Origin of the sequence: Paenibacillus rhizoplanae (assembly GCF_042684125.1) — a bacterium.
GTDB lineage: Bacteria > Bacillota > Bacilli > Paenibacillales > Paenibacillaceae > Paenibacillus_AQ > Paenibacillus_AQ rhizoplanae.
In genome coordinates, this window is sequence record NZ_JBHUKY010000033.1 from 441,233 (window position 1) to 487,792 (window position 46,560).

Here is a 46,560-nt window from a genome sequence, read left to right on the forward strand (position 1 = left end):
AGGCTGAGCTGTGCGACGATCACCTGAATCAGCACCAGGGTCGCCATAGGTACGACTCCGTCATAGATGGGGCGTTCGATATCTTCAATTACAAACACAGCGATCTCGGCGATCATAATCGAAATGGTCAGGTCAAATACAGACAGCTTGCCGATCTCCCGTTTGCCCATGATCCGCATGCACAGGAAAATGAAGATATACATCAGCACGGTCAGAAAGATATGGGTCGTAATATGCTGGAACATATTCTCTTCGCTCCCCTTCCGCTTCTCCCCCATAAGGCGGATTAATGTATCCCTATTCTGACCTGACCTCCAAGGGAACATTCGGAAAGCTGCTGCTTAATTACTGGTAAAAGTCATACCGCCCATTCTTGTACTATTGGGGCAAGCCTCCCCATACAATAATTAGTATCCGGTTAACAAACTTTTAGGGGGTTTTACCATGTCTCTGATCAGGCGTCTATTCTCATGGAAAATATCTAGTCCGGTATTATCGGGTTTAATCCGCTCGTTCCTGTGGATGATGCTCGGTGCGTTCATCCTCTCTCTCTTGCTCTGGGGCAGCGGACTGCAGGAACAGGACCTCACTATGTACACCTACATTGTGCACGGCGTGGCTGCCGCATTCGGAGGTTTAACCGCAGGCAGCAGGGCCGTCCGCAAAGGCTGGTACCAGGGCGCACTCACAGGCATGTTATACGGACTGGCTGTGCTGCTAATCGGATTTCTGGCGCTTGACAGTTCTCCGGGGGGAATGGACTTCCTGTGGGTTCTGGCAGCTGCAGGAATCAGCGCACTTGGAGGAATGTTTGGAGTTAATTTACAGAAATCCTAATTAATATAATTTTTCGAAAATTGAAACCTTCCCTTGAAAATATGGTACACTACCTATGTCTGACTTCACATGAGCGATTATCAAGGAGGCTTCGAATGCTTTGCTGTACCAATCCATGAATCTTGTAGTTGTATATACCGTTGCCATTGTTGTGATCCTAATCTGGATCGGCGCACGGCGCAATCCGCTGATGGCCTTAGTTGAAATCGGAAGAGAGCTGCTGCGGTCCTATAAATTCACACTCATTATTGTAGGAATGTTCAGCATTCTTGCCCTGAATAAATATGAGCTGCAGATCGAAGAGAAGATGCGGTTGACCGCAGATTACACAGGTTTTGTATTCGGCCTGGAGGGGCATTTCGTTCGGATAGTTCAAGAGCTGTTCTACGCACCTTGGCTGACCCCGGTTGTTGTCTTCTTCTATATCTTCATGCTGCAAGCCGTGCTGGCGGCCTCACTGGGGATCTATCTGCTGGACAACAATCGTGTGATCCTCTATGCGACCTGCTACACCATTATTTTAACGTATGCCATTGCTATTCCGTTCTATCTGTACTTTCCGGTTAACGAGGTGTGGTCCTATGCGCCCGCTGGGGTACGGTTCATCATGCTCGATGCTTTCCCGAAGTTTGAACAGGAATACCGGCCGCTGTCCGGCCTCAATAACTGCTTCCCGAGCCTGCATACCGCTATCTCCGTCTCTATGGCCCTGCTCGCTTACCGTTCCGGCAACCGCCGCTGGATGGTGATCAGTACAATCTCAGCCGTTATTATCGTTTTTGGAATCTTCTATCTCGGCATTCACTGGCTGACCGACATGATTGGCGGCACCTTGCTGGCTGTGCTGTCCACGGCTATCGCCGTACCGCTTGCCAAGCTTACCCTGCGCAGCGGGGAACAGGGTTTGAGAGTCCGGGGCCGGGTCACCAATTCACGGTAATTGCAATCATTTCTGCATATGAAAAGCATGAAAGCCTTATATATCAAGTGGAAACGGCATTGCCGTCCTTTAGAGGACGGCACACCGTTTCAGCGAGAAATAGAAGGATAATTTATCGTGTGCAACATATAAATTCTTATATTTTAAAAAAATCGGCGTTTTCTCCAAGGAGAAACGCCGATTTTTATGTAATTTGGTGCAGAGACAATTACATCTTGTCTTCTACTTCCACAACCGAGTGACTGATCGAACCACGGTCAAAGGTCAATCGGGTCACATCGTTAACCCGCAGTATAACAATGTCATCCGAAATCTCCATGATCGTTCCGTGCAGACCGCCGATGGTAACTACCTTATCGCCCTTCTTCAGCGATTTGAGCATTCCGTTGCGTGCCTTGGTCTTCTTCTGCTGCGGACGAATCAGCAGGAAGTAGAACACAACAAACATCAGTACAAAAGGACCTACAAGGCCCAGAATGCTGCCTCCGCCGCCTGAACCTGCTGCCATATAAAACTGTGACATATCATTTCCCCCCTTTCAAGAATAAACATGAACACTCCACTCCGTACGATCTAGAAGCCTTTTAGATTATCATATAATCCGTATTGTGCAAAAAACTCATCGCGAAAATCAAGCAGCCGATCTTCCATGATGGCTTCACGCACTTTACGCATCAAATCCAGCAGGAAGTGTAAGTTATGGTACGTTGTCAGCCGCAAGCCGAAGGTTTCGTCGGCCTTAATCAGATGACGCAGATAAGCGCGGGAATAATTCCGGCAAGTGTAGCAGGTACACTCCGGATCAAGCGGCCCGAAATCACGGGCATACTGCGCGTTGCGCACGACGAGTCTTCCCTGACTGGTCATCGTTGTTCCATTACGGGCAATACGGGTAGGCAGAACACAGTCGAACATGTCTATTCCGCGAATTGACCCTTCCAGCAGCGCGTCCGGTGAACCTACGCCCATCAAATAGCGCGGTTTCCCTTGCGGCAGCAGCGGAACCGTGTAATCCAGCACTTCATACATAAGCTGCTTGGACTCTCCGACGCTGAGTCCCCCAATAGCATACCCCGGGAAATCCATGGAAGTCAAATCAGCCGCGCTCTGGCGGCGGAGATCCTCATGCATGCCTCCCTGCACGATGGCGAACAGTCCCTGATCATTCGGACGGGCATGGCTTTTGAGACAACGTTCGGCCCAGCGGGTGGTACGTTCGAGCGATTTCTTCACATACTCATATTCTGCCGGGTAAGGCGGGCATTCATCGAAGGCCATCATAATATCGGAACCGAGGGCATTCTGAATCTCCATAGCCACTTCGGGAGACAGAAACTTCTTGTCCCCGTTCAGATGAGAGCGGAAATGAACCCCTTCTTCGGTGATCTTACGCATGTCGCTCAGGGAGAATACCTGGAAGCCGCCGCTGTCGGTTAAGATCGGGCGGTCCCAGTTCATGAACTTATGCAGGCCGCCCGCTTCGCCAATGATCTCATGACCCGGACGAAGGAACAGATGGTACGTATTGCTCAGAATGATCTGTGCTTCCATCTGCTTAAGCTCCTCAGGACTCATCGTCTTGACAGTAGCCTGGGTACCCACCGGCATGAAGGTCGGTGTGTCAATAACTCCGTGCGGGGTGTGGACTCTTCCGAGCCGTGCTCCGGATTGCTTACAAGTCTTAATGTGTTCGTAAGTGATTGCTGCCATTGGTTTAACCCTTCCTCTTGCTTAATAAATGAACATTGCATCGCCAAAGCTAAAGAACCGGTACTGCTGCTTAATCGCTTCTTCATACGCAGCGAGAATCAGCTCCCGGCCAGCCAAGGCGCTTACCAGCATGACCAAGGTTGACTTGGGCAGATGGAAATTGGTGATCAGTGCATTAACGACAGTGAATTCATAACCCGGATAGATAAAAATATCCGTCCAGCCGCTGCATGCCTCAATCGGCCCCCCTTGGCATTGTCTGCCTACGGTCTCCAGGGTCCGGCAGGAGGTTGTGCCTACAGCAATTATTCTTCCGCCTCTTGCTCGGGCTTCATTGAGCACATCAGCTGCTGCCTGGGACAGCTCGAAATACTCGGCATGCATGACATGCTCTTCCACCGTCTCGACAGACATTGGACGGAAGGTCCCCAGACCGACATGAAGTGTGATATAGGCGATATTCACACCAATGGCTGCAATCTGCTCCAGCAGCTCTGTGGTGAAATGCAGTCCGGCTGTCGGCGCTGCCGCCGAGCCTTCATGACGGGCATACACGGTCTGATACCGCTCACGGTCATCCAGGGTTTCCTTGATATAAGGAGGGAGCGGCATGGAGCCGAGCCTGTCCAGAATCTCCTGGAAAATCCCCTGATAGATGAAGCGGAGTGTCCGCCCGCCCATATCTGCCTCATCTTCAATCACGGCACGGAGCTCTTCGCTGAAGACAATGACCGCTCCGGTCTTCAGCTTCTTGCCGGGCTTCACCAGTGCCTCCCAGCGGTCCCCCTCCAGATTCTTAAGCAGCAGGACCTCCGCCTTGGCTCCGGTATCTTCCTTGACTCCGAACAGTCTGGCCGGAATAACCCGTGTATCATTAAGTACAAGTGTATCTCCCGGGCGGAACTGCCCCAGTATATCCTTGAAATGACCGTGGTCCAGTTGGCCGTTCTCCTTGTCTACCAGCAGCAGTCTGGATGAACTGCGGTCGGCAAGCGGAGTCTGGGCAATCAGCTCCTCGGGCAAATTGAAATCATAAAGTTCAACATTCATAATAGGATCTTCATTCCTTAATTCTTGATTATAGTAACGTTATTAAAATAGTGTTGCAATATTTGCTTATAATCATACCCTTTGTCGGCCATTCCCTTCACGCCCCATTGGGACATGCCGAGTCCGTGCCCGTAACCCCAGCCGATGAAATAGAAGCCCGTACTGCCGGTCACGACTCTGGAGGTCTGATCCGCGCCCATCACAACCGTTCCGCTGCCGCTGGACGTCACTTGGCCCGAAGCAGACAGCACTCCCGCTGAGCTTGAGCTGCCGATAGCAGCTGTAGAGCCGTCAGCGCCTAATACAGTATAACTTCCGGCAGGTACAATATCAAACAAGGTGCTGGGCAATCCCCCGAAGGAGGAACGGAAGAGATCCGGGTACTTCACCTGCAGGATCTGGCCGTTCGCCTTGACCTCCACCGCTCTTCCCGATGGTCCTCGCCGGGTAACCTCCAGAGTGGTTATAGAAGAAGGCAGAGTGCCGCTGGTCTTGCCGGCCAGGCTCTTCAGCAGCTCTGCCGAAGAATACGGACCCTTGATCCAGCTGTAGCTGCCGGATTCATAGACCTGATTCAGCACTACGGCGTTCTGGCCGGGATTCAGCTTGCCAGCGGGAGCAGCACTGCTGTCAACGACAGGCAGCGGCCGGATATTCACATCCTTGGTAGTAGCTGTGGCAATCGGGAGCCCTGCTGCTGTTTTGCTGCCTGTTAATTTGATATTATCTTCCCGGGCATAGCCGGCAACGCCGCTGTCCAGCAGTACATAATACCACTTCTTGGCCGAACCCACCGCAGCCACATCCTCTGCGCTGGCTACACTGGTATAGTTGCCGCCGCTGTTCCATACTTCCGTCGGGTCAGCCGTAACGCCGCCGCTGTTCGAGGAGAATACCGCCTCTACGACCTTTCCGCCGCTCTGCAGCAATTCACCTGCCGTTGCATCGACCGCCTTGATGATTGTGGGTGCTTCTGCACCGATTCCGTTATAGACCTGGCTGAGCGTCGTATCCACCACATTAGCAACATCGAAGCGGTTCCCCTGGGACAGCGCATAGCTGCGCGCCGCCACAGCCTGGGCCTTCAGCGCCTCTTCCGGCCAGCCGGAGGATACCTCTCCCCCCACTACCGCATACAGATATTGCTCCAGCGGAACTACGTTAATGACAGATAATGAACCATTCAGATTGCCAAGCTCCACATCGCCGCGGTAGATCCGCTTAGATCTCTCGGTAAGCATGATTCCTTTCTCATTGCCCGACAAGATGAACTTCGCGTCACTTCCGGATAACAGATAATGAAAGGCCTGGACTTCACTGCTGAAATCAAGCCCTGCGTCCATGCGGATAATTAATCCGGGTGCGCCAGGAGCCACAGGCGTCAGGGCAAGCTGAGGAAGCAGCGTTGCTGCCGAAGCAGAGACCGCCGCAAGCTCGCTGTCACTTGACGCCTCGCCTACCCATACCTCGGTACGCGCACTGCCGCCCTCACCGGATACGAATACCGGCCAGGCATCTAAGCCGGCAGTGGTCAGGCTGCTGACTACTGCCTGGGCCTCCTCCAGTGTAGCATAGGAGCCTGCAGACAGATGCTTGGTTCCGGCCACTACAGGAGTCTGCCCTTCGGGAATCGCCAGACCGGCTTTGAGGACTGCGTTCAGCCCGTTATTGGCTGCACTCTCACTGGCATAGCCTCCGGTATATAGCTGATATACCTTGGCGCCTCCTCTGGCAGCCATGAAGATCTGCGGCTTATTGGAAGAAGACTGGAGCTTCTTCGCCGCATCCGCAGCAGTCTGCCAGCTTGGTGTCTCCAATACCTTCACCCGGAACCCGTCCAGACTGACACGGACTTTGTTCTGGGCCGGAACCGACAATAATGGGCTGCCGCCGGCTGCCGGAAGCAGGCTGAAGCTCTGCTCGGATTGCAGGGTTACCAGCGGTACAGTAGATTTATATTTGCTGCCAATATCGGCATACAGTGCAACCCGGATCGACCCGCCGGAATCGGCGCGGGCGTGATCTGCCGGAATGAGCAGACTGCCTGCTGCAAGCAATGCAGCCAGCGCCCCCCGGCCCAGCAGCCCGATTCCTGTTGTTGTCCACTTCGCAAGTTTCATTGTAGGCCTCCTATAAATATTAATGATATAAACACGCACTTAGATGTTGTACTATGGACAGGATTCTCAGCAATCAGTTCTGTTGCGGAGGAAGAGGAAGGCCAAGATGGTGGTACGCCGCAGGCGTAACAATGCGCCCGCGCGGCGTACGCTGCAGGAAACCAATCTGCAGCAGATAGGGCTCATATACATCCTCAATGGTCTGGCTCTCTTCGCCTATTGTAGCGGCGATAGTATCCAGCCCGACAGGCCCGCCCCGAAAAGAGCTGATCATGGATTGCAGCATCTTATGGTCGATGTTGTCCAGTCCCCGGGGGTCCACCTGCAGCATCTTCAGCGATTCGGCTGCAATCTCCGGAGTGATGATTCCGTCGCCACGGACCTGGGCGTAATCGCGTACCCGCTTCAGAAGACGGTTGGCAATCCGGGGTGTCCCCCGGGCCCGCAGGGCAATCTCTTCCGCAGCATCGCCCAGAATCTCGATGCCCAGCAATTCGGCGTTGCGGGCCACGATGAAGCTCAGTTCATCGATGGTGTAGTACTCCAGCCGGCTGACCACTCCGAAGCGGTCACGCAGCGGAGCAGACAGCAGTCCCGCGCGTGTCGTTGCCCCAATTAGTGTGAAGGGCGGCAGGTCGAGCCGAACCGACCGTGCGCTCGGCCCCTTGCCGATCATAATATCCAGCGCGAAATCCTCCATCGCCGGATACATGACCTCCTCCACCGTCCGGTGCAGACGGTGAATCTCGTCAATGAACAGCACATCACCTTCCTGAAGGTTGGTCAGCAGCGCTGCCAGATCACCGGGCCGCTCAATCGCCGGGCCGGAGGTGGTCCGCAGATTAACGCCCAGCTCATTGGCGATAATATTGGCCAGCGTCGTCTTACCGAGACCCGGAGGCCCGTACAGCAGCACATGATCCAGTGCTTCACTGCGCATCTTGGCCGCTTCAATATATATTTTCAGGTTCTCTTTCACCTGGTTCTGGCCGATATATTCACCCAGATAACGGGGGCGCAGACTTAATTCCACCGCCTGCTCGTCCATCATCAGATTAGCCGATATAATCCGGTCATCCATTCTTCCTCACTCCGTTCTTCAGGGACCTATTTGGCGGTATACAGCAGCCCCAGCGCCTTCTTCATCAGCACATCCACCGGTCCGGTATCCGTGCCTTCCTGCTTCATCTTCAAGTACACCCGGTCCAGCTCGGCATCGGTGTAACCAAGCGCCTTCAGGGCGTCCCTGGCTTCTTCCCACGGAAGTGCCTCCGCCTTGCTCTGCGCTTCAGCCGCTACTGCGAACAATCCCGTCTGCAGTGCTGCTCCGCCGAAGCCGTCCAGCTTGTCCTTCAGATCCAGAATCATCCGCTGCGCCGTCTTCTTGCCGATGCCCGGCAGCTTCGTCAGGAAGGTGATATTCTCCTGATAGATGGCCGCGATCAGCTGGTCCGGCGTTCCGCCGGTCAGAATGCCAAGCGCAACACGCGGGCCGATGCCCGATACCTCAATCAGCTTGCGGAACAGCCGCTGCTCCTCGCGTGAAGGGAATCCGAACAGAAGCGTCGCATCCTCGCGGGTCTGATAATGAATGAACACAGTCACCGGACCCTCAGTCTTGGCAAAAGCATACGGGTTCGGGCAGAATACCCGGTACCCCACGCCCTGCACATCCAGCACAACATATTCCGGCTCCAAATGTGCAACCGGCCCTCTAAGAAAATCTATCATTTTCGCAATACCTCATTTAATTTGGAATTAAGACTCACGGAATGGGCATGGCATACCGCCACCGCCAGCGCATCCGCCACATCATCGGGCTTCGGCACAACTGACAGCTTAAGGAGCAGCTTGACCATCTCCTGCACCTGCTTCTTCTCAGCCTTGCCGTAACCGACTACGGCCTGCTTCACCATCATTGGAGTGTATTCTGCAACCGGAAGTCCGCGCTGCACGGCCGCCAGAATCAGCACCCCGCGCGCCTGCGCCACCGGCAGGGCCGTGGTCACATTGCGGCTGAAGAACAGCTTCTCTACCGCTACCGCATCCGGCTTATATTTATCAATCAGCTGCACCATGCCTTCATAGACATGCAGCAGACGCTCTTCTTCCGGGGTATGTGCCTCGGTCTGGATGCAGCCGTATTGGACCGGTGTTAATTTGTTGCCAACCTTATCTACGAAGCCAAAGCCGACAATCGCCAGCCCCGGATCAATCCCCAAAATGCGCAAGATCCTTCTCTCTCCTCTATGCCCGGGCGGATACTTTCAGATAGATGCCAAACCAGAATAACCCTGCGGGGCAAGCCCCAGACATCCATCCCTCCGGCCCTAAAGCGAACATATGTATTCCTTCCACCCATTATAGCAAAAAAAATTCCCCGGGAGACAAAAAGTTTGTCCCCGGGGAAATGAACCATGCATAACACAACAAAGACCCGCAGGCACCTGTGCGCCCGCGAGTCTTCATGCTAATAATTCTATAGTCTCTCCCTCACTCCGCATGCATCACCTGTTCCGAGGAATCACGCGCATAGTCGCTGAAGGTGGAGAGTACGCTGTTGTACTCCTCCAGATCCTGCACCCGGATGCCCTGATGAAGCTGCTCCCAGATGCCTTTGGGCAAAGAGGATTTGATCGAGCCCATGTCCATCTGGAAAAAGGTCTTCATGACCCGCTCCGCCTCGGGCGGTCCTTGGAACAAGGTCAGGTTGCCCTGCTCGTCCACTCCGAAGTAGGCTTCTTTTTTGGTCAGCGGAGACAGGTCGTTGACCCGCTGTTCCAGCCACAGATCCCCTTCCCGGCTGAACCAGCCGCTCCAGCCCGCATGCCGGACAATCAGCTCGCTTAGCTGGGCCGGAGTCTGCTTGCCGGGCAAAGTCTGCACCTCTTCACCGGCTACATAGAGCGTCTTGAGATGCACCGTTCTGCTAATAGCTTCCTTACCCACAGCCTTCAGCAGCTCTTGACTGTTCATCACGGCGGCATCATCGTCTGTATGTTTATATACGGCGGCTACAGCCGGTAAGCTGCTACCGGGTTCCAGATTCTTCCTTGCGCTGCCGCTCAGGAATGACGAAGATTTAAGCAGCGTGCTAATCTCTTCCGGAACCTGCATGCCACGCCAGGCGAGCAACGTCAGCACGAGGCACGCCGCACCTACCCAAGGAGCCTTTTTCCAGCGTCTCCACCGCCGCCACAGTTGTTTTTTCAGGCGAATAGCATTCACGTTAATCCCTTCATTCTGGTTTTTTCCTATTGTGACCTGTGAAGGGATCATTTATGCGTAAATGCTTGAAATTCATCCCAGCCCGAATTCAATCCGTGCGCTGCGGATTCTCAATCGCCCCAAGGAACAGCGTGGCTCCGGTCTGCGTGTCCCGGATCATGAACAGGAACGGCCGGTTGACGTTCATTTCAAAGGGCTTATCTGCAGGGGGCGCTGCTCCGGCACGCATATCAATTACAGTGGAAGCCGCCGCCTCCGTTCCCCGTTCGTTCACATCGATATAGGTTTTGTGGATGACCTGTTCAAAATAGATCGGGCTGTCCAAATCCGACATAAGAGAAAAATCACCCTGGCTCGGGTCAAAGGCCAGCTTTACACCCAGCGCCTGCAGCGCCTTGGAGAGCTCTGTCCCATAGCTGGCTGTAAACCTAGGCAGCAGCAGCGTCCCCAGGGTACTGGTGTAATCCTCATCTAGCGGCAGAGTCCCCTGCTCCAGTTGACCCACAAGCTCCGCGAGAGAAGATTGCTCACCCGGAAGGACCACTACCATCTCCATCTGTCCCTCTCCGTAGGGAAGTTTAACCGCCTGCCAATCCTTATGAGCTGCATACGAGAACATTCCGCCCCGCTTCATCATCATGACCTGCACTGCCGGTCCGTCCGGAGGATAAAAGTCCGCCTGCTTCGTAGCCGCCTGTTCCTCGAACACATCCGTCCAGCCGCCTTTGAAATACAGAGCATTGACCAAGACGGCCACAGCCTGCGGTCCCGGGGGCTTCGTGAGCATCTCTTGAATCTTGTCCCCCGTATGGTCCGCCACCCAACCGTTAATCTCCTTCACAGACTTCTCTGCTGCCAGGTCCGTAGTCTCAATCTGCGCACTATAGAAGTCCTCACCGGTCTTGAGATAGTCCCTGCGCAGCGGCAGGCCCTTCATACCCCAGACTGAATTCGCAATCTTCAGCTCCACGCCCGGTCCTCCATGATTCAAGAGCTTCATTAATGACTGATGGCCGGTATTCAGCTTCTGCCGTTCGTCCGGCGCATAGCCGAGCAGCTTCCCCAGCTCCTCTGCCGTCTCTCCGGCACTGCCGTTATAGGCCAGGGCCAGAGCGGCAGCGACACTGTACGGGGATATCGTCAGGTTCCCGCCCCCCTGCTTCCATAACTGGCCGAACAGCTTCACGCCCAGCCGATTGCTGCTGTCAGCCAGACCCGAATCGAGACCTGCTGCGGCAGCCTGTCTCTCCGCGTAATTCATGCCCGGACCCCCTTCACTGCAGCCGCCCAAGAACAGCACGGTTAGTATAAGTGCGGATAATCTTTTGCCCATGCCCATGTCAATCCCCTCCCTGAATTCATCCGTAACCTCTCTACCAAATGACGTCTCGGATTGGGAAAAGTTGCAAATTCATAGCGGCAGGCCTACTAAATTGCTATTCATTATATTGAAGGCTTATCTTTCTATGCCATCATTTGCTATACTCTATATTAACGAAAAAAGTTAAAAACTAAAACAAAGGGGATATCCTTGATGATTATTCAGCCAAAAACACGCGGCTTTATCTGCACAACAGCTCACCCGGAGGGATGTGCCGGACAAATACAGGAACAAATCGACTATGTACGGTCCCAAAAGAAGCTTACCGGCCCGGTGAACGTGCTGGTCATCGGCGCTTCCACAGGTTATGGACTGGCTTCGCGGATTGCCGCTGCCTTTGGCGCAGGCGCGAATACCATCGGCGTCTTCTTCGACAAGGCTGCTGAAGGCACCCGCACCGCCTCCGCAGGCTGGTACAATTCTGCTGCCTTTGAACGTGAAGCGGCCAAGCAGGGGCTGAAATCCTTCAGCATCGTCGGCGATGCCTTCTCGGACGCCATCAAGTCCACAACGATCGAGCTGATCAAGGCCGAATTCGGCACCGTAGATCTGGTCGTATACAGCGTGGCCTCCCCGCGCCGCACTCATCCGGTAACCGGTGAGGTGTTCTCCTCGGTGATTAAGCCGGTAGGCGAAGCCTACTCGAACAAGACGATGAACTTCCACACCGGAGAAGTCTCCACCGTTACTATTGAACCGGCTACAGAGGATGAAGTCCGCCAGACCATCGCCGTGATGGGCGGGGAAGACTGGGGCATGTGGATCAGCCAGATGCAGGAGGCTGGTGTGCTTGCAGACGGAGCAACTACCGTAGCGTACTCTTATATCGGACCCAAGATTACGCATCCTATCTACAAGGATGGAACGATCGGCCAGGCGAAGAACCATCTGGAGCAGACCGCTATTGCTTTGAATGATCAGCTCTCTGCCACAGGCGGCCGGGCCTTCGTCTCCGTGAATAAGGCACTGGTTACCCAGTCCAGCTCGGCCATCCCGGTGGTGCCGCTGTATATCTCCGCCCTGTACAAGGTCATGAAGGAGAAGGAGCTGCACGAGAACTGCATCCAGCAGATGTACCGCCTGTTCGCAGACCATCTGTATAACGGCGGTGAAGCGGCTGCAGACGGCAGCCACCTGATCCGCATTGACGACTGGGAGATGCGCGAGGATGTGCAGATCGAGGTCATGAGACGCTGGAATGAGCTGGAGACGGATAATGTGCCTGAGCTGGCGGATCTGGCAGGCTATCAGGACGACTTCTTCCATCTGTTCGGCTTCCGTACCGAAGGCGTAGACTATGACGCCGAGACAGACCCTGCCGTAGATATTCCTAGTATGGTGTAAAAGCTTGACTTTTGCTGTCCGCACAAGTGGAAACGGCTTTGCCGTCCTTTTAAAGGGCGGCATTCGTTTCAGCGAGAAATAGAAGGATAATTTATCATGTGCAACATATAAATTCTTATATTTGCGCAAAGAAGCCGTTCCCTTCCGGGAGCGGCTTCCTTTGCGTTCTATCCAGCCTTTAGCGCGGCCTGCGCCACGAATCGTCACAGCCCCGCCAGCCTATTCGTCCCGGAGCCGCTTCTGGTACAACACCACAGACACAAGGGTCAGCACGGCTGTCCAGGCCGCAATGATTAGAAGAGGCGACCACACTTCTGCCGCCGAATAACCGGCAGGGCTCAGGTTCAGCAAATGCACCAGCTGGCTGCTTGGCATGTAATCCAGCACCCCGAACACCGGATAATCCTTCGCCAGTACGGCACCCCAAGGTGCGCCCATGAAGATGAAGGCTACCGGGATGATCGATAAGGACGCATCCAGTAAGGTTTTGGAATAGAGACCGCAGATCGTCCCGGCTGCCGTGTAGAGAACAATGGAAAGCACGATCGCGGCTACGAATGCCCCTACATTCGCCGGCTCATAGCCAAACAACAAGGTAGAGATGGTGAGAACCACCGTAGACATGACAAAGACCAGACTGCTTTTCCCCATCAGCACATCCATTGTTGTAGCCGGTGTCAGCATGAGTGTACGCAGCGTGTTGCGCTCCTTCTCTTCCGCAATCAGGCAGGCTTGGGCGAAGCAGGTCAACAGAACAAACGAGCTGTTGAACAGAAATCCGGCCGCTCCCGGCAAGGATGCTCCTGCGCTTTTGAACAGCACCGCAAACAGAATTGGAAACAGCAGCATAATGGACAGCGCATAATTGCGCGAGAATTCCTTATAATCCTTCACAAAGATCGCGCTGGCCCGCTTATAGGAGATGTTCATAGCAACTCACTTCCTGTCATTTTGATAAAAATATCACCCAGGCTCGGTTCCTTCGTCTCTACCCGCTCAATGAGTCCCCGCTTCATCCAATCCGCGATCCGGTCCGCCGTGTCCCCGTCCACCGGAAGCTCATAAACCTCTCCGCTGGTCAGCTCTACCCGGATCAGGTTCTCACGGTGCTGCCGCTTCAGCTCCTGCGGAGAACCGATGGTCTGAATGCGTCCCTGATAGAGAATCGCTACACGGTTACAGAGCAGCTCCGCCTCCGCCATATCATGCGTGGTGATGAAGATGGTGGTGCCCTTCTCATTCAGATAACGTAAGCCTTTATAGATATGCGCTGAATTCACCGGGTCCAGTGCCGAGGTCGGCTCATCCAGGAACAACAGCTCCGGCTCATGGATAATGGCGCAGGCCAGCATCACCCGCTGACGCATCCCTTTGGACAGCGTGTTTGTTTTCTTGCGGCGCTCACTGCTTAAATTAACGAACTGCAGCACCTGATCCACCGCAGAGCGGGGAAGACCGTACAGCTTCCGGTACAACTCCAGATTCTCCTCTATGGACAACCGCTCGTACAGGCCGCTGTTATCAGTCAGAATGCCAAAACGCATCTTCTGGGCCGACTGCTGCATCGCCTCCGCCGGCTGATCGAATACTTTGGCCGCTCCGTCTGTAGGCTTCAGCTGTGCAGTCAGAATCTTAATCAAGGTGGTTTTGCCTGCACCGCTCGGACCGAGGAACCCGAAAATCTCCCCTTTTGGAATACTGAAGGACACCTCTGTCAGCGCATCTCTCGCCCCGAAGGTCTTGCGGACCTGCTCTACCTGAATAACCGCCATCTCACCACATCCTTATGTTGTTGATGACTTAACGTTATCCAGAATTCAGCCTTTCAGCCACCAAAACCGGGTGAATTGTACCCATTCCGGCCTGAACGGTACCTTTTACAGCTTAAGCAGCGCCTTAAGTTCCTGCAATTTGGAGCGGGATAACGGAACCACGGCCTCCTTGCCGGTGTTCAGCCGCAGACTGTAGCTGTTCTTCGTCCAGGTAATGATCTCGCGTACCTTTTGCAGATTGACAATGTAGGACCGGTGGCACCGGAAGAAGCCGAAATTCAGCAGCCGCGCTTCAAGCTGGGTCAAGGTCAGGGCACAGTCATAATGCTCACCGCCGACATGCACCAGGATAGAGCCTTCTACACTTTCAATAAAATCAATCTCGGGCGGATCAAATAAAATCACCTTATCCTCCCGTTTGGTCGAGACCTTCTGCAAGGTGATGTTGGCCTCATCCTGCTTCACTGCCTCCTGCTTCTCCTCTTCCGAATCGCGGATATCCAGCTGATGAAGCCCGGACCCGCTCAGCCGGTAGATGACATCACAGGAGATCAGCGCATCCTCCAGATTCGAGGTCAGAATGAGTATCCTTTTCTGCTGCGACAGGTCATCCAGTATCCGCTTCAGCTGGCGGCGGTCCTGCTCCTCCAGATAGAAATACGGCTCCTCCAATACGAGCGTGGACTGATGGGCGAAAAAAGCCCGTAACAGGGTAACATACACCCTTTTCGAAGAGCTGAGATTCATCAATCTGACCTTACGTTCCTCCTTCAGCGCAAAATAATCAGCCAACACAGCCGCTCGCTCCTCCCGTCCCGACATCCGGGTCAGAAACGAGATTAGCTCCTCTACCGTCAAGCGCATATATTCGTTCTGCCCGGCCCACGACAAATAATTGCCGGATTCCCGGGACAATTGCTCCATTAATAACTGCTTACGCCTCAAATCCGTGATAATACCAACCGAAGGGTTCGCAGACAGATCGAGTTCGAGCTTCGGCATAATTAATTCTCCGTCTTCATATATAGGTTGAAATTGCATATCTTCCTCCCGCTCCAGGCTCTCTAGGATATATAATGCAATTATAGAGTTATGCCATGTATTTGTCAGGTACGGCCACTATTAATGCACAGGAAGGCGGATTTCTGCGATGGGACTGCATGCTCAAGGATTTATCATATCTTTACTTGTATTACTGCCGAATCTCATATTCATATTCTTCCCGCCCCGGAGTGCTCCTGGCTCCCTGGACTCCGTCCCTCTGGTCTTCACGCTCCTGGAGCGGGCAGGCCAGATCACCTGCTTCATGATGCCCATTCTTTTCGGCCGAATGATTTCTGCCCAGCCCCTGGGAGCATCCGCTATACTGATGGCACTCTGCCTGCTGGTTTACTACGGCTGCTGGGTGCGCTATTACCGGAGCGGGAGAGCTTTTGCGGTGCTGTTCAAGCCCTGGCTGGGCATCCCCGTTCCTATGGCCGTCTTCCCGGCCCTCTATTTCCTGCTGCTTGGCGTATGGCTCCAGTCCTGGCTGTTCGTTGTTCCGGCCTGTCTGTTCGCCGCCGGTCATTTAGTCAACAGCTGGAGCGTCTACGGGCAGGTCCGTTCATAGCAGATCCGCAATATAACTATAGTTTTGCGCAACAAACCTACAGCTTGACCGGCTTATAATATGGTTAAGCACACTATAGCGATATTATGGAGGTTATGGCGGGTATGATGAACTGGGAGCAGGCGATTGAGCAGACGCTTACGACTACGCGGCTTAATGTGAAGCGATTTGGGAAGAGGTTTCCAATCGTAAGTATGGGGGACAGCAAATATCATCTGACCGACCACACCAACTGGACGGAGGGCTTCTGGCCCGGCATTCTATGGCTAAGCTATGAGTACAGCCAGGACCCGGAGATTCACGCTGCCGCTATCCAGGCGACAGATTCCTTCCGCCAGCGCATACTGGACGGGCAGGCGCTGGATCACCACGATATCGGCTTCCTGTACTCGCTGTCGGCCAAGGCCCGCTGGATTGCAGACAAGGATGAAGACTCGCGTCTGCTCGCACTTCAGGCAGCGGACCACCTAATGAAGCGCTGGCGCTCCGGTCCGCAGCTCTTTCAGGCTTGGGGAGCCGAGGGCGATGAAGACAACGGCGGACGGATCATCATCGACTGCCTGATGAATCTTCCGCTCCTCTGCTGGGCCAGCGAACAGACCGGCGACCCGGTCTATGCCAGGGCTGCCCGTATCCACGCCGAGACAAGCCGCCGCTTCCTGGTGAGGGGCGACGACTCCTCTTACCATACCTTTTATTTCGACCAGCAGACGGGGGATGCCCTGCGCGGAGGTACGGCACAAGGGTACCAGGACGGCTCCACCTGGACAAGGGGACAGGCCTGGGGCGTCTATGGCTTTGCTCTGGCCTACCGCAGCTTCCAGGAGCCTCATTACCTCGAAGTCTCCAAAAGAATGGCCCGCTACTTCGTGGAGCATCTCCCCGCCGACCATGTCGCCTATTGGGATTTCGATGCCCCGCAAGAGGATGGCACCCCGCGCGACAGCTCCGCTTCCGCCATCACTGTATGCGGTCTCTTGGAGCTGCTGGAGCATCTGCCGGAGAATGATCCGGACCGGGAGTATTTCAATGACGCCGTGAACAAGTCTATGGATTCGCTGATCAATCACTACTTCACCGCAGGCCATCCATCTGAGGAGGGGTTTCTGCGCCACGGCTCCTATTCCGTCAGAGGCAACGCCTCCCCGGATGACTTCATGATCTGGGGCGATTACTTCTTCCTGGAGGCGCTGCTGCGTCTTGCGCGGGGGGTTCCGGGGTATTGGTATGAGCGGGGGGACAGAGTACTATCTAGATTTTAAGGGGACGAATTAAGAACAAAATCATCCTGCGGCATCCCCATTGTGATCGGTTTTTCGACCATATTCGGCTGTTCGGTGAAATCAGCGAAGTCATTCCTATTACTGATCCAGAATATAGTCATCCTGCCGATGCTCCAAGACACTTACCCCCAACTTTATGCACAACTTATCCATATGGGACGCAAATCACAATTTCCTAATCAAGAACAAAATCACCCTGCGGGTGAACGATGCTAATGCCTTTCTCACCGGCCGCTTTTAAGGAGCAGTAATGTTGCACTTTTGGCAGGATTTCTCTATACCTTTTACGGGTTGAAGTACATTGTTGCATTATTTGCACAAATTTCGGTGTTTAGAGCAAGTTAGCGCTGAATTTGTTGCAGTTCGTGCAGGATTTCAGCATTGACTGCTTCTTTGGGGCAGTATTATTGCATTTTTGGCAGGATTCTTCTTCAAATTGAACCGTTCGTAAGCTCTTCGATATCGCCAATTAGCGGAAATAAAGTGGAGATTAAGTTAAAAGTTGTCTAGTGAACTTAGATAGCGTATAGTATATTCCCATGTTGGAAGGGAGAGATTACTATGCTGAACAGGATTAAATCATTTCAAGGCTCCAGGCATTTCCGTCTGCAATATGTTGCAGATAGCACCGTTGCAGCGGTTGCGGTTCCAGGCACAGGCTCACTCGCAAACGCGGCCATTATTGATCTGGGGGGACTCACTCTGGTGGTGGATACATTCGCTACGCTGGAGGCGGCTCAGGATTTGAAGGCTGCTGCTGAGCATCTCACAGGGAACCCTGTATCCTATGTAATCAACACACACTGGCACAGCGATCATACCACTGGCAATCAGGTGTTTGTGCCTGACGCCCAGCTGATTTCCACATCGGGGACCCATGAGATCATGAATACGTTCGCCAGAGACCGGGTAACCCAATACCAGAACAACAGAGAGAAGATGCTAGAGGCGATCGAAGAAGCAGAATTGCAAAGTCAGCAGGAGACGGATACTAAGCTGCAGCAGGAAATGGCCTGGGAGAATGCAACGGACCGTGAATTTGTAAATATGCTGCCGCAGCTGGTGCATACGGTGCCGACGATAACTTTTGACCGGCAAATGACCATTCACGGCAGCAACCGCAGCGCGCAGCTCATTACATATGGCGGAGGACACACACAAAGTGATGCCATTGTGTACCTCCCGGAAGATAAAATTGTCATCATCGGGGACCTCGTGCTCTCGAACCACCATCCGGTTCTGGCCAATGCTAACCCTCAGGAGTGGCTGCATATTCTGGAGCAGATTGAGCGGTTGGATGTGGAGACGATTATACCGGGGCATGGTGAGGTCTGCTCCCTGCAACAGCTTCATGAGGTGAAGGGATACATAAGCAGAATGATCGCCATCGTGACCGAAGCCGTTCAGAATCAGCAGAGTATTGAAGAGATTGAAATACCCGAAGAATACCGGGCTTGGTACTTCACAACCTATTTCAAGACAAATTTGAATAAGCTGTATGACCTGATTACTGCATCAGGGGAGTAACAGAGAGTATTCGATGTACATCTTATAACCAGACGAGGCAAGAAAAGAGAGCATATCTCTTCTTTTCTTGCTTTTCTCTATGCAAGCTGTGCCTTCCTAAGTACAAAACATAGCGTGTCTGCTCCCCCCGTATACGGACTCCCGCAACTATCATTGTAAACACTGTCCAGTTGAAATCCCCAAAGCAACACTTCATCCGCAAGGGTCTCCTGTGTAAACACCGTGTTCCAGATCAAATATTGATGAAGCTCATGATCGGTAAGTATGACGGTCTGACGGGCCTCCACGGTATGCCCCTCGAAGAAATAAGACGCTTCGAGACATACATGCGGTTCAGCATTCCAAAAACCTCCGTCTGGATACACCCTCCACGAGGTACTGTCCTGCTTACTCCAATTCGTCTTCTGCGTGAACACATCGAAGATAAACAGACCGCCTGGCTTTAAGGCACGGTATACCTTAGACAGCAGGGTTTTTCGCTCACTTAGTGTAAGCGCACCGTAATCACAATAAATCAAGGTGATGCTATCGAACGCTTCGGTATAATTCAGCTCCAAATAATTCTGATAGATATACCGGCTCCGCGTATCATGCTCTTGGGCATAGGCGATTGAACGTCTTGAGAAATCAAGTCCCGTTACATTATACCCCTGTTCAGAGAGACGCTTGGTATAGAGTCCCGGTCCACAGCCAAGGTCAAGAATACGGCTCCCCGGCGGGATCAGACGGCTAAGCCACTTCACTGAACAGTCAATATCGCTGTGCCTGCGGCTCGCCGCTTCCCAGTCCGGATTCAGATGAGCTTCCAACATTTGCTTCGAGATATGCCCGTCATTCCAAAAGGGTTCAACGCTTCGTTGCCAGAGTGCAGGTTGTCTAGCAAGTGAAAACAGGTGATTAATCATATGGTTTCCTTTCATAAAATAGCTTTCGGGCCGTTATACTCTCATTAACTCCCCGTACCTATATGGTATGCGATCCTCTATGTCTGTCTCCAGGCACAGAATGATTAAAATAAAAGTTGCTGTTGGGGTGGTGAACCTGTCATAAGTAGCGGCAAGTTTAAAAACAAATCATTTAATAGTTTTCATCAATTGGTATAATATAGTGAAGAGACTAACAAAGATAATATGATTTAAATTGACTGGGGGCATACTATGTACATATTTCCACCAAGAATAGATAATGATGCATTTGAACTAGAGGATTTTAACTCAATAGTCTTACTCGGAGCGAATGGATCAGGTAAAACTCGGTTTAGTGTTTGGATTGAAAATAATTGGGAAAACGTGCATAGAATATCTGCTCAGAAATCATTAAATATACCTCGTGAAGTAAGTACTAAATCTAAAGGGGTAGCATTAGAAGAGTTTTATTACGGCAATACCAATGAAAACAAAGATTGGTTAAAGAGGGACGGAAAACAACAGGTAAGGTGGGGCGGTAATCCAAATAACTTTCTTTTAAATGATTACCTACACCTTCTGACCTTATTGCATACTGAAGAATATGAAGCCTCAGTTGCATTTAAAGACAGTTACCAAGAGGGAAAATCTATAGTAAAACCAACCACAAAGCTTGATATAGTACAAAATATTTGGGAGGAAATCTTCCCTCACAGAAAGCTAGTAAAACTTGCAGGTAGAATTGACACCTATCCAACTGATAGTCCAGATAATAAATATAACTCTTCAGAAATGAGTGATGGAGAAAGACTAGTCTTCTATTTTATTGGTGTAGTTGTTTGCGCTCCAGATAGCGCCATAATTATTATCGATGAACCAGAAAACCATCTCCATAAATCGATAATAAAAAATCTATGGGATAAAATAGAATCAATTAGAAAAGACTGCAAGTTCATTTATCTAACCCATGAAATTGATTTTGCAGTTTCAAGAAATAATTCTAATTTAATATGGATCAAATTTTATGAAGGTTCAGATAGATGGAGTTACGAACAAATGACAGACAATGATAATCTTCCAAGTGATGTTTATTTTGAAATACTGGGGAGTAGGAAATCAGTACTTTTTATTGAAGGGGAAAAATCAAGTCATGATTACTATGTATATATGCAGATTTACCCTGAATACAATGTGGTTCCGTTAGGTAGCTGTGAAAAAGTAATAGAAGCTACAAAAGCCTTTAATTCTTTAATACATCTGCACCACTTATCCGCCAAAGGAATTATCGATAGGGATAGAAAGACAGATAATGAACTTAACGCCTATAAAGATAATTTCGTATATACTCCGAATGTTGCAGAAATAGAGAATATCTTCTTAATAGAAGATGTAGTTAGAACTGTTGCTATGATTTTGCGGAAAAACCCCGAAGAAGTTTTTGATGAAACAAAAAAAAGGGTTATTGAACTCTTTAAAAGCAATATTCATGATCAAGCGTATCAACATGCAATTTATCAAATTAAGACTAGAACTAACCATTTAATAAATATAAAGTATGATGACTTCCAAAATTTCCAGGATAACTTCATTGAAATTTTTAATAATAATAATAATGAGGAAATATTTAGTTATATATTAAAAAGGTTTGAAGGCTATATTAAACTAAATGATTATTCAAGTATATTGAAAGTGTTTAATCATAAAGGGATAATTGCACATTCAAGAGTTGGTGAAAATTGCGGATTACTGAGTAGGCAGTATATACCATTTGTAAAAAGAATTTTGAAAGAAAAAGATGAGGTTGGAGAAACACTGGTTTCAATAATGAAAAAATATATACCTATTTAGTTGCTTACTTAAGTCTTTCGAAGCTTTGAACGATTGCTAAATTTGAGTCATATTCTTTCGTCCAACACACAAAATAGTGCCGTTAACGAGAGTGAACAGATGACTAAGCTGTGGCTTGGAGAATTCGAGCTGTAAAGCTAAGTAAACTTGACGATGGGCAGGTAGAGGCATACATTAAAACTCTGTACACTCGACAGCAAATTTTTCTTAGCATTTAAGCTAATTTGTTAATTTAAGGAACAATGTAATGGAATATTTCTGGAAAAATATATTTCTTAGGAGATGGGCATTTGGCAGAACCACTAGCGATAAGAAAAGTTATAGAAAAAATCACATCAGGAGAAATCAGAATTCCTGCTTTTCAAAGGGGTTATGTATGGTCATCTGAGCAGGTTTCGTATTTGCTTGACAGTATATATAAAGGATTCCCTATAGGTACTATATTATTGTGGAGAACAAGGGAGAGATTAAAGGTAGAACGAGATTTGGGCAATTACACCCTTCCCGATCCGCGTAAAGACTATCCTATAGATTATGTACTTGACGGCCAGCAAAGGCTCACGTCACTGTTTAGTGTTTTTCAAACAGATTTAACCCCAAATCAGAATGAGGAATGGTTGGACATCTATTTTGATTTCACAAGTAGAGATGTAATTCAAGAAAGTAAATTTGTACCACTAAAGCCACAAGAATTTGATCCCACTCGTTATTTTCCAATGAATTGTTTATTCGATTCAGTAAAGTATCGGAAAGCGGCAGAAGGTCTTGATGCTGAAACAATAATAGTTATCGATAAACTTCAAGAGCGATTTAAAGAGACACTTATCCCAATCCAGATCATGGAAACAGAAGATAAGCATCATGTTGCAATTGTTTTCGAACGTATTAATAGATTCGGCACACAGTTGGATACATTCCAGCTATTGTCAGCTTGGAGTTGGAGTACAGATTTTGACTTACAAGATGAATTCTCTCAACTTGCCGAAGAAATAGAGCCGTTTGGATTTGGGGATCTGTCTTTCGATAAAGATTTACAATTAAAATGTTGTAGCGGTGTTATTTCCGGAGATACAGCCCCTGCTGCAATTATAAATTTAAAAGGGGAAGAGGTTAGAAATAACTTCACTAAAATAAAGAATGGTATTAAATCAAGTATTGACTTTCTTCAAAAGGAACTAAATATTTACTCACTCAAATCAATGCCATACCCAGCAATGATTGTTGCTCTTACAAGATTTTTTGCAACAGAGAAAGATAATGGAGTTTTATATACCGAAAAACAACGAAGGCAGTTAGTAAGATGGTTTTGGAGGTCTTGCTTTTCACGTCGATATTCAAGTGGAGTTACCGATGCACATAAGGCAGATTTACGTGCCATGGATGAGTTACGAAAAAATCAAGATTACGACATTGCGAGTTTTGATTGTAGCGTAAATGCATCCTTTTTCCTGAGTAATCAGTTTAATGTGAACACTGTTAATACTAAAACCTTTATTACTATGCTAGCTCACAGAGGCCCAAGATCATTCATTTCTGGCGCAAAAGTTGATTTAAGTAAAGTTTTAAAAAATGTTAGTAAAAATGAATTTCATCACATTTTTCCTGTAAATTATTTAGAGAATACTTTGAAATTAAGCAACAAAAAAGATATCAATTTACTCGCAAATATGTGTTTCTTAAACAATTCTGATAATCAAAAGATAAAGGACAAGCCACCCTCAGTGTACAAAATGCTAATTGATCCAATTAATTTACCAACAATTTTGGAAACAGGATTTTGCCCTGCTGATGCTTTTGATATTGATTATGACAGATTTTTAGAAAAAAGAGCTCATAATCTTGTCGAATACGCAAGACAAATTATAAATTAAGAAAAAGCACCTTAAAAGGTGCTTTTTTCTTGCCACTTCAACCAACACGATAGAATGAGTCGGTTCAAAAATATGTCCCACTCTATGACTCCCCACCATCCTCCCCCGCTAATTCCCCTTACACCCTCACCCGTGTTATATATGTACTTAACTGAACAAGACAAGGAGAGCCGTGAAGATGTCCAGAATCATGATTGTGGAAGATGATCCGAAGATTGCAGATCTGCTGCACTCGGCTATTGAGAAATATGGATATGAGGCCGTAAGGGTCAGGGACTTTCGCCTGGTGCTGCAGGAATTCGAGGAGATGAGACCGGAGCTGGTTCTGCTGGATGTGAATCTGCCCAGCTATGACGGGTATTACTGGTGCCGGCAGATCCGCAGGGTCTCCACCTGTCCTGTGCTGTTCATCTCGGCGCGCGACGGTGAGATGGACCAGATCATGGCGCTTGAGAACGGAGGGGATGATTATATCACCAAGCCGTTCCATTCCGGAATTGTGCTCGCCAAGATCCACAGCCATCTCCGCCGGGCCTACGGGGAATATGCGGCTAAGCGCGAGGAGCTGGTGCTCGAGAAGGAAGGGCTGATGCTGTACCCTGAAAGGCTTGAACTGCAGTACGGGCAGGCGGTCGTGCCCCTTACCCGCAAGGAATCGGATCTCATCGAGAGTCTGATGGAGCGTTACCCGAGGGTTGCCAGCCGGGAAGCGCTGCTGGAGAAGCTATGGGACCCGCAGGCTTTTGTGGATGAGAATACGCTGAATGTGAATATCGCACGGGTCCGCAAGAAATTCCAGGAGCTGGGGATGGAGGATGCCGTGCTTACCGTCAGGGGTTCGGGATACCGGCTCAACAACAGCTGGTCAGAGGCGGAGTCATGAGGCTGTTTCTCCGTGAGCATGCGTTGTTATTGGCTGTGCAGATCGTGCAATTCGGCGCTATGCTGTCCATTTACTGGCTGGACGGCTACCGCGATCTGCCGACCGCGCTCTATGCGGTCTTCATAGGCTTCTTCTTCCTCAGCTGCTACTTAATCTACCAATATATCAGCAGGCGCCGTTATTATCTCCGCCTCAGCAGACCTCTGGAGACACTGGACGAATCCTTTCAGAAGCTGGAGAACCACCCTGTGTCCACAGCGCTGGAGCAGTTGCTGCACACCCAGTACGGCTACTATCAGCAGCAGCTGACGGCGGTGAAGCAGCAGCAGGAGCAGCATCTGACTTTCATAGACCAATGGGTCCATCAGATGAAGACGCCGTTGTCGGTCATAGAGCTGACCGTGCAGAATATGGACGAGCCGGAGTTTGCCAGCATCCGCGAGGAGCTGGAGCGTATGCGCAGCGGACTGAATACCGTGCTGTATATGGCCAGGCTGCGGGCTTTTGAGAAGGATTTCCACATCAAGCCTGTCGTCCTGCCGAAGCTGGTGAACGAGGTTGTCCATGATCACAGACGCCTGTTCATCCGGAGCCATATCTACCCCGAGGTCCACGCCTCCGCTCCGGACATTACCGCCCAGACGGATGAGAAATGGCTGTTCTTCATGCTGTCGCAGATTATGAACAATGCCATCAAATATTCAGCGGCGGCTAACACAGAGAACGGCCGGAAAATCACGGTAGCCTGCTATCTCAGAGGAACGGATGCGGTCATTGAGGTCAAGGACCGGGGAATCGGGATTCAGGCGTCTGATCTCAAACGGGTATTCGACCCTTTCTTCACCGGCGACAACGGGCGAGGACTGCGGGAGTCTACAGGAATGGGGCTGTATCTGACGAAGGAGTCCGCAGACCGTCTCGGACACCGGCTTGAGCTGGAATCGGCGGCCTGCGAGGGAACGGTGGTGCGGATTATTTTGACGGCGAATCCTTAGCTTAGCTTACAGGCATGTAATAAAAGTGAAATCTAAATCGATGGCTGAGCTGCTGCCGTCTCCGGTATATTGGTTACAGAACAAGTGTGTTGCACACATAGAAGGGGAGTACAGCCATATGCTGGAGGTAAAAAAGGTCAGTAAAATCTATGAAGGAAACGTGGCCTACCGGGCCTTGACCGACATTGATTTAACCATTGCAGCCGGAGAATTCGTGGGGATAATGGGACCCTCGGGCAGCGGAAAAACCACTCTGCTGAATCTGATTGCCACAGTGGACGTTCCGACTACCGGAAGCATTAGGATTGATAACAAGGACACGGGCAAGCTGGACAAAAATGAGCTGGCGGTCTTCCGCCGCCGGGAGCTGGGGTTTGTGTTTCAGGATTTCAATCTGCTGAACACCCTGACTGTGGAGGAGAATATCGTGCTTCCGCTGACACTGGATGGAACCCGGGTCAGTGAAATGAAGCATAAGGCCCGGGAGATTGCCGGTAAGCTTGGGATCAGCGCCATTATGAAAAAACGCACCTATGAGATCTCCGGCGGACAGGCCCAGCGGACAGCAATCGCCAGAGCCATGATTCATTCGCCGAAGCTGCTGCTGGCGGATGAGCCTACCGGCAATCTCGATTCCAAAGCCGCCAGGGATGTGATGGATCTGCTGGAAACGCTCAACCGTGAGCAGTCCGCGACGATGATGCTTGTTACCCATGATGCTGTAGCCGCCAGCTATTGTCACCGGGTCGTCTTCATTAAGGATGGCAGATTCTATACGGAGATTCACTGCGGGGATAACCGCCAGAGCTTTTTCCAGAAAATCATCGACACACTTTCGCTGTTAGGGGGATATAGCCATGACATTCCGCCAGTTCGCATTCCGTAATGTCACCCGGAACATGAGGCTATACACCGCCTATTTTCTCAGCAGCATGTTTACCGTGATGGTGTTCTTTACCTTTTCCATCTTTGCCTACCATCCGGTGCTGAGCGGGGACAATATTCAATCCAGTGCGGCTCTTGCGCTCTCGGTCTCCAAATGGGTGATCTATGTGTTCTCCTTCTTCTTCGTGCTCTATTCCATGAGTGCATTTCTGCAATCGCGGAAACGGGAATTCGGGCTGATGATGATGCATGGCATGACGGTCCGGCAGCTCCGGCGGATGATCTTTCTGGAGAATATGATCGTCGGGTCAGGCGCCACGCTCAGCGGCATCGGACTCGGCGTTATTTTTGCCAAGGGGATTCTGCTTGCCGGGGAGAATGTGCTTGCGCTGAATGAGCCGCTGCAATTCTATTTCCCCTTCAAGGCGATAGTACTGACGCTGATCTCCTTCCTGCTGCTGTTCGTCCTGATCTCCCTGTTCATCTCTACGGTGCTGCGCAGCGGCAAGCTGATTACGCTCATCCATTCCAACCGTCAGCCCAAGCCGGAGCCGAAGGCCTCGCTTCTGCTGTCGTTGCTGGTGGTAACACTGCTGGGAATCAGCTACTTCCTGTCTCTTCGGGCAAGCGGTCTGAGTGTGGTGCTGCTGCTCGCGCCGGTGGTCATTATGGTGTCAATCGGAACCTATCTGCTGTTCACACAGCTCAGTGTGTACCTGATCCGTAAGCTGAAGGCGCGTGAGCAGCTATTCTGGCGCAGAACCAATATGCTGCTGCTCTCTGATCTGGCCTACCGGATGAAGGACAACGCGCGTTCCTTTTTCCTGGTCGCGATCATCTCTACTGTGTCCTTCAGCGCGATAGGAGCTTTATACGGCTTCCAGTCGATGATCAACGGAGCGCTGACACAGAAGAATCCCTATCTGTTCACCTATCAGTCCTTGGATGGAGACAGCAAGGTACAGGCCCATATACAGCTGATTGACGAGAGCCTGGGCAGAGCCGGGATTGCCGCCGAGAAAACAGGTCTGGAGCTTAACTACTATAAGGCTATGGAGGGCCGGACAATGGTTCTGGTGAAGCAATCCGAATATAACCATGTAGCCGAGCTGCTGGGGCTAAATCCCATCCGGCTTACCGCAGGGAAAGCAGCCGTTGTAGATTTCGGCCTGTCCCGCGAGGGAGAAGAAATGCTCAACCAGCCAGTCGAGCTGCAGTCAGGAATCATCATCGAGGCGGACCAGGCTATCGTATCTTGGGCGGTGCGGGGAGTCAGCGGTTATTACGTCGTCCCCGATGAATGGATCGGCAAGCTTGGACAGCTGCTCAAAGTGAGCCGGTATTATGCATGGCACGGAGCGATTGGACAGCCGGGTGCAGAGAAGGCAGGAGCAAAGCTGACGAATGAGCTTCCCTATGATGAGCAGTATACTTTCTATGCACTCGAGTATTTAACCTCCAAGACGAATGACGGCTTTGGCCCCGTGATGTTCATCGGTTTTTTTGTCGGGATCGTGTTTTTTGTCTCTGCCGGCAGCTTTCTCTATTTCCGGCTGTACAGCGATCTGGATGAGGACAAACAGAAGTTCAGGGCCATCTCCAAGCTGGGGCTAAGTGACAAAGAGCTTCGCCGGATATTGAACCGCCAGCTCAGCCTGCTCTTCTTCGCGCCGATCGTGGTCGCCCTTATCCATGGAGCCGTTGCCCTTACAGCGTTGTCGCATATGTTCCAGTACTCCATATTCAGGGAGTCCCTGCTTGTGCTGGGCCTGTTCTTCGTCATTCAGGTAATCTACTTCTTCATTGTCCGCCTGTTCTACACGAGGCAGATCCGGTCCGCGCTGGCCGGATAAGACCGGTAGCGCAAGGCAAAGAAGCCGCCCCGTAAGGGAGCGGCTTCTTGCCGTATCCATGGTCTATTCCAGCTGGACCCGTGGTCTATCCTAACTGCACCCGTTCGGATTCTGCGCAAGCAGCGCCCGCCCTCCGTTACGGCAGGACCGAGAAGGTGATATCGTCGAACAGCATATAAGCGAAGCCGCTGGTATAGAAGCCGACCTTGCCGGACGGGCGGTGGTTCGGATCGCTGCCGGAGAGCCTTGGCGAACCATTCACAGATACGGCGATATCTCCGCCTCTCACCGTTACCTTCACATCATATTCCGTATCCGGCAGCAGGTCATGCCCCGGCAGTACACTCTCGGTAAGCTTCTGCCACGCTGTATCATACAGGATCCAGGAGGAAGATCCGTCTGCCCGGGTCCGGTAGCCGATCCGGGTGGAGCCGGAGCTGTCCTGGCGGTCGAAGATGTACAGGATGCCGTTATCCGGCATCGCGGACGGCGTCTTCAGCTTGAACTCCAGCTGATAATCCGTGAAGCTGCGGTCGAGCAGGCCTGACGCGCCGTTCAGCAGCTTATAGCGGCGGTTGCCGTCCGGATCAGCGGCGATGCTGCGGTTAGGGTCCACTGGCCAGCCGTTGCCCCCGTTCTCGAAGTCCGTCTCATGCATAATATTAGAGACGGTGACGGTAATATCCGCCTTAATGAGCGGATTCACCGTGGACACCGCCGAGATGACCGTCTGCCCCTCGTATACGGCATGCACAACGCCCGTATTGTCCACCGTAGCGACCGCCGGGTTGGCCGACTGCCAGGTCACGCCTGTATCCGGCGTATCGGCAGGATCGAAGGCCACCTGCAACGGCCGCTGCTCCCCTGCGGCCAGACGCACCGCGCTCTCCGCCGGAATAATCCCGGCCAGCGTAGTCGTCAGAGCCTTGAACTGAATGTCATCGAAGTGCATCTGGCTGACATTGCTGACGTAGAAGCCGACTTTGCCCTCTGCATTGTGTCCCGGATCATTGCCCTTCAAGCGGAAGGCTCCGTCCAGATAGACGCTGATATCGCCGCCCTTCACAAGCATTTTGACACTGTATTCCGTATCCGGCTGCAGGTCATGCCCCGGCAGCTTGACTTCCTTCAGCACCGTCCAGGCCGAATTGTACAGCAGCCACGCAGAGCTTCCGTCCGCCCGGGTCTTGTAGCCGATCCGGCTGGAGCCGCTCCCGGCCTGGCGGTCGAAGATGTAGAGGGTCGCATTATCCCCCATCACCCCCGGCGTCTTCAGCCTGAAGCTCAGCTCATATTCGGAGAAGTTCTTGGCACTGAGAGACGAGGCTCCATTCAGAATCTTGTACCAGCGGTTCGTTCCGAGCTTCTCGATGCTACGGTTCGCATCCTGCAGCCAGCCGTTCGCACCGGATTCGAAATCCGTGAAATCCATCACGCCGTCGCCGGCCTCCACATGAACCGTGACCGTGGCGGTCAGCAGCGGATTCTCTGCCGAGGCTACCGTAATGACCGTGCTGCCGACCGACTGGCCGGTAACATTACCTGCGCCGTCCACTGCCGCGATGGCGGGATCGGCCGAAGTGAAGGTCAGGGCGGGATGATCCGCATTCCACGGAAGCACCGCCGTGCGCAGCTTCACCGTTTTCCAGCGGTCCACGGTTATTTCATTGTCATAGACGGCAACTCCCTGCACGGGATAGCTGTCCGGACTGGTTGTCGTGCCCGCCCTGCCGTCAACGCCGATATCGTTAAACGGAATGTCAGGGAAGCCGGGAATGGCACCAAAGACATCCGCATCCGGCCGCAGCGACAGATCGCCTCCCGCCAGGTCGGTGAAGCCGGGATCTGCGGCAGTCACCCAGTTATTCGCATACTGGACCAGTCCGAACTTGTCGTAGGCCCCGTACACATTGGTCGTTACGCTGCGCGGAACCGACGGGTTGTAGACGACATTCCCCTGGAACGTATTGGTGTCGGGATAATACCGGTTCTCCGTGAAGAAATCCGCCAGCTCGGGATACTTGGTCATATAAGGGGTGCCGGTGAAATTATTGTTCGCCGCGAACAGCGCCTGCCACTTCGGCATGTAGTTGAGCGGCACCTGATCATCCGGCTCGTCGCCCAGGAACATATCCGCATAATCATAAGGAATCTTGCTGTCGATGAAGATATTGTTGCGGGTCAGGATATGGGATCCGCCGTTATTTTTAATGGCCGAATTGCCCATCTTGTAGAAAATATTCTCGTCAATGGTCAGTCCCATCGTGAAGTTGTCAGGGTATACCCCTTCTACTCCGGCTTTGCTCTCGCCGATGTTATGGAAATAATTGCGCCGGATGACCGTCCCACGCTCATGGGGCTGCTCCCCCGCATTCATATAGATCGCGCCGAGATCCGAGAAGGTGGTGCATACGTCATAGATCTCGTTATACTCCACGGTATGGTCATTGCCGAAGATCAGCACGCCGGGATGGGGCGCGTCATGCAGCTCATTGTTCGACATGCGGTTACCGACGCCGGACAGCAGCACGCCGGGATTATAGGCTTTGTGATAGTAGGCAAAATCGTGGATATGCGAATTCTCCACCACATTGTTCCCGGGCGCAAGCGTTGTCTTGTTCCCTCCTGTCAGCGTGACGGCAGTGCCGCCGATATGATGGATATGGCTGCTGATAATGGCATGGTCCGTACCCGGCGCCCCTTCAAAATTATTGTAGTAGAACCGGCTCTGCGTATTGACCAGCACCCCGCTGTTGGTGAAGTTACGGATCTCGCTGTTCAGGATACGCATATGACTGCCGCCCATGAATACGGCTGCTGAATCACGGCCGTTCTCCAGAATAAGCTCGGAGAAGTCGATGTACGAAGCATTCAGTGCGTTAATCATCGGACTCTTCAGCATTGTGACTTCAATATCGGGATTCGCGGCAGCGAACTCGGCGTTCGGCAGGAAATACAGCTTGCCGGCCGGGCGGTCGATATAATATTCACCGGGCATATCGATTTCCTCCAGCAGATTCTGCGCGAAGTGGAAGTCAGGGTACCAGTTCTTGAAGATGCCGCTCATCTCCCCGTAGCGGAGGGTGATGCTCTTAGCGGCCGTATCGATGGAAGCAATCTTATTGTACGACCATTCCCAGCTGTAGCCGAAAATCCCGTCCAGCCAGATATCGTCTGCCTGCGTCCAGTACTGGGGCCGGTCATACGTATAGGTGAAGGTGCCCCCGCGCGTATGCACTTCCCCGTTCGGGTCCTTCCGGGTCGGACCGGGATCCAGGATTTCATCCATCTGGACGGTGCTCTCATTGGGCCAGCGGGCCAGGGTCATGCCCTGCCCGGCCACATACAGCTCCATCGGCGGCACCTCGCTGAGATCATTGGCCAGATAATAGCCGTGGCGGCTGAGCTGGCCGTAATCGGTGATGCCCAGTGCTCCCAGATCTGCGGCCAGCACCTTCGTTCTCGCCTCCGGGCTGATGATCCGGCCGAGAATGGCCGGGTCAGTGACCGGAACGAACGCGGATTTGGCCAGCTTACGGGAGCCTGACAGAGTCACCGACTCCCCCGGATAAGCCGTGTACTTAACCGGCTTACCGGCCTCGCCGGAGTCCTGCTGGCGCAGCTCGAAGCTGGAGGTCCGTTCGTACCTGCCTTCACGCAGATACACGGTGACGCCGCCCTCTGGCAGACCGTCCTCCGTTTTTAGCGTCCGGATGGCATCGCGCGCCTTCTCCAGCGTCTGGAATGGGGCAGTCAGGGTCCCGGAATTGGAATCGCTTCCATTATTGGCGACATAAAAAGCTGTCCCGGACGTACCGCCCTCCGCTTGTGCAACTGGGGGAGCGGGGTTGAGCGTGAACAGCAGACTGGCTGCAAGTGCCGCAAGCAAACGTTTTTTCACCAGGGCTCCTCTTCCTTTCAAAGTGGGATGTAGGGGGGCTTACTTCTTCAGACCTTTATCCTTCAGGAATTGTTCAAATTGCTTGGTGACTTCCGCCACGTATTTCTCCTCGCCCGCTTCCTTCAGCTTGCCGTACAGCGCAGGCCAGGTCTCTTCAAAATCAAGCGTACCGGTAACCAGTCCCCGTTTGTATTCTCCCCATACGGCGTTCAGGTTGGCAATTTCGGTATTCACCGGCTCGGAATTGAATTTGAAGGCACCGACAGGATTGACCTCGGAATCAGAATTGATCTTCTTGGTCTCTTCCCAGACATTCTCCGGCTGTCCTTCCTTCAGATAAGAGTTGAACACACTCCCGAACACCCAGTCCATATTCGGCAGGTAACGGGAATCTGCTTTGGCCTTGATGTACTCTCCATCGGCCTTATCATAATGTTCACCGGCAATGCCGTTACAGAGCAGATTGTACAGCTCCTTGTCGGTATTCACCAGATTCAGGAACATCATCGCGCGTTCAGGATTAGGAGCAGTACGGCTGATGGACTGGTTGGTGGTGGCTGAATAACCGTTGGAGAACCAGTCGCTAAGCGGAACGGTGATCACATCATTGCCGCCGTTTTTGGCCTTCACCTCAGCCTCAACCCCCGGCTTCAGCGTCACGTTGAAATCGACGGCAATTTGGCCTTTCGCCAGGTAATCATTCGCTTTTTCGGTGGCGGCATCCTTGTAAATATAGCCATCCTTATACCATTTGCTGGCCAGCCGGAAATTGTCCAGCTCTTCTTCGGGATAGCGCTGTAATGTATAAGTGGGATCATCCGTTTTGATATAGAAATGGTCATCCAGACCTGGAACCACCCAGTACTTGTCGTCATGGGCCTCGGGATTGATGAAGGAGGTACCGAATATGCCAAACGGAATGATGTCCGGCTCATTCTGCTTAATCTGGGCCAGGAAGGGCTCGATATCGGCTACTTTTTTGATGGAAGCGGTGTCAAGTTTGTACTTGTCAGCGAAGCGCTTCTGGATGATGAATCCATACCGGGAGCCGTTGATCTGCTGGTTCGGGATGCCGTATATCTCCCCGTCCACCGAGAGACCGTCCCACATGACCTGCGGCACATCCTTCTTCAGCTCCGGCGCATACTCCTCAAGCAGAGCATCCATCGGCTGGATGGCGCCCTTGCGCACCAGCTCTTCAGGCTTCAGCATGTAGCCGGTCCAGAGAATATCGAACTTCTCGCCTGCCGCAAGCACCGTGTTCATCTTCTGCACATAATCCCCGATCGCTACAGGCATCAGCTTGACGGTGGCATTGATCTTCGCCTTCGTAATCTTGTTTACTTCCTCCTGCACCTTAGCCTGATCCGCCTGAAGCTGCGACAACGGATAATACCAGGTCAGTTCAACCGGCTTCAGCTCCCCTGCGCTTCCAGATTCGGGAGCCGCACTTTGCGCGGCATCCGTCCCGCTTCCTTCCGTGCCTGTCCCGGCATTCGTGCCGCCGTTATTATTCCCCCCGCAGCCTGACAGCACAGATGCAACCAGCATTACGGACGCCAATACTCCAACCAGCCTTTTTCTCATGTAAGTGACCTCCTGTACTTAGTACATGTAATTGTATGTTAACCCTTTAGGGAGCCAACCGTAAGTCCTTTGACGAAAAACCGCTGAAAAAACGGGAAGATCACCAGCATCGGTCCGCCGGCCAGTACAGCAATCGCCATCCGCGCCGAGCTGTTCGGGAAGCTGCTCAGATCAATGCCGAGCTGTCCGGTAAATTCAGAGTTCGTCGTCAGAAACTCGATGCTGTTGAGCGTCCGCACCAGCAGAAGCTGCAGCGGCACCTTGTTCGGATCGTCGATGTAGAGCATGGCGTTGAACCATTCGTTCCAGTAGGTGAAGGAGATCAGCAGACCCAGCGTCGCCAGCGCCGGAGTGGACAGCGGCAGGATGATGCGGAAGAAAATGCGGAATTCCCGCGCCCCGTCGATTTTGGCCGATTCAATGATCTCCAGCGGAATCTTGGACATGAAGCCCTTCATGACCATAATGTTGAACGGTGACAGCAGAATGGGCAGAATCAGCGCCAGCAGGCTGTCTTTCAGATGCAGATATTGCGTAATGAGAATGTAGGAGGGAACGAGCCCCCCGCTGAACAGCATGGTGAAAAATACATAGAAGGTCGTCGCCCGGTTATACCGGTAATCCTGCCTTGAAATCACGTATGCGGTCATCGCGGTCAGGAGCAGTCCGGCCAGCGCGCCGATAATGGTCACCGTGAAGGTCACCCCATAGGCACGGAGCAGAATATCGGGAGCGTCCAGCAGATACCGGTAGGCATCCAGACTGAAGGACTCAGGGATGAACTGATACCCATTGTGGGTCAGCGACTTCTCATCGGTCAGTGATACGGATATCACCAGCAGGAACGGCAGAATCACCACCAGCGACAACACCGTAAACAGCAGATTAATAAACAGCTTGGAAAATTCAAATTTCTTGCCCACGCTCAGGGCACCTCCTTACCACAGGGAATTATCGGGATCGACCTTGCGCACAATTCCGTTAGCCGTCAGCACCAGCACCAGACCTACAACCGACTGGTAAAAGCCTGTAGCCGCAGACATGCTTACATTGCCGACTTCACGCAGCGCACGGTATACATAGGTATCAATGATATCCGTAGAGCCGTACAGGAAACCGGAGTTATTCGGGATGAAATAATGCAGGCCGAAATCTCCGCGGAACATATTGCCGATGGACAGAATCAGCATAATAATGATGATCGGAGCCATCAGCGGGATAGTGATTTTGAACGCCATCTGCCGCTTGGTTGCCCCGTCGATCCGCGCCGCCTCGTAATATTCACTGTTAATGCCAATAATCCCGGCAAAATAAATCAGCGTATTGAAGCCCACGACCTTCCATAATTGAACCAGAATGAGAATGACGGGCCACGGCCCGGCATCCTGGTACCAGCTCACCGGATTCAGCCCGAAGGATTCCAGGGTGCGGTTGATAAAACCATCCGAATGGTTCAGGAAAGCATAGGCCACATAACCCACAAGTACCCATGAAAGGAAATGTGGCAGAAACAAGGCTGTCTGGTAGAACTTGCTCCATTTCGCCTTGATTTCATTCATTAGAATCGCCAGCAGCAGCGCGGCCGAGGTACCTACCACAATGTAGGCGGTATTATATAGAACCGTATTCCGGGTAATCCTCCATGCCGTATCCGTAGTGAATAAATAACGGAAATTATCCAGTCCCACCCACTTACTGCCGAAGATACCGAGATCATACCGGTAATTCTTGAAGGCGATAATCAGGCCGATCATGGGAATGTAGGCAAAAATCAATTTGTACAGCAGTCCCGGCAGTGAGAGCAGAAACAGCTCCCGGTTGTTCTTGAAATGATGCAGCTCTCTTCCGATCTTATTCAACATAACCAAAGCCCCTTCCTTTCCTTCCTTAGCTGCAGCTGTTTGCCTGTGTCCCAGGCTTTGCACGACTAACATAGCGCAGAATCCGGCTGTAGCGTTACTGTACAATTGCAAGAATGCTGTAACGGCGGGCTGTATTGTTGCCAGATTCCTGTTCCGGCGGGCGCAGAACTCAGGTGCGGCGCAAAAAGCCCGCTAAATGAGCAACGCTCATTCAGCGGACTTGTGGTTGGCGTATGAAGAGAAGGGGGTTATTTGCTGCGGTCAATAGCACATTTCAGACGGTACTCCTTCGGCGTAGTGCCGTAGCGGCGTTTGAACAGGCGGTAGAAATAGCTCTCATTCCCGAATCCGACCTTCTCCATAATCTCAGTCACAGTCAGGTCCTTCTGCTCCAGATACTCTCTGGCACAGGACAGCCGGGCGGCATTGATCTGGTCGACCACAGTCGTCCCTTCCTGCGCCTTGAACACCTGCCCCAGGTACACGGAGCTCATCTTGAGCATATCGGCGATCCGCTGCACATTGAGGTCGGGATCAGCGTAATGCTTATCAATGATCTCCTTCACCGTTTCCGCCAGCAGCCGGTTCTTGTCTTCCCGCCCGCTCCGGCGCTGCTCCGCGACTTCACGCACCACCTCCAGAAGGACAGTCTCGATCTCATCCAGTGTTTCCTTTTCCAGAATCCGCCGGTTAATCGCCTGAAGGTTGACCGAGACCGGGTTGACGTTACGGCTGTTCATCTCGCCAAGCGTCTGGTTTAAGGTCACAGCAAGATGCAGCACCGCAGAGTACATATTCTCGTAGCTGAAGCCGCCGAGCAGCTCTCTCCATTTACGGATCGTCTGCTCCGTCTCTGCCAGATCTCCGCCCTTCAGCCCGTCTGTCAGCTGCCGTTCCAGCTCCTGCGGGATACGCAGCGCTTCGTTCTGCTCATTCTCCCGGAGCAGCCCAGGCTCCATAACCGCTCCCTTGCCGAAGATCATCCGGTAGTTGGAGTGGCGTATAGCCAGATTGTAATGCCGGGTAATGAGGCGGTAATTGCTGAACACTTCGCTTAGTGTAACGGTAAAAGTAATATGATAATAACGGGCAATCTTCTGCTGAAGCTCCCTGAAGCGCTCCTCCAGCTTCGCCAGCTCCTCCTCAGTGTTCCCGGCAACGAAGACCAGATGGCCGCTCTTCATATCTGCGGCTTCACAGGACCCTTCCAGGCGCAGTACCTCCTGGCCGATGTTGGCTATGGCGAAATACAGCAGGGATTCCATCGGCAGTCCCGGCTCTGCCGCAAGCCCCTGCAGATTGTCGATCTGAACGAGCGCCAGACGGAGCGGGGACGGATAGGCGATGTCAATGCTGTGCTGCTCCTTGAGCTGCATGAAGGCCTGCTCATCCAGGCTGTGGCTTGCGCCGATCAGGCTGCGGAGCTGATAGAGCTTGGCAACATTGGACTGCGAGGCCCGCTCCAGCTCAAGGCCCTTGAGCTTACTGATCATCTCGGTGAGGTTGGCCGCAATCAGCGACAGCTCATCCTTGGCCTGCGGCGCCCCGCGGACATCCTGCGGAACCAGTGTCAGCAGTTGGCCTACCGGCTTATACAGACGTACCGCAAAGAACACGGACAGCAGGACGGCGAGCAGAACTACGGACAGTGTGACCGCGATCTCCGTCCATTTCATCTGCCGGACGCTGCCCAGCACCACATCATAATCCTGCATGCTGACAATCTGCCAGTTGTTCAGGGCTTTGCTCAGATAAGTAACCTTATACTTCGTGTCGTCATGCTTATAGTTGAAGGAATCCAGCGGCCTGCCCGATTCGCTGATCCGCGGCAGCAGCTCCCCCTTGAGGTCGAGATCCTCAGGCAGCTGCCCGCCGGTGGAGATGAGCACCTCACCGTCGGTATCGGTCACGAATAGAACATCACTTTGCCGCTCGGCTACCTGGTTAAGCGCTTTCATGTTATCCAGCATCCAGCCCGGCTTCACCGTCAGAATTAGCACGTTGTCATTGATTGAACCCAGCGTCTCCCCGTCATACAGGAAGAACGCAAAGACATCAATGCCCTCGCCCTTTCCGTCCAGGTCCAGCGGAATAAGCTGTAGCTTCGGCAAGTCTGCCCTGGAGTCCATATAGCCCTGAAGGGAGCTGTACAGAAGATTATTATCAATCTCATGATTCAGCGACGAGAAGAAGCGGTGCTGGGCCCCGTTATAGAATACAGCCGCATGAAGATACGGGGACGCTGCGACCGTATGGTTAAGCCGTTCAATTTTGAGAATGCTCTGCCTGTAATCCGCACCGGACTTCAGCGCCAGCAATTCCTCGTCATTGTACAGGGACACCGCCAGATCTTTTACGATCCCGTTCATGTTCTCGATATTGTAATTGATCTGGGTCAGCAGCTTGCGGTCGGCTTCATTCTGCAGGCTAAGCACCTTGCTGCGGGCACCCGAGTTCACAAACAGCGAGGCCACAGCCAGTATAGCGACAACAAGCATGAAGCTGAGTAAGATCCGCTGCAGATATTTCCGCGAACGGATCGTCTGAAGTACATTCATAGGTGATCTCTCCCGGCTCTTAGGGTGACCTTACTATAATCCCGCGCCAAATTGCTTGTCAATCGGTGGTTCTGTGAGCCGCCTTCGGGAATTCTTACGTACCGGGCAGCTGATCCGGCTCGCACCGAAGCAGCTCCCGGAGAAGGGTCCGGGCAATCACCTCATGTCCCGGGGCATCCGGGTGGATGCCGTCGCCGTATCTATAGGAGGCATTCAGCGACCGCTCATGCCGGATATGCTCCAGCAGCGGTGTGCGCAGATCAATGACTCCGTCCGCCGGACACCCCCCGGACAGCAGCCAGCCTGCATAACGCTCCAGCACCTGATCATAGTCTTCATACGGCGCCAGATAGCTGAAGTCAGCCGCATCCGCCGGCTGCAGTGGACCGTTCATGGACAAGGCATCGAACGGCGGCGGTGTCATGAGCACTACCCCTGCTCCCGCATCACGAATCTGTGTGCTGAGTGCCAGCATCCCCGCCTGATAGGCGGAGAACCGCTTATCCGAGAACGGATGATAGATTCCGTCATTCATCCCATAACAGGCTACGGCCACATCGGGAGCGGCTGCCGCCAGTTCCCCGGCCAGCCGCTCATGGACGCTCGGCCGCGGGCCGGGATGCGCCGCTTCGCTGAGTCCCGAGACCGTCTCGCTGGGAACTCCGGATGGAGCCAGCTCCACGGTCCACTCCGGGCGGTGTCTGCTCAGCCATTCCCGGATCAGCCGGATATACCGTCCGTCAGCCGTGATGCTGTCCCCGAGAAACAGAATCTTGGGACCTCCGGTATGGGTTATTCCTTTATTCCTCAGTACATGCAGCATTCTTGTCCCTCCTCACCTTACGCAGGCCTGTGCCTGGCCCTGCCGCAGCCGGGCCGGTATACCCGCCATCTAATGGTAGCGCCGCCTGCCCCTTTCCGCCTTGACGATCCCGACCTTCTTTAGCATAATATGGCCATGACAACCAAAATACTAGCGCGGGATATTGGCCTTGAGCCCGGTTTCACCTTCAGAATCCAGAAATGCCCGCTGACCCATGATTACTATGTCCACAGCCATGACTTCTCGGAGCTGGTCGTTATTCTGTCGGGAAATGCCGTTCATATCATTGAGGGGAGGGAATATCCGGTTACCGCCGGCCAGGTTTTTCTAATCCACAGCAACGTTTCCCACGGCTACAAGAATGTCGACGGCATCGAATACGTCAATGTAATGTTCCAGCCCGAGCAGCTGCTTCAGCAGTCCGAGTTAAGACTTCTGCCAGGCTTCCAGGCACTGTTCTATATTGAGCCGTTCTACCGGAAGGAGATGTACTTCAAGGGCATGCTCTCTCTTGAAGCCGGGCAGCTAAGGGAAGCTACGCGGCTGCTCGATGATATTCTTGAGGAGCATGACCGGCAGCCGGAAGGCTACCGGCTGATGATCCGCACCTACTTCACCGCTCTGGTAGGCATGCTCTCCCGCTATTATCAGAACAGCAGCGGCCATGAGGATAACAAGGCGCTGCGGATCGGGGAGACCGTCACCTATATCGAGGAGCACTTCCTGCAGCCGGTCACGCTGCAATCCATGGCGGACCGGGCCTATATGTCTACCCGCCAGTTCCTGAGAGTATTCACCCGCAATTACCACACCACCCCTATGGATTATGTCATCCGCAAGCGGCTGGATTATTCCTGCACACTGCTGCGCAGCCCCGGCCTGAGCATCTCCCAGGTGGCGATGGACAGCGGCTTCCATGACCAGAATTATTACTCCCGCCAGTTCCGCAAGGTATTCAACTGCACCCCCAGCCAATACCGAGAGAGGATGCAGGGTACCTGACCGTAAGCCGGAACAGGCGCTTAGAGCTCCTCCCGTCCCGCTGCGCCGGCCGCCTCCTGCTGGTGCAGCCGCCGCCGGTAGGCTCCGGGCGTGATTCCGAACCGGCTGCCGAACAGGCGGGACAGATAGCTCGGGTCCGGAATCCCTACCCGTTCGGCAATCTCCGAGACCCCCAGCACTGTGCCGCCCAGTAATTTCTTGGCTTCCTCCAGACGCAGATGCAGCACATACTGCAGCGGTGTGGTGCCGATATGCTGCTTCATGCACCTCGTAATATAATCCGCCTGGAAATGAAGCTCCTCCTCAAGCCGGGCCAGATGAAACGGCTCCCTCCAATGAACATCCAGATAGGCCGCGGCAGCCCGGGCCAGCCGGACTGCCGGCTCCGGCTGGATCGTCCGTTCACATTCCGCCTGCAGTCCCGCCAGCAGCCCGGCCAGCAGCAGATGCAGCCGCAGCGCGTTCCCTGCGCTGAGCCGGCTATGAATCTCGTTCATCTCCCGCAAGATCGGCCCCAGTCTCTCTACATCGACCGCAGCGAACTTCGGCAGGTACAGCCGCTGCCGGACAGGCTCCTCATCCTCCACCGTTCCCTTGGACAGCAGGGAAGACCAGGGAATATCCCCGCGCCGGATATAGGCCGGCTTAGATTCATGGATGAAGTGGACCCAGAAGATCTCCGTATCCTCCTCGCAGGCACGGTAGCCGTCATGCGGCCGTCCCGCCTCCAGCACCAGCAGCATTCCCGGACCCACTGCATACTCCTTGCCCTCTTCTGTCATATAGAGCGTTCCCCGCTTGACCAGCAGCAGATCATATACCCCGAACGTGCGGGCGAAATGCCGGTCCCCCGCCGACCAGACGGCATGTCCCACCGTGACGAACTGCGGCAGCGGCGGAATGGAAAATTCCAGGCACAGCATGATATCCCCTCCTTCTGTCTTAAGTCGGTTTTGTGCTAGTTAAGGTCTATATTATCACTGGCTGCTGCGGCAATAAAGAGGTACATTGACTGGGAATCCGCTTTTCATTCCATTCCATAAGGGGCTGTGTATCCATGCGTTTTCGTCAGGTTCACCTTGATTTCCATACTTCAGAAGCCATTCCCGGCATTGGCCGTGAATTCTCCAAAGCCCAGTTTCAGTCCATGCTGCGCACAGGTCATGTAGACTCTGTCACGGTATTCTCCAAATGTCATCACGGCTGGGCCTATCATCCCAGTGAAGCCAATGAGATGCACCCTCAGCTGACCTTTGACCTGCTGGGCGAGATGATAGCGGCAGCCCATGAGATCGGCGTCCGCACACCGGTGTATCTGTCGGCGGGCCTTGATGAGAAGCTGGCCCGCCGTCACCCCGAGTGGCTGATCCGCGATGCCGAAGACCGCACGCGCTGGGTGAAGGACTTTATGACACCGGGGTACCATGAGTTCTGCATGAACACGCCGTACCTGGACCTGTTGCTGGCGCAGATTCATGAAGCCGTCTCCCGGTACGAGGCCGACGGCATCTTCCTCGATATCGTCGGCGTCCGTAAATGCCGCTGCCAGTACTGCGTTACCGCCCTGCGGGCAGCGGGCCGGGACCCCCGGGATGAAGCAGCGGTTGTGGCTCTGGGCGAACAGACCTATCTGCACTATGCCCGCCGTGTGCGCGAGACCATTGATGCCGTGAAGCCCGGTCTTCCGGTCTACCATAACAACGGCCATCAGCAGCGGGGACGCCGCGACCTCGTGCAGGTCAACAGCCATCTGGAGCTGGAGTCCCTGCCCACCGGAGGCTGGGGATATGATCATTTCCCGCTGTCCGCACGCTACGCCCAGACGCTGGGCATGGAATTCCTCGGCATGACCGGCAAATTCCATACCTCCTGGGGAGAGTTCGGCGGCTATAAGCATCCGAACGCGCTGCGCTTCGAGACTGCGCTTAGCCTGGCCCACGGTGCCAGATGCTCCATCGGTGATCAGCTCCATCCCTCCGGCCTGATGGATGAGGCAACTTACGCCCTGATCGGCACTGCCTACAGCGAGGTCAAGGCGAAGGAGGAATGGTGCAGCGGGGTCACTGCTGTGGCCGATATTGCCGTCTTATCGCTGGAAGCGGCACGGGAGGCCTGTCCCGGCGGGCAAGCACGCAGAGGAGAGCGTAATCTGGCTGACGCCGGAGTGGTGCGGATGCTGACCGAAGGGCATTACCTGTATGATATCGTAGATACATTCAGCGATTTTAGCGCGTACAAGGTGCTGATTCTCCCGGATGAGGTATCTGTATGGCCTGAGCTGGCCGATGCCATAGAGAGCTTCACGGCTGGCGGCGGCAAGTTGCTGGTTACCGGATGCTCGGGATTGAACCTGGCCGGGAATGCATTTGCCCTGAACATGGGAATCACCTGGCTTGGAGAGAACCCGTACCAGCCCGCGTATTTCAAGCCCTATTTCACACCCGGTGCGTTATTGCCTGCTTCCTTTGTCATGTACGGCGAAGGTCAGCTAATCGAATTGCAGGAAGGACAAGGAGAGGCACTCGGACACCTGGAGAACCCTTATTTTAACCGTGACGTCTTCACCTTCTGTTCCCACCAGCACACGCCGGGCGCGATGGAGAACAATGGTCCGGGAATGACCGAGAGCAGCAGCGGAATCTATATCGCCTGGAAGGTATTCAGCGAGTACGCCGAAGCCGGCTCTCTTATCTTGAAGGAGTTGGTGCTGCATGCACTGTCTCGCCTGCTCCCCCTTCCTTCCCTGCGCACCAATCTGCCGGCCCGCGGCATAACGACCCTGCAGTATCAGCAGGCAGAGCAGCGTTATGTCAATCATCTGCTCTATGCTGCACCTGCCCTGAAGGGCCGGATTGAAGTCATCGAGGACCTCGTGCCGCTCCATGATATTACCGTCAGCCTGCGGCTCCCGTCTCCCGGCCCCGTCCACCGGGTTTATCTGGCTCCTTACATGACAGAATTGCCGTTCACACTCAGCCAGGATGGCGAGATTACTTACACGATTCCCTACCTGGAGAATCATCAGATGGCGGTAATTGAGCTGGTGTAGATTAGGTCCATTTATAGTAGAATAATAAGAGCTATACCATTGCCTAGAATGAGAGGATGACCGGGATGCTTCAGTCCATTGTGCACATTGCTCTAGTCGTTAAGGATTATGATGAAGCCATAGAATTTTATACAAACAAGCTGAATTTCACATTAGTTGAAGATCTCTATCAGCCCGAGCAGGATAAAAGATGGGTCGTAGTCTCCCCTCCCGGATCAGCAGGCACTACCCTTCTGCTGGCCCGGGCATCGAAGCCTGAACAAGAGTCCTTTATCGGCAATCAGGCAGGCGGACGGGTATTTCTTTTTCTGAACACCGATAACTTCTGGAGAGATTATCATGAAATGGTCTCCAGAGGGATTGAATTCGTCAGAGAACCCAAAGAGGAAGCGTACGGAATCGTTGCGGTATTCAAGGATCTGTACGGCAACCTGTGGGACCTGCTGCAGATGAACGCGGACCACCCGATTTCCAAGCGGGTACAATGATTGTACAGCACAACAGGCCAACTCACTGGAGTCCAAATCTATCTTGCAGATAGTTATCCAGAATCCGAAGGGGCTCGTGTAATGCCTGGTTTGGAAACTTATGAGTGACCTTATAGCCTATTCTTGGGGGCACTGACAGCGCCAGCTTCTGCAGAACAAATTCTCCCATCCCCATCATATGTGCGCCAATTGAAGCAGGAACGATCGTCCATTGTCTGGCATCCGTCAAAAAAGTAGTAATGAGTCCCGCTGTGTCCAGATGCACACGGGACGGGCACAGCGGGTCCCACCACTGGTCATGTCTGAATTGAAACTCCCGATTCCAATTGACGAAGACTTCATGCTCTGCCGCCAATTCTTCCATTTCTACTGTATCTCCAGCCTGCCGCCCTGGTACAGCCAAGCGCAACAGCACCATTTCTTCAGTAAAAAACGGTTGAACAGTAACGCTAGGCGATACGATTTCCCGTACCACAAACGCCACATCCATCTCACGCCGCTCAATACTATCAAAAGCCTCCTGAGTATGCTGCGTACGAATCTGCAGCCGGATGGACGGGGTATGCTGATTAAGCATTCTATATACCGGAGGCAAGACAAAGTGGCTTATACTTTCCGCAGCGCTTATGGCCAGACTTAACTGCGAACCGTTAGCCTTTAAGATTTGTGTCTCCCTCCAGAGCGCCTCCCATCTTTCCGCAATGCTGAAAAAGTTCTCCCCGTTTGGAGTCAGACTGATTTTGGGTGCCCCCTTTCTTCGCTCAACCAACAGGCCGCCCATTTCCTGCTCTAATGTCTTTAACCGGTAGCTTACCGTAGCTTGTGACAGGTGCAGCAGTTCGGCCGCTTTACTGATACTCCCTGTCCGTACGATAGCTAGAAACGCTTCAATCCCAGGAAAATACATCGCATACCACCTCAATATATAGAAAATATTAATATAGTTCACAAAATATTTGCGTTTTACAACATTATTCGTTATGTCTAAAATTATCATTAACACAGACAAGGGGTCAAATAGTCCAGGTTATGAAAAGGTGGTTTAACCATGAAGATTCTCATCGTTGGTCATTTTAACGAGACCGCACAATCAAAGATTACAAGGTATTTTCCGCAAGACTGGAATGTTGTCATTGTCCCGCCCGGACAAGAAATGCTGCATCATATTGAAGATTGCCAGGTCCTCATCCCTGAGCATATCAAAGTGGACCCTAGCCTGCTTGCTACCGCCCAAAAATTAAAATTGGTACAGACCGGTGCAGGTTATGATAATGTCGATATCTCTGCCTGTACACAGCTCGGCATTTGGGTGGCCAATGCAGCAGGAGTGAATGCACAGGCCGTGGCCGAACACGTAATGGCACTAATACTGTCCTATTATAAAAACATACCGTTTCTTGATCATTTCATGAAATCCAGGATGGATGAACATGACTTAGAGTATACAGGGAGTGAATTAGAAGGCAAAACCATTGGGATTATCGGGCTCGGCGCTATCGGAAAAAAAGTAGCTGCGTTTTGCAGGGTTTTTGATATGAATGTGCTGGCTTCTGCGAGAAAGACAGTGGTACAGGCTGACGATTTGGTGACAATGACGGATATCGATACTCTTCTAAGTACATCGGATATAGTCAGTGTACATGTACCCTTGACTGAGCAGACCAAGCACCTGATCAACCAAGAAGTGTTCAAAAAAATGAAGAATACCGCCCTTTTTATCAATACAGCCCGCGGGGGGATTGTCAACGAAAGAGACTTGATAGATGCCTTAAAAACTGGGGAACTTTCCGGCGCCTGCCTGGATGTGTATGAATCCGAACCGCTTCCTATAGACAGTGAGCTCCGCACTCTGAGTAATGTGATCCTTACTCCCCATACCGCAGGAATGCCCGATGGCCGGAAATTCCACAAAAAAAGATACGATTTCTTTATAGATAATATAAAACGTGTACAAAACGGGAAAGCGCCTGTGAGCAGGCTCAATCAGTTATTATAGTTACGGTGCAATAAAAAAGGCTTATGACATTGTACAATGTCATAAGCCTTTTTTTAGTACCGGCGAGAGGACTCGAACCTCCACGGTTTCCCACTCGATTTTGAGTCGAGCGCGTCTGCCATTCCGCCACGCCGGCATATTATACGTATATATCCGCTAAGGATAATTAAATTTTAGATAGAGAAGCAATTAAAGTATGTTATGAAGTTAAAAATGGTGCGCCCTGAGAGATTCGAACTCCCGGCCTTTTGATTCGTAGTCAAACGCTCTATCCAGCTGAGCTAAGGGCGCAAAATATGGAGCGGACGACGGGAATCGAACCCGCGACCCTCGCCTTGGCAAGGCGATGCTCTACCGCTGAGCCACGTCCGCACACGGTATGTATTCAAATGCTTTGATAAAAATGGCGGAACCGACGGGATTCGAACCCGCGATCTCCTGCGTGACAGGCAGGCATGTTAGGCCAACTACACCACGGTTCCAAATATTGCGGGGGCAGGATTTGAACCTGCGGCCTTCGGGTTATGAGCCCGACGAGCTACCGGGCTGCTCCACCCCGCGTCAGTTATAAAATATTCTCTTCTTGCTTGCAAAGTCTGCATGGTGGAGGCTGAGGGGTTCGAACCCCCGACCCTCTGCTTGTAAGGCAGATGCTCTCCCAGCTGAGCTAAGCCTCCATCGAAGAAGCAACTTAATGATCATAACACATTTCCACGAGATGTACAACCATAAATTTATCAAACAAAAAAGTTGGTGACTCGTATGGGATTCGAACCCATGTTACCTCCGTGAAAGGGAGGTGTCTTAACCCCTTGACCAACGAGCCAGATGAACGAACAATCTTTCGACAACAAAAGGTATTATATCAAATAAAATAGAATAATACAATAGAAATAGAAATATTCTATTATATGTTCAGTATCTACATCAAACGCGAAGAGCTTGCTCTTAAGCCCTCTAAGACATCTCTCTATCTGTAGGGCGGCCCAGGAGTCCTGCCTTCACCACGGCTCCCCAGTCTCCTGTGTAGGGTCTCAGAGGAAGCAGACAAGGTGAAATGACGGACATCTCTTCATTCACTTCTCAGTCTGCCCACGATCTCTATGAAATACATCAGCAATAGCACAACAAAAAACCACCGTTGATAATCAACAGTGGTCTTAAGTGCTTGGCAACGTCCTACTCTCCCAGGACCCTTCGGTCCAAGTACCATCGGCGCTGGAGGGCTTAACGGTCGTGTTCGGGATGGG

38 protein-coding genes, 7 tRNA genes and 1 rRNA gene (1 of these 46 running past the window's edge) are annotated in these 46,560 nt (G+C 52.4%); 16 read left to right on the forward strand and 30 right to left on the reverse strand.

The features are described from left to right. Window positions 1-245, reverse strand: partial view of a YetF domain-containing protein gene (locus tag ACFSX3_RS20750; protein ID WP_209994238.1) — the 5' portion only. It extends 565 nt beyond the left edge of the window; 245 of the gene's 810 nt are visible here — the first part of the coding sequence; its start codon is at window positions 243-245; the stop codon falls past the left edge of the window. Between the two features lie 199 nt (window positions 246-444). On the opposite strand from ACFSX3_RS20750, the gene ACFSX3_RS20755 reads away from it, so the two are divergent. Beyond that, complete coding sequence (locus tag ACFSX3_RS20755; protein ID WP_209994221.1) at window positions 445-837, forward strand: TIGR04086 family membrane protein; 393 nt, start codon at window positions 445-447, stop codon at window positions 835-837. Between the two features lie 100 nt (window positions 838-937). Then, a complete protein-coding gene (locus ACFSX3_RS20760) occupies window positions 938-1,777 on the forward strand; it encodes a phosphatase PAP2 family protein (RefSeq protein ID WP_379255467.1) in 840 nt (279 codons plus the stop codon). A gap of 208 nt (window positions 1,778-1,985) precedes the next feature. On the opposite strand, the gene yajC is transcribed toward ACFSX3_RS20760, so the two are convergent. From yajC to ACFSX3_RS20805, 9 genes are all read right to left on the reverse strand, one after another. Then, entirely contained in the window at window positions 1,986-2,300 is a 315-nt protein-coding gene (gene yajC / locus ACFSX3_RS20765) for a preprotein translocase subunit YajC (RefSeq protein WP_036690550.1), read from the reverse strand. 50 nt (window positions 2,301-2,350) lie between these two features. After that, window positions 2,351-3,487, reverse strand: a complete 1,137-nt coding sequence (gene tgt, locus ACFSX3_RS20770) for a tRNA guanosine(34) transglycosylase Tgt (RefSeq protein WP_209994219.1) — start codon at window positions 3,485-3,487, stop codon at window positions 2,351-2,353. A 21-nt stretch (window positions 3,488-3,508) separates the two neighbouring features. Next, window positions 3,509-4,537 carry a tRNA preQ1(34) S-adenosylmethionine ribosyltransferase-isomerase QueA gene (gene queA, locus ACFSX3_RS20775; protein WP_209994218.1) on the reverse strand — a complete coding sequence of 343 codons (1,029 nt, stop codon included), beginning with the start codon at window positions 4,535-4,537 and terminating at the stop codon, window positions 3,509-3,511. Between the two features lie 17 nt (window positions 4,538-4,554). Continuing rightward, window positions 4,555-6,657: a SpoIID/LytB domain-containing protein gene (locus ACFSX3_RS20780; RefSeq protein ID WP_209994217.1), complete on the reverse strand. Its 2,103-nt coding sequence runs from the start codon at window positions 6,655-6,657 to the stop codon at window positions 4,555-4,557. Window positions 6,658-6,730: 73 nt separating this feature from the next. Then, the gene (gene ruvB, locus ACFSX3_RS20785; RefSeq protein WP_209994216.1) at window positions 6,731-7,738 is read right to left on the reverse strand and encodes a Holliday junction branch migration DNA helicase RuvB; all 1,008 of its coding nucleotides are present in this window, start codon (window positions 7,736-7,738) and stop codon (window positions 6,731-6,733) included. 26 nt (window positions 7,739-7,764) lie between these two features. Next, window positions 7,765-8,388, reverse strand: coding sequence for a Holliday junction branch migration protein RuvA (ruvA, locus tag ACFSX3_RS20790; protein WP_209994215.1), 624 nt, complete (start codon window positions 8,386-8,388; stop codon window positions 7,765-7,767). Next, a complete protein-coding gene (ruvC, locus tag ACFSX3_RS20795; protein ID WP_209994214.1) occupies window positions 8,385-8,888 on the reverse strand; it encodes a crossover junction endodeoxyribonuclease RuvC in 504 nt (167 codons plus the stop codon). The genes ruvA and ruvC overlap by 4 nt, the downstream gene beginning before the upstream one ends. A 262-nt stretch (window positions 8,889-9,150) precedes the next feature. Continuing rightward, complete coding sequence (locus tag ACFSX3_RS20800; RefSeq protein ID WP_209994213.1) at window positions 9,151-9,885, reverse strand: BofC C-terminal domain-containing protein; 735 nt, start codon at window positions 9,883-9,885, stop codon at window positions 9,151-9,153. A gap of 88 nt (window positions 9,886-9,973) precedes the next feature. Further along, window positions 9,974-11,224 (reverse strand): serpin family protein, encoded by a 1,251-nt coding sequence (locus ACFSX3_RS20805; protein WP_209994212.1) that lies wholly within the window; start codon window positions 11,222-11,224, stop codon window positions 9,974-9,976. A gap of 195 nt (window positions 11,225-11,419) precedes the next feature. Here ACFSX3_RS20805 and fabV point away from each other — a divergent pair, with 195 nt between their 5' ends. Continuing rightward, window positions 11,420-12,610, forward strand: a complete 1,191-nt coding sequence (fabV, locus tag ACFSX3_RS20810) for an enoyl-ACP reductase FabV (RefSeq protein ID WP_209994211.1) — start codon at window positions 11,420-11,422, stop codon at window positions 12,608-12,610. 219 nt (window positions 12,611-12,829) lie between these two features. Here the strand turns inward: fabV and ACFSX3_RS20815 are convergent, their stop codons facing one another. The 3 genes from ACFSX3_RS20815 to ACFSX3_RS20825 form a co-directional block, all read right to left on the reverse strand. Beyond that, the gene (locus tag ACFSX3_RS20815) at window positions 12,830-13,540 is read right to left on the reverse strand and encodes an ABC transporter permease (protein ID WP_209994210.1); all 711 of its coding nucleotides are present in this window, start codon (window positions 13,538-13,540) and stop codon (window positions 12,830-12,832) included. Then, complete coding sequence (locus ACFSX3_RS20820) at window positions 13,537-14,382, reverse strand: ABC transporter ATP-binding protein (protein ID WP_209994209.1); 846 nt, start codon at window positions 14,380-14,382, stop codon at window positions 13,537-13,539. The genes ACFSX3_RS20815 and ACFSX3_RS20820 overlap by 4 nt, the downstream gene beginning before the upstream one ends. A gap of 105 nt (window positions 14,383-14,487) precedes the next feature. Beyond that, window positions 14,488-15,423, reverse strand: coding sequence for a LytTR family transcriptional regulator DNA-binding domain-containing protein (locus ACFSX3_RS20825; RefSeq protein WP_209994208.1), 936 nt, complete (start codon window positions 15,421-15,423; stop codon window positions 14,488-14,490). A gap of 109 nt (window positions 15,424-15,532) precedes the next feature. On the opposite strand from ACFSX3_RS20825, the gene ACFSX3_RS20830 reads away from it, so the two are divergent. The 3 genes from ACFSX3_RS20830 to ACFSX3_RS20840 all read left to right on the forward strand — a co-directional run bounded on the left by ACFSX3_RS20830 (window position 15,533) and on the right by ACFSX3_RS20840 (window position 18,804). Then, window positions 15,533-15,994: a hypothetical protein gene (locus ACFSX3_RS20830; protein ID WP_379255456.1), complete on the forward strand. Its 462-nt coding sequence runs from the start codon at window positions 15,533-15,535 to the stop codon at window positions 15,992-15,994. A gap of 107 nt (window positions 15,995-16,101) precedes the next feature. Then, the gene (locus ACFSX3_RS20835; RefSeq protein WP_379258623.1) at window positions 16,102-17,256 is read left to right on the forward strand and encodes a glycoside hydrolase family 88 protein; all 1,155 of its coding nucleotides are present in this window, start codon (window positions 16,102-16,104) and stop codon (window positions 17,254-17,256) included. A 582-nt stretch (window positions 17,257-17,838) separates the two neighbouring features. Further along, a complete protein-coding gene (locus tag ACFSX3_RS20840; protein ID WP_209994205.1) occupies window positions 17,839-18,804 on the forward strand; it encodes an MBL fold metallo-hydrolase in 966 nt (321 codons plus the stop codon). Between the two features lie 77 nt (window positions 18,805-18,881). Here ACFSX3_RS20840 and ACFSX3_RS20845 read toward each other — a convergent pair whose 3' ends face one another. Next, entirely contained in the window at window positions 18,882-19,709 is an 828-nt protein-coding gene (locus ACFSX3_RS20845; RefSeq protein WP_379255454.1) for a class I SAM-dependent methyltransferase, read from the reverse strand. Between the two features lie 252 nt (window positions 19,710-19,961). On the opposite strand from ACFSX3_RS20845, the gene ACFSX3_RS20850 reads away from it, so the two are divergent. The 6 genes from ACFSX3_RS20850 to ACFSX3_RS20875 all read left to right on the forward strand — a co-directional run bounded on the left by ACFSX3_RS20850 (window position 19,962) and on the right by ACFSX3_RS20875 (window position 28,044). Further along, the gene (locus ACFSX3_RS20850; RefSeq protein ID WP_209994203.1) at window positions 19,962-21,557 is read left to right on the forward strand and encodes a DUF4435 domain-containing protein; all 1,596 of its coding nucleotides are present in this window, start codon (window positions 19,962-19,964) and stop codon (window positions 21,555-21,557) included. A gap of 290 nt (window positions 21,558-21,847) precedes the next feature. Continuing rightward, the gene (locus ACFSX3_RS20855; protein WP_209994202.1) at window positions 21,848-23,428 is read left to right on the forward strand and encodes a GmrSD restriction endonuclease domain-containing protein; all 1,581 of its coding nucleotides are present in this window, start codon (window positions 21,848-21,850) and stop codon (window positions 23,426-23,428) included. A gap of 178 nt (window positions 23,429-23,606) precedes the next feature. After that, window positions 23,607-24,311, forward strand: a complete 705-nt coding sequence (locus ACFSX3_RS20860; RefSeq protein WP_209872412.1) for a response regulator transcription factor — start codon at window positions 23,607-23,609, stop codon at window positions 24,309-24,311. Beyond that, window positions 24,308-25,306, forward strand: coding sequence for a sensor histidine kinase (locus tag ACFSX3_RS20865; protein WP_209994201.1), 999 nt, complete (start codon window positions 24,308-24,310; stop codon window positions 25,304-25,306). The genes ACFSX3_RS20860 and ACFSX3_RS20865 overlap by 4 nt, the downstream gene beginning before the upstream one ends. Before the next feature lie 118 nt (window positions 25,307-25,424). After that, the gene (locus ACFSX3_RS20870) at window positions 25,425-26,192 is read left to right on the forward strand and encodes an ABC transporter ATP-binding protein (RefSeq protein WP_036732423.1); all 768 of its coding nucleotides are present in this window, start codon (window positions 25,425-25,427) and stop codon (window positions 26,190-26,192) included. Then, the gene (locus ACFSX3_RS20875; RefSeq protein WP_209994200.1) at window positions 26,164-28,044 is read left to right on the forward strand and encodes an FtsX-like permease family protein; all 1,881 of its coding nucleotides are present in this window, start codon (window positions 26,164-26,166) and stop codon (window positions 28,042-28,044) included. Before ACFSX3_RS20870 ends, ACFSX3_RS20875 begins: the two co-directional genes overlap by 29 nt. Window positions 28,045-28,180: 136 nt before the next feature. Here the strand turns inward: ACFSX3_RS20875 and ACFSX3_RS20880 are convergent, their stop codons facing one another. The 6 genes from ACFSX3_RS20880 to ACFSX3_RS20905 form a co-directional block, all read right to left on the reverse strand. After that, on the reverse strand, window positions 28,181-31,945 hold the full coding sequence (locus ACFSX3_RS20880; RefSeq protein WP_209994199.1) for an Ig-like domain-containing protein: 3,765 nt from the start codon (window positions 31,943-31,945) through the stop codon (window positions 28,181-28,183). Between the two features lie 39 nt (window positions 31,946-31,984). Then, the gene (locus ACFSX3_RS20885; protein ID WP_209994198.1) at window positions 31,985-33,532 is read right to left on the reverse strand and encodes an ABC transporter substrate-binding protein; all 1,548 of its coding nucleotides are present in this window, start codon (window positions 33,530-33,532) and stop codon (window positions 31,985-31,987) included. Window positions 33,533-33,570: 38 nt separating this feature from the next. Beyond that, on the reverse strand, window positions 33,571-34,455 hold the full coding sequence (locus ACFSX3_RS20890) for a carbohydrate ABC transporter permease (RefSeq protein WP_209994197.1): 885 nt from the start codon (window positions 34,453-34,455) through the stop codon (window positions 33,571-33,573). Window positions 34,456-34,470: 15 nt separating this feature from the next. Continuing rightward, window positions 34,471-35,394 (reverse strand): ABC transporter permease, encoded by a 924-nt coding sequence (locus tag ACFSX3_RS20895; RefSeq protein WP_211720845.1) that lies wholly within the window; start codon window positions 35,392-35,394, stop codon window positions 34,471-34,473. A 248-nt stretch (window positions 35,395-35,642) separates the two neighbouring features. Further along, a complete protein-coding gene (locus ACFSX3_RS20900; protein ID WP_209994195.1) occupies window positions 35,643-37,952 on the reverse strand; it encodes a helix-turn-helix domain-containing protein in 2,310 nt (769 codons plus the stop codon). Window positions 37,953-38,046: 94 nt separating this feature from the next. After that, a complete protein-coding gene (locus ACFSX3_RS20905) occupies window positions 38,047-38,775 on the reverse strand; it encodes a GDSL-type esterase/lipase family protein (RefSeq protein WP_209994194.1) in 729 nt (242 codons plus the stop codon). 135 nt (window positions 38,776-38,910) lie between these two features. Here ACFSX3_RS20905 and ACFSX3_RS20910 point away from each other — a divergent pair, with 135 nt between their 5' ends. Further along, window positions 38,911-39,777: a helix-turn-helix domain-containing protein gene (locus ACFSX3_RS20910; RefSeq protein WP_173128771.1), complete on the forward strand. Its 867-nt coding sequence runs from the start codon at window positions 38,911-38,913 to the stop codon at window positions 39,775-39,777. A gap of 20 nt (window positions 39,778-39,797) precedes the next feature. On the opposite strand, the gene ACFSX3_RS20915 is transcribed toward ACFSX3_RS20910, so the two are convergent. After that, the gene (locus ACFSX3_RS20915) at window positions 39,798-40,700 is read right to left on the reverse strand and encodes an AraC family transcriptional regulator (RefSeq protein WP_209994193.1); all 903 of its coding nucleotides are present in this window, start codon (window positions 40,698-40,700) and stop codon (window positions 39,798-39,800) included. Between the two features lie 134 nt (window positions 40,701-40,834). On the opposite strand from ACFSX3_RS20915, the gene ACFSX3_RS20920 reads away from it, so the two are divergent. Next, on the forward strand, window positions 40,835-42,826 hold the full coding sequence (locus tag ACFSX3_RS20920; protein ID WP_209994192.1) for a beta-galactosidase trimerization domain-containing protein: 1,992 nt from the start codon (window positions 40,835-40,837) through the stop codon (window positions 42,824-42,826). Between the two features lie 65 nt (window positions 42,827-42,891). Next, complete coding sequence (locus ACFSX3_RS20925) at window positions 42,892-43,314, forward strand: VOC family protein (protein ID WP_209994237.1); 423 nt, start codon at window positions 42,892-42,894, stop codon at window positions 43,312-43,314. 22 nt (window positions 43,315-43,336) lie between these two features. On the opposite strand, the gene ACFSX3_RS20930 is transcribed toward ACFSX3_RS20925, so the two are convergent. Continuing rightward, complete coding sequence (locus ACFSX3_RS20930) at window positions 43,337-44,221, reverse strand: LysR family transcriptional regulator (protein ID WP_209994191.1); 885 nt, start codon at window positions 44,219-44,221, stop codon at window positions 43,337-43,339. 141 nt (window positions 44,222-44,362) lie between these two features. Here ACFSX3_RS20930 and ACFSX3_RS20935 point away from each other — a divergent pair, with 141 nt between their 5' ends. Beyond that, on the forward strand, window positions 44,363-45,310 hold the full coding sequence (locus ACFSX3_RS20935; protein WP_209994190.1) for an NAD(P)-dependent oxidoreductase: 948 nt from the start codon (window positions 44,363-44,365) through the stop codon (window positions 45,308-45,310). Window positions 45,311-45,367: 57 nt separating this feature from the next. On the opposite strand, the gene ACFSX3_RS20940 is transcribed toward ACFSX3_RS20935, so the two are convergent. The 8 genes from ACFSX3_RS20940 to rrf all read right to left on the reverse strand — a co-directional run. Further along, window positions 45,368-45,446: transfer RNA gene (locus tag ACFSX3_RS20940), tRNA-Leu, on the reverse strand. A 78-nt stretch (window positions 45,447-45,524) separates the two neighbouring features. Further along, a tRNA-Arg gene (locus ACFSX3_RS20945) sits at window positions 45,525-45,601 on the reverse strand. A 6-nt stretch (window positions 45,602-45,607) separates the two neighbouring features. Further along, window positions 45,608-45,682, reverse strand: a tRNA-Gly gene (locus ACFSX3_RS20950). A 32-nt stretch (window positions 45,683-45,714) separates the two neighbouring features. Further along, window positions 45,715-45,792 (reverse strand) — tRNA-Asp (locus tag ACFSX3_RS20955). A gap of 5 nt (window positions 45,793-45,797) precedes the next feature. Then, a tRNA-Met gene (locus ACFSX3_RS20960) sits at window positions 45,798-45,871 on the reverse strand. Window positions 45,872-45,911: 40 nt separating this feature from the next. Beyond that, window positions 45,912-45,987 (reverse strand) — tRNA-Val (locus ACFSX3_RS20965). A 74-nt stretch (window positions 45,988-46,061) separates the two neighbouring features. Continuing rightward, window positions 46,062-46,136: transfer RNA gene (locus ACFSX3_RS20970), tRNA-Glu, on the reverse strand. 340 nt (window positions 46,137-46,476) lie between these two features. Next, window positions 46,477-46,560, reverse strand: a 5S ribosomal RNA gene (gene rrf / locus ACFSX3_RS20975); the annotation flags it as partial.

What these genes read in the sequence shown, in the direction of transcription:
- ACFSX3_RS20755 (WP_209994221.1), top strand. Translation starts at nt 445, where the DNA reads ATGTCTCTGATCAGGCGTCTATTCTCATGGAAAATATCTAGTCCGGTA.
- yajC (WP_036690550.1), bottom strand. Translation starts at nt 2,300, where the DNA reads ATGTCACAGTTTTATATGGCAGCAGGTTCAGGCGGCGGAGGCAGCATT.
- tgt (WP_209994219.1), bottom strand. Translation starts at nt 3,487, where the DNA reads ATGGCAGCAATCACTTACGAACACATTAAGACTTGTAAGCAATCCGGA.
- queA (WP_209994218.1), bottom strand. Translation starts at nt 4,537, where the DNA reads ATGAATGTTGAACTTTATGATTTCAATTTGCCCGAGGAGCTGATTGCC.
- ACFSX3_RS20780 (WP_209994217.1), bottom strand. Translation starts at nt 6,657, where the DNA reads ATGAAACTTGCGAAGTGGACAACAACAGGAATCGGGCTGCTGGGCCGG.
- ruvB (WP_209994216.1), bottom strand. Translation starts at nt 7,738, where the DNA reads ATGGATGACCGGATTATATCGGCTAATCTGATGATGGACGAGCAGGCG.
- ruvA (WP_209994215.1), bottom strand. Translation starts at nt 8,388, where the DNA reads ATGATAGATTTTCTTAGAGGGCCGGTTGCACATTTGGAGCCGGAATAT.
- ACFSX3_RS20805 (WP_209994212.1), bottom strand. Translation starts at nt 11,224, where the DNA reads ATGGGCATGGGCAAAAGATTATCCGCACTTATACTAACCGTGCTGTTC.
- fabV (WP_209994211.1), top strand. Translation starts at nt 11,420, where the DNA reads ATGATTATTCAGCCAAAAACACGCGGCTTTATCTGCACAACAGCTCAC.
- ACFSX3_RS20815 (WP_209994210.1), bottom strand. Translation starts at nt 13,540, where the DNA reads ATGAACATCTCCTATAAGCGGGCCAGCGCGATCTTTGTGAAGGATTAT.
- ACFSX3_RS20820 (WP_209994209.1), bottom strand. Translation starts at nt 14,382, where the DNA reads ATGGCGGTTATTCAGGTAGAGCAGGTCCGCAAGACCTTCGGGGCGAGA.
- ACFSX3_RS20825 (WP_209994208.1), bottom strand. Translation starts at nt 15,423, where the DNA reads ATGCAATTTCAACCTATATATGAAGACGGAGAATTAATTATGCCGAAG.
- ACFSX3_RS20830 (WP_379255456.1), top strand. Translation starts at nt 15,533, where the DNA reads ATGGGACTGCATGCTCAAGGATTTATCATATCTTTACTTGTATTACTG.
- ACFSX3_RS20835 (WP_379258623.1), top strand. Translation starts at nt 16,102, where the DNA reads ATGAACTGGGAGCAGGCGATTGAGCAGACGCTTACGACTACGCGGCTT.
- ACFSX3_RS20840 (WP_209994205.1), top strand. Translation starts at nt 17,839, where the DNA reads ATGCTGAACAGGATTAAATCATTTCAAGGCTCCAGGCATTTCCGTCTG.
- ACFSX3_RS20845 (WP_379255454.1), bottom strand. Translation starts at nt 19,709, where the DNA reads ATGATTAATCACCTGTTTTCACTTGCTAGACAACCTGCACTCTGGCAA.
- ACFSX3_RS20850 (WP_209994203.1), top strand. Translation starts at nt 19,962, where the DNA reads ATGTACATATTTCCACCAAGAATAGATAATGATGCATTTGAACTAGAG.
- ACFSX3_RS20860 (WP_209872412.1), top strand. Translation starts at nt 23,607, where the DNA reads ATGTCCAGAATCATGATTGTGGAAGATGATCCGAAGATTGCAGATCTG.
- ACFSX3_RS20865 (WP_209994201.1), top strand. Translation starts at nt 24,308, where the DNA reads ATGAGGCTGTTTCTCCGTGAGCATGCGTTGTTATTGGCTGTGCAGATC.
- ACFSX3_RS20870 (WP_036732423.1), top strand. Translation starts at nt 25,425, where the DNA reads ATGCTGGAGGTAAAAAAGGTCAGTAAAATCTATGAAGGAAACGTGGCC.
- ACFSX3_RS20875 (WP_209994200.1), top strand. Translation starts at nt 26,164, where the DNA reads ATGACATTCCGCCAGTTCGCATTCCGTAATGTCACCCGGAACATGAGG.
- ACFSX3_RS20885 (WP_209994198.1), bottom strand. Translation starts at nt 33,532, where the DNA reads ATGAGAAAAAGGCTGGTTGGAGTATTGGCGTCCGTAATGCTGGTTGCA.
- ACFSX3_RS20895 (WP_211720845.1), bottom strand. Translation starts at nt 35,394, where the DNA reads ATGTTGAATAAGATCGGAAGAGAGCTGCATCATTTCAAGAACAACCGG.
- ACFSX3_RS20900 (WP_209994195.1), bottom strand. Translation starts at nt 37,952, where the DNA reads ATGAATGTACTTCAGACGATCCGTTCGCGGAAATATCTGCAGCGGATC.
- ACFSX3_RS20905 (WP_209994194.1), bottom strand. Translation starts at nt 38,775, where the DNA reads ATGCTGCATGTACTGAGGAATAAAGGAATAACCCATACCGGAGGTCCC.
- ACFSX3_RS20910 (WP_173128771.1), top strand. Translation starts at nt 38,911, where the DNA reads ATGACAACCAAAATACTAGCGCGGGATATTGGCCTTGAGCCCGGTTTC.
- ACFSX3_RS20915 (WP_209994193.1), bottom strand. Translation starts at nt 40,700, where the DNA reads ATGCTGTGCCTGGAATTTTCCATTCCGCCGCTGCCGCAGTTCGTCACG.
- ACFSX3_RS20920 (WP_209994192.1), top strand. Translation starts at nt 40,835, where the DNA reads ATGCGTTTTCGTCAGGTTCACCTTGATTTCCATACTTCAGAAGCCATT.
- ACFSX3_RS20925 (WP_209994237.1), top strand. Translation starts at nt 42,892, where the DNA reads ATGCTTCAGTCCATTGTGCACATTGCTCTAGTCGTTAAGGATTATGAT.
- ACFSX3_RS20930 (WP_209994191.1), bottom strand. Translation starts at nt 44,221, where the DNA reads ATGTATTTTCCTGGGATTGAAGCGTTTCTAGCTATCGTACGGACAGGG.
- ACFSX3_RS20935 (WP_209994190.1), top strand. Translation starts at nt 44,363, where the DNA reads ATGAAGATTCTCATCGTTGGTCATTTTAACGAGACCGCACAATCAAAG.